This is a genomic window from Kribbella sp. NPDC055071 (genome assembly GCF_053608045.1).
In genome coordinates, this window is the sequence record NZ_JBSGUS010000030.1 from 1 (window position 1) to 56,388 (window position 56,388).

The window sequence follows — 56,388 nt, forward strand, 5'->3', positions numbered from 1 at the left end:
TTATACCACACACAAAAACACCAAACTGCCCCCCACACCCCCCCCCCACCCCGCCGTTAAAAAACATGAGCCCCCGCGGGGGGCGGCCCGGGGGGGGGGGGGGCCCGCCCGGAGGTAGGGCTGGGTCAGCCGCCGTTGAGGGTGTCGTACTTGGGCGCCCAGCGGAAGTACTGCGGGTCGGAGAAGGTCATCGGAACCTTGCCGACCTTCTTGATGACCGTCTTCGTCCCGGCGGTGTGCCCGAGGGCGTACATGTAGCCGGTCTGGGTGTCGCGGTCGATGCCGAGCAGCAGCGTTCCGGATGGTCCACAGCTCGTCGCGATGAGCTGCTCGTACACCTGCCAGGTGGAGTCGCGCAGCGTGGTGGCGGTCGGTCCGACCTGGTACGTGCTGGGCCACTGAAGCGCGATCAGCTTGCCCGCCCGGGTGTTCGCGATGAACGTGTCGTTGGTGTACGTACGGCCGATCACTGCCACCGACTTCACCGTGGTGAGTCCGCCGACACCCGACGTCATGCGCCACCCGGTGCCATCGGCGATCCAGCGGAACGTGGTGCCGTCGGTGCGCTGGCCGTACAGCGTCGTACGGCTCGGCTTGCCTGCGTCGGAGGGCCGGTAGACCGACTGCTCCATCCACCGGAATTCGCCCCAACCGCCGCCGATGCGGCTGTTCCGGTGCGGGTACTGCGGGTTGATCCGGCCCTGCGCGTCCGCGATGTACGAGCTGGCGTACAAGGCGCCGCCGAGCACAGTGAGGCCGGTTCGGCCCTCGCCACCCACCGACGTCGAGGTGACGAAGGTGCTGGTGTGCTGGACTTGGCCGGCCGCGAACGCCCCGGGCGTGGTGCGTACGGCGCTGACAGTGATCGGTATGGATGCGGTGATAGTGCGGCTGGTGTGTGCGCCGGTGGAGGTCACCGAGCCCAGCCGAAGCGAACAGGTTGCGGCCGTGGCAGCCGACGTGGTGGCCAGCGCGGGTGCGCCTGCCCCCAGGCCGAGCGTCAGTGCGAGTACCCCGGCCGAAGCCAGAGTTGTGGTCTTACGAAGCATCTGGATCGTCCTCCCCTCAGCCGAAGGCCCTGTGACCCTCGACACAGGGATTTGACGACGATGACGGTGAAAAAGTTGGTGGGTCAGGAGCCCTTGGGGTCTTGGTTCAGGCGGCGTTGGAGTTCGTAGAGGCCGGCGAGAGTGGTCGCGGAGAGACCGGTCTTTCCCGAGGTGGCGATGATCATCTTGAGGGTGTCGGCGACCTCGAAGCTCGAGTCGAACGTCCGCAGCAGCGCCTCCTGCACGCCGTACGCGCGGACCTCCTCGGCCAACTTCCGATAGTTGGCCTCGGCCACGTCGCGCTCCGTCACACTGCTCTTCCAGATCTTGACGACCAGCTCGTACTCGGACGGCGAAACACCCGGTCGGGGCATGCCGGTCGCCTTGTCCCAGACCGTGTCCAGCCTCTGTACGGCCTTCTTGAGCTCGTCCTCGGCGATGTGCCAGAGGTCCAGCGTGTTGATGCGCAGTTGCCGTTTGGCGCCGTACACACTGCTGAAGATCTCTTCCGTGCTGTCGTAGTACGGATGGCCCGGGGTCATCGGACCCTCGGCCATGGCCGCCGCGACGGCGTCCGCCTCGATGCCGAGTTCCGCCCTGATCTGGGGCGGAAACTTGCCCCGGCCCAGCTCGAGCTGCGCCATCCGGAAGTAATCCTGGGCGTGCGCGGCCTCGTGATACATCAGCGAGACGACGCCCTCCATCGACTGGTCGGGTGCCATCAACTGGATGCCGATATGGACCTCCCAGGTCTTGGCATCGAACAGGCCGTCGGCGCCCGACTTGAACTTGAGCCCCTTCAACGGCGGCAGGCCGTCCCTCTTCAACCGGTCGTTGAAGAGGTCGAGCAGACGCTGCCGCTTCTGCGCGACCGTCAGACTGGTCCAGGTCAGCGAGAACTCCCGGCGGGCCGCGGCCACGGTCGCGTCGAGCGAGGCTTGACTGGCCAAGCCGGTCGGGTCGACGAGCGGTGTGCTGGAGACGGTGCCGTACCGACCTTCCGCGATCGCCGCGACCTTGTCGACTGCCTCCTGGGCGCGGTCCGCGTCCGCGCGGACCTTGACCGCCGCGGCGTGGGCGCGCGCCGACTCCTCGGGTGGCGCGGTCTTCGCCGCGACCTCGGCGTCGCTGGCCGCCTTGGCCGCCGCATCCGCGTCGGCCTTCACAGTCGGAAGCTCAGCGGCCGCTGCCGCCTTCGCTGCATCTTGAGCCGCATCTTGGGCGGCGTCCTTGACTGTTTGCTTGGCAATGAGGCGCTCGGCCGCAGCCGCCGCCTTCGCGGCCCGTTCGGTGGCGACCTGCTCGAACTGCATGATCCCGCGCAGAGCACTTCGTACGCCGGATCCCGCGGCGAGCACGTCGAGCAGCCCGAACACGGCGGTCTCGATGACGGCCGCCTCGGCCTGGTTGACCTGGCCGTCGGTGAGCAGCGCGGTCTCCTCGGACGTGGTCGCGCCGTACGCCGCCCGCATCACGTCCGCCTTGCCTTTGGCGAGCGCCAGATCGACCGCGGCCTTCCCGCCGAGGCCGAGGGCGATCGCCGTACCACCGGTGGCCAGGCCGGCGACGACGTACGCAGCGGCCTCGGCCGTGGCGATCCCGATCGACTTGGCCAACTCGGCCCACCAGACGCCGGGCCGGTGCTGTGCGGCGAGGTCGCCGGCGATGGCGGAGTAGAAGCCGGACGAATTCCAGTTCCGGTCCGGGGTGACGACCTGGGAGCCCGCGATCAGCTGCGCCTGGAGCGGTTCCAGGTCCGGGGCGAGCGTCCCAAGGAGCGGGCGGGTCTTGGCGATGTTCGCGAGCACGCCCTTGAGACCGTCGCCGGCGGTGCGCAGTGCGTCGGCGTCCGAGCCGGTCGACACCGTCTTCGCCGCGGCCGGATCCTCGGGATGGCCGGCCACCATCGGGAACAGCGCCGGGTTGGCCATCGTCCGGACCCGGATCAGCAGCGACATCCGGTCGTACTGCTTCTTCACCTCTGCCCAAGGACGCGTCCCGGCGTCGCCCGCGTCCGCGCCGGTCATCGGCGGCGCCGCCGGATCGAAGGTCACCTGGGCACCGCGGACCGGCATGTCCCCGTCGATCGACGTGGGAACCATCTCGTAGCCGACCGGAATCCGCCGCAGCGCCGCCAACGCTTCCTGATCCGCGGCCAGCTGCGTCGCGTTGTTGCGCAGATCCTGCCGTTCGCGGTCCTGCTCGGCGGTCGGCGGGCCGGTGGTCACGTCACCGTCCGGGCTGAGCCCGAGGTGTTCGAACTCGTGCCGGCAGAACTGCTCGTTCAGATCGAGGTATCGCCGCGCCAGGTCCTCGACGTCCTGATAGAACACGTGCCGTACGCCGCTCACGTTGCGACCCTGCCGCATTGCCCCGGGCGCGACCTGGAACGACGTCTGCCAGTCCCCCGGATGCCCTTCCGCGACCTCCCGCAGGCTCGCGCCGAACGAGTCCCACAGTGGCACCAGCATGAACCGTTCGAGCAGGCCGCCGTGGTCGTTCAACGCTCGGATCATCCGGAGCCGCTGCTCCTGATTTGCCGCCGCGATGGTCGCCTCGTCCAGCTGGTTGATAAGGGCTGTGTCGTCGGATTCCGCGATCTGCGCGGCTCGCTCCCGCGGTGTTCCGCGGACCTCGGTTCCAGGCGTGATTCCGGCGGGGTGTGCCGAGTAGCCGGAGCGTTCGATCGCGTCGTTCCCGGCCTTGGAACCGAGGTCCACTACCTGTCCGGGCACCCCGTAGTCGGATCCGGCGTCGCGGATCGCGGCAGGCTTGCCGGTCCGTGGTTCCCGCTCTGCCGCGTCGACGTCCCGATCCGCCATGATTCGAGGCTATTGAACCGGTGACGGTATCCTTGGCCCTTCAGGTCCATTCATTGGCTCGACCAATCTGCCCGAAGGGTTATTAGTTGCCGTCGGCATCAACTGCTCAGCCGTACGGCGATGCAGGGCCGGGACCGGTTTCACCTGGTTCGCGCTCGGCGACCGTGGGTAAAGGATGACGGTGCTCGTAGCGAAGCGGTACAGATTGGGTTCCTCACTCGGCCGGGGCGGCATGGGTGAGGTCTTTCGGGCGACGGACGAACAGCTTGGGCGCGAGGTCGCGGTCAAGCTGCTGTTGACGTCGGACAACGACGCGCGGGCGGCAGAGCGCTTTCATCGGGAGGCGCGGGCGGCCGCGCGGCTGAACGATCCGCACGTGGTAGCCGTGTACGACTTCGGCAACCACGAGGAGAGTTTCTTCCTCGTGATGGAGCTCGTCGAGGGCGGCTCGGTCGCCGCCGAGCTCGCCGAGAACGGGCCGCTGCCGAAGGATCGCGCGATCGATCTCGTCGAGCAGAGCGCCGCCGGTCTGGCCGCCGCGCACCGCGAGGACGTCGTTCACCGCGACGTGAAGCCGAGCAACCTCCTGATCACGGAGAACGGGACCGTCAAGGTCGCCGACTTCGGGATCGCTCACCTTCCCGGCGACGGGGCGTCCACGCTCACGGCGACCGGCCAGATCATCGGCAGTGCGCACTACCTCTCGCCGGAGCGCGCCCGGGGTGGAGCGGCCGGGAAGGCCGACGATGTCTACGCGCTGGGGTGTGTGCTGTACCAGTTGGTCACCGGCGAGCCGCCGTTCACGGGTGAGCATCCCGCCGCGATCTTGTATCAGCACGTCGACACCACCCCGACGCGTCCGAGCCTGACCAACCCCGAGCTGGGTGGGCCGTTCGAGCAGGTCCTGCTGCAGATGCTCGCGAAGGATCCCGCCGATCGTCCGACCGCGGACGAGATCGCCAACGGCGCGCTGCGTACCCAGCAGTTCACCGGACCCACGGTGCCCGCGATCATTGCGCCCGCCATCGGTGATTCCTCCGGCGGACCGACCGCTCCGATTCCCGTGCGGAAGGCGCCGGATCAGGCGCAGACTCAGCGCCTCCTGATCGGCGCGATCGTCCTGCTGGTCGTGGTCGGCGCGGTCATGGCCGGCGTCCTGCTGAACGCGAACCGGTCGAAGTCCCCGACGAATGACGTCGGCCCCCAGCCGGGGGTGACTACCAGCCCGACGACGAATCCGTCCGGCTCGATCCCGACGACGCAGCCGACCCAGCCTGCGCAGAGTCAGTCGGCCCCCACCACCCCGACCACGACCCCGAGCGCCACCCGGCCGACAACCACACCCAGCACGACGCCGACCACCACCCCGACCACAACCAAGCCCTCCACCACGCCAACTCCAACCCCGACCCCGAGGCCCACTCCCACGCCCACCCCGACCCCCACGCCCACCCCCACAGCCTCAACCACCCCGCCGCCCAACACCCCAACCCCCACCGCTTCGATCACCCCGTAGCCTCAGCGGCACCAGCGACCTACTCGCATTCTGCAGACGGCCAGCTTGCCGGTGGTCTGAACCCCGGAGCGCCGGCGCCGTTGGCTAGGCCGGTTTCACCGTGCGGGTGACGACCCAGCGATGGGGTGAGATCGGCCGGGTGCGCGTGAAGCCGTGACTTTCGAAGGCCGCCATCGGGCCGGTGTGCAGGAACGATCCCGACAGCTTGCGATCGTCGGTCTCCTCGGGATACCCCTCGACCACGCCTCCGCCGCTGCGGGCGATCTGGTCGAGTGCCCCACCCAGTGCTGCGTTCGCGACGCCGCGGCCGCGCAGGCCTTTGCCGGTGAAGAAGCAGGTGATCCGCCAATCCGGCAAGGACTCGAGGCCCTTGTCGTACAGGCGTTTGCTCTTGATCTCCGGCAACTCCGCAGGCGAACCGAACTGACACCAGCCCAAGCATGCGTCACCGTCGAACACCAGCGCGGCGTGCGTCCGCCCGTCCCGAACCCGCTCTTCCTTCTCGGCCCGGTTCTCGGCCGGTGTCCGGCCTTTCAGCTTGATATGGAAGCCCACGCACCAGCAGCCACCCCACACCCCGTTGTTCGCCTCGACCAGCTCGGCGAACGCCGGCCAGGTCTCCGAAACCAACGGCCGGACAACGAGAGTCTCAGCGCTCATGCTTCCTCCGCCCACAGTGGTCCACACCTGAATCTCACCGTAAACGAAGCCCCCGACAGTCTTCGCTACGGCAACGCCGGGACCTTCTGACCTACACTCAGCGCCGCCTGGGTGAGGAGGGGGATGAGGGTTTCGTAGCTGATTGCCGCTCGGGCCAGGGCCGCGGCGGCCGCCGGGGCTGTCGCGGAGGCGGCCTCTGGGAGGAGAGCCGCGATGGCCGGGCCGAGCAGACCCAGCGCGACCATCGACTCGACACCCAGGCCGAGGTCCCCGCGGACATCGGCGCGGAGCCGCTCGGGGCTGTCGTTGTGCTCCAGTTTGCCGGCAACGCGATAGACGATCGCTCCTGGCCAGGGGCAGCACCAGATGAGGCGGCCGCCGTCGGGCCACGGCGCCACGCCCTCTGCGCCAGGATTCGCCGCCACTCCTGCCCGGAACATGCCGAAGCCGGGGATGTCGATGCTCGCCAGCAGTTCGAGATACCCGTTCATCTCGGGTACGGCTTTGTCGGCGGACTCCATCGACTTGATCTCGTAGACCTGCAGCTTGCCGATGTCGAGGATGTCCGGCCGCATCTTGAGGTCCGCGATGATCTTCTGTGGCAGCCGCTTGTACAGCTTGTCGAGCTTGCCCGCGCCGATGTCCATCACCTCGGCGGCGTACTGGACGATCTTGATGATCGTCGGGTCCGCGAGTGTCGGCATGTTCATGCTCGCGTAGAGGCCGCCGATGATCGTGTGTGCAAGCTTGCCCTCGGCAAGCATCTTGGGTTCGGTGAGCACCGCCGCCACCCCGGCCGACATGGCGGCGCCGAGGATCTTGATGGCGTCCTCCACCCCGGCGCCCTTGTCCGCGGCCGGCTTCACACTCTGCACGCCGGGCAGCCCGATCCCGCCGAGTACGACCGAGGCGGCCGTGGCAGCGGGCACACCCTGTGCCTGCATCGTCGCGGCGACCCGGATCGCGTCGGTTCCCGGCGCGGCCGACACGACCGGCGCCTGCACGCGGACGATCGCGTCGATCAGCCGCTGCCGGCTCACGCCGGAGAGCGCGGTGAGGACCGAGTTGTAGAGCTCCCAGACCTGCTCCGGTCGCAACGCGCCTACTCGTTCGTCGATGCCGGGCGCGTTGAATCCGTTCAGGTGGACCGCCGCTTCGTCCCAATCGTCACCCGCCTTCGCCCGTTCGTAGGCGCCGTCGAGCAGGGCGGCCCGGACCCGGTGGTTCCACGGCTCGACCGCGGTGAGCAGCGAACGCTGCCGGTCCGGTGCCATCGCCTTCACCCGACCCGAGATGTCGGCGTCGCTGAACCCGTTCAGAACCCGCGTCGCCTCGGCCCACTGGGGCGGGCTCGCACCCACGGCCTTCTCGAGTTCGGCATCCAGTTCGATGGCGGACCTGGCCTGAGCGGCGCCGCTGACCGCCTGGTTGCCGGCCTGCGCCTGCAAGTCGAGCAGCGGGTGATCGGTGCCGCCGTCGGCGTCGGCGCGCGGACCCGTCGGAGTACGCCGGACCTGCTCGCGTGGCTCGGTCTCCTTCGACGGGTCCATAAGCCCAAGATCGAACGTCGACGCAGCCGGCGACAGGGCGCCGAGCGCGCTCCCGCGGGCAGCCTTCCGGCCCGATCGGGCAGTGGCTGCCCTGGGTCGGAAGGCCCCGACAGTTCCGCTACGAGGCGTTCTGGGCGAAGAGAGCTGTTACCTCCGCCGCCGAGAGCGCGCGGTCGAAGACGCGGACGCCGTCGACGCTGCCGTTGAGGAAGTCGACCGGTCCACCGCCGAAGCGGCCCCGGCCGACCGTCAGCGGACCCGTCGCCTTGTCACCGAACCCCAGCACCGACGTCGATCCAGCCTTCTGCCCGTCCACATAGATGGTCAGCGTCGAGGCAGTGATGTCCCGTACGCCGACCAGGTGGTACCAACGTCCCGGCTGTACGACGACGTCCTTGGCGACCGCGCGCGTCCCCAGAGCCGCAAACGCAAGACGCTGGTCGGCAGCAGACCATTGCAGGAAGAAGGTGCTGTTCTGCGCGCCGTCCTCGCCGACGACAGTCTGGAAGCCGCCGCCCACCTGGTTGAACCGAACCCAGGCCGAGACGCTGTAGTTGTTGTTCGCATCCGTCGTCAGCACCGGACCGGTCGTGGCCGCAGAGCCGTTGCCGCCGAACTGGACCGCGCCACCGGTCAGGCCACTGGTCCACTGGGCTCCGCCGGTCAAGGTCAGCGGATCCGTCCCGACCGAGTCCGCGGCCGACGTACCGGTGCCTTCGTCGAAGGCCCACGCGTGCACGCCCGTCAGACCGGGCGTTCCCGCCGGAGGGGTCGGCGGCGCCTTCGTGGCGGCGGCGATCACCTCCTGATTGACCGTCCGCACTCGCTGTTCGTCCACCTTCAGGTAGGCGCGGTCGTACGTGAGCAGGCCCGGCTGTTCTCCCTCGATGTCAGTGATCTCTGTATAGACCGACCCCGAGAGTCCGTACGGCGCGCCTTGATCGCGAAGGACTGCGGTATTGGCGACGTACGCATCGGTCAGCGCGGCGTTGCTGGTCACGGAGTTCGGCAGGTCCGTGGGCGCGCCCGGCCACAAATGGCCCGCGACCGAGTAGTTGTAGCCGCCGTGCTCGCCGTCCATCGATGCCCGTTGAGCATCGGGCGCAGGCAGGGCCGGACCCGGATAGACGTGCCAATCGATCACGTCCCCACCGCCCGGATCACCTGGTGTGTAACAGCAATTGGTCCCACTTCGCTCATCCATCAACCGGGTCGGGTCCTGGGTCTTCAGCTGCGTGCCGACGTCGGCCGCGGCCTGCACCGACCACTGCCCCCAACCCTCGTTGAACGGGATCCAGCCGATGATCGAGGTGACGTTGCGGAGCTGATCGACCATCCTGCCCGCCTCGGCACGGAAGTTCGCCTTCTCGCCGGCGGTCAGGCTGCCACTGCTCTCCGGCGTCATCGCCGGAATGTCCTGCCAGACCATCAGACCGAGCTTGTCCGCCCAGTAGTACCAGCGGGCTGGCTCGATCTTGATGTGCTTACGAATGGTGTTGAAGCCGAGGTCCTTCGTCTTCTGCAGATCGAACTCGAGCGCCTCGTCCGTCGGCGCCGTGTAGATGCCGTCGGGCCAGAATCCCTGGTCGAGGGTGCCGAGCAGGAACGTCGGCTTGTGGTTGAGCGTCACCCGCTGCTTGCCGTTGACGTTCTCGACCGCGACCTCGCGCAGGCCGGCGTAACTCTCCACCACATCGGACTTCACCCGCGCCTTGAACGTGTACAAATGCGGATCGTCCGGAGTCCACAGGTGGGGCTTGGGGACGACGATCCGCAGCGGGCCGGTGGCCGAGCCATTGCCGGAGGCAACCTTCTTCGCACCGTCGAAGACGTCGACCGAAAGCCTCGCGCCGGTGACATCGCCGTTGTACGTCGCAGTGACCGTAAACGAACCGGTGTCGACATCCGGCGTTGCGGTGAAGCCGGCGATGCTCGTGGACTGCACGGGCTCCAGCCAGACGGTCTGCCAGATGCCGGACGATGCCGTGAACCACACCCCGCCGAGCGGGCCGGGATCGAGTCGCTGCTTGCCAACCGGGATATGCGCACTGTCTACGGGGGAGTGCACCGCCACGATGATCTCCTGCGGTCCGCTCGCCGTCAGGGCGCTGGTGATGTCCGCGCTGAAGGCGTCGTACCCGCCGAGGTGCCGGGCGACTTGCTGACCGTTGACGTAGACGGTGGCGTCGTAGGTGACCGCGCCGAAGTTCAACCGGACATGCTGGTTGTTCTTGGTGTACGCCGTCGGTACGACGACCGTCCGCCGGTACAGCATGTAGTCGTAGTGCTTCTGTACGCCGGAGAGCACGGACTCGATCGGATACGGCACCAGCACCTTCCCACTCAGGCTCTGTCCGAAGGTGATGGGGGAGAAGCCGTCCCACGAGGAGAATTGCCAGAGCCCGTTGAGGTTCGTCCAGGTGGGCGCCGCGGCCGTCGGCCGCGCCAACTGGGGTCTCGGGTAGTCGGGCAGTGCGTTGGTCGGGGAAACCTGGGCGGTCCACGGGGTCGGTAGTGGCGGTGTGGCGCCACTCCACGTGGTCACACCGGCGGCGCCTCCTGGCTGCACGGTCATGCTGGTCAGAGCAATCGCTGCGACGAGGGCGGACGCCACTTTCAGCAGCCGCGATCTCTTGATCGTCATGTCTTTCGCCTCCCTTGGTGAATCGTCGATCCCCGCACGATGAGCTCCGGGGTGAAGGTGATCTGGCGCTGTGGCCGGGACGGGTCGTCGGCGGTCTCGAAGAGCAGGCGGGCCGCGGACTCGCCGATGTCGTGGGCGGGCTGGCGCACCGTGGTCAGGGGGACGACGGCGAGCTGGGCCTCGCCGATGTCGTCGTACCCGACCACCGCGATGTCGCCGGGGACGCTCCAGCCGTCCCGGATGAGCTTGTTGACGATCGCGATCGCGATCATGTCGTTGCCGCAGAGCACCGCGGTCGGGCGCGGTCGCATCGCCGTGATCAGGTCGGCCAGCTCACTTCGCTCGCGCACGGTACGGCCCGCCGCGTCGGCGCGCTGGAGCAGGCTGGGATCCAGACCAGCCGCCTCGATCGCGAGAAGTGCGCCTTCGTATCGTGCCTTCAGCACGAGGTCGCCGCCCGGACCGCCGGCGAAGAGGACGTGCCGGTGTCCCAGATCGAGCAGGTGCTTCATCGCCAGGAACCCGCCGTCGTGCTGATTGACGATGACGGCCGACGAGGTCAGCGCCATCCCTTCGTGACCCAGAACGACGACCGGAGTCCCTACCGACCGGAGGTCCCCGAGGTCCGGCGGCTCCGCGGTTGCCGAGGCGATGATGAGGCCACCGGCCCGCATCTCAGCCAGGTTGCGGACATAGACGCCCTGCCGAACCGGATCGCCGGCGGTGTCGCAGTACACCAGGACGAAACCTCGGCTGCGGGCCACGTCCTCGACACCGCGGGCAATCTCAGTGAAATAAGGGTTTGCGGCATCGGGGACCAAGAGCCCGAGGGTGTGCGTGCGATTGCCACGCAACGTCCGGACGGCCCGATTGGGGACGAACCGCGTCTCCTCGATCGCGCGGTCGATCCGCGCTCGCGTCTCGGCCGCGACCGTCTTGGTGCCGTTGATGTAGTTCGACACCGTCCCGATCGACACCCCGGCCAGGGCGGCGACGTCCTTGATGGTGACACTCTTCGCCACTTGGCTCCCCTTATTCGGACCGGCCGAACACGTCGCGGATCATCTCGAGAAATCCGTGGCCGTGGTGCGTATCGGGCAGCAGTACCGACCCTTCCGTCCACTCGTTCCACGCGTTGATCGTAATGATCGGATGCGGCTGGCCGTGCCGCTCGAGGAACGACCGGGCCAGCAGCAGCCCGTCCTTGAAGTCCGCCGGTGCGGGGTCGAAGGTGGTGGTCCAGGGGTAGTAGCCGCGCGCGAATTCGCGACTCTGATCGGTCCGCGGGGATGCGTCCCACCCGACCGTCACATTCGGATAGAACGGTACGTCGAGGGTGGCGGCGTACCGCTCGTACTCGGCGAACGCGGACGCGGACAGTGGTTCGATCTCGGACCGCGGGAAGTCGAATCCGCCCAGATCGGCGTGGTGCACCCAGATGTACGACGTCGCCGACAAGAAGCCGAGCTTGCTGACCAACTGGGTGGGATCGTCGAGCGTGATGGAAGCGGGGAGTACGCCGACTCCCCAGATCACCGCGTCCAGATGAAGACCCGCGAATCCCGCCGCCCTGGTCTGCTCGTCGAACCACTGCAGCGCGTCGGCCGTCGCCTCGACACTGCCGAGGCCGCGGATGAGATTGCCGAGCTCGTAGATCGAGAACCAGGGCCGGCCGTCCACGGTGAGATAGTTCGGCCGGGAGAAATAGGCATCGATGACATGCGTCGCCATTTCCTCGAAAGCAGGCCGACCGATCGCGCCGTTCTTGAGCAGTTCGGGGGAATTGTCGGCCGGGTTGTCGTGCGGAAAGATGTCGACGAGTTGGTGGTTCGCCCACATCAAGGCGAATTCGACGTCATCGCGATTCGGCGCGGCCAGCAGACCGTCGTCGAGTGCACCCTGCAGATAAGGTCCGTCGTCGTACCAGTAGTAGTCGATCAGGAAGCCGTCGACGCCGTACTGCTTGGCCAAACCGATCTGAGCTGCCGCGCTCGCTGCGGTGGCCTCGTCGAACGTCCCGCCGAGTGGGACCCGCGGCTGCCGATGCCCGGCAAAGCGTGGCTTCGCCGCCTCGAGCAGTCTCCACTCGTCCCAGTCGTGGCCGAACCACTGCGCGTTCCGCGGATCCCGATGCCAATCGGGAAAGTAGTACGCCAGTATCTTCGGTCGATCCATCGATGCGGGCTCCTTGATCATTTGACCGCGCCGGCGGAGATGCCGGTACGGAAGGTCTTCTGCAGCACGATGAAGACCACGACGACGGGCAGCGAAATCAGGATGTTCGCGGCGAAGATCTTCGGGGTGTCGACGAGTCGCTCGCTCTGGAAGTACGTCGGGACCTGGGTCAGCAGCTGCAGGTCGGTCGACTGGATGAACAGCAGCGGCAGCAGGTACTCGTTCCAGGCGGCCAGGAACGTGAAGATCGCGACGACCGACAGGATCGGCCGGCAGACCGGGACGAGGATCTGCCAGAAGAACTGCCACGAGTTCGCCCCGTCCAGGCGGCCGGCTTCGTACAGCTCGGCCGGCAGCCCGCGAATGTAGTTGGTACTGACGAGCACGCCGAACGGGATCGAGATCACCGTCAGCGGGACGATCACCGACCAGTACGTGTCGAGCAGTCCGATCGCCTGGATCACGTAGTACAGCGGGACGACCAGCGAGATCGCGGGCAGCGCGAGCCCGGTCAGGATGACGACCGCGCCGATCCCCGACCCGCGTGGCCGCAGCACGGCGAAGCAGTACGACGCGCTGAGTCCGAGGTACATCACGAGCACCACGGTCGTGACCGCGACGATCAGGCTGTTCGCGAAGAACCGGGGGAACGGCGTCGACGACAGCACCAGCCCGTAGTTGCTGAGTCCTTCACCGCCGAGCGATTCCGTCACGATCAGCACCAGCGGAACGACGAGCACCACCAGCGCGATCAGGACCAGGATCTGGCTGAAGATCCGGCCCGGCAGGCGTTGGAACTGGAACATCGCTACCTGCTTTCGCTGGTCGAGAGGCGGACCTGCAGGATCGAGAAGACCAGCGCGAGGAGGACGAGCACGATCGACAGGGCCGCGCCGTACCCGGCGTGGAACTGCGCGATCACCTGCCGGTAGATGTAGCCGGTCAGCACCTGCGTGGTCGTGCCCGGCCCGCCGCCGGTGGTGAGGAAGACGAGGTCGAACATCTTGAGCGCGCTGATGAAGCCGAGCACGATCAGCACGATGTGTGAACCTCTGAGCATCGGCGCCACCACCGTCCGGATCAGCTGCCAGCTGCTCGCGCCGTCGATGCGGGCCGCCTCGAAGAGCCCGCGATCGATCTGGCCGATGGCCGCGTCGTAGATGAGGAAGCTGTAGCCCGTGTACTGCCAGACGTTGATCAGGATGATCGCGCCGAACGCCGTCTTCGGATCGGCCAGCCAGGCCTGGTCGAAGCCGCTGAAGCCGAGCCCTTGGAGCAACTGGCTGAAACCGCCGTCCGGCGTGAGCAGGATGCGGAACGACGTTGCGACGACGGCCGGCGCCAGTACGACGGGCACGAAGACGAGCGTCCGGAGCAGTCCCCGCAGTACCACTCTGGTGCGGACGAGAACGGCCAGCCCGAGGCCGAGTACGAGCTGGATCGCCACGGTGGCGACTGCGAAGACGAGGGTATTGCGCAGCGACTGCCAGAAGATCGGGTCCTGGAAGAGCTTCGAGTAGTTCGCACCGCCGATGAAGTCGGTCGGCGTCCCCACGCCGGACCAGTCGAAGAGCGAGTAGAACGCGTTGGCCACGATGCCCGCGTGAATGACTCCGACGACGAGGATGAGCGCCGGCAGCGCCCACAGGTAGTCCGACAGCGCGGGACGCCCCTTGGCCGACGACTCCGCCGGTGGCGCCGAAACCACGACCTCCTGCTGCACCTGGGTAGCCATGACCTATCGGGTGACCGATTGCGACGCGGACTGGACCTTCTTGAGGGCGTCCTCCGGTGACGACGTACCCGCGGCCACCGCGGAGAGCGCGTCGCCGAGAGCCGTCGACAGATCGCTGTACGGGATCTGACGTGCACCGATCAGGCTGGTCAGTGCTTGCTGCTGGCCTTCGATGTCTGCCACCTGGCTGGGGTTGATCACATCCGTGGTCGCGACCTTCACCGAGGTGATCGCTGGGATGTTGCCACCGGCCGCCTGGATCTTCTGGCCGTCACCGGCGGTCAGAAACTCCAGAAACTTGAACGCCGCGTCCTGCTGGGACGACTTCGCCGACACCGCGAACCCGTTGTCCGGTCCGCCGAACAGCTTCGTCGGCGTGCCGCCGGCGATCGGCGCAGGGAACGGCGCCGACAGGAACAGCCCGTCGATCTTCCTCGTCACGGTCTTCTGCGCGTCGACCTGACCGGTCTTGGTCATGGTCGCCGGCGTGTTCCAGGTGCCGAGGGCAATGAACGCCGCTTTGTCTTCCAGGAAGGTGGTTTGGGCATCGGGGTACTCGGTGGCCGCGGTCGCGCCGGCCGGGATGATGCCGCTGGTGAACAGCTCCGACCAGGCCTTCATCGCCTGCACGAACTCAGGATCTGTCCACGACGCCTTCCCGCCGATGGCGTCGTACACCTTGCCGGGGGCGATGCTGTTGATCAGCGAGAGGTACACATCGAGGTTGACCCATGCGTCCTTGGCGCCGTGGGCGAGACACTTGACGTTGTGGGCCTTCAGCGTTGCGCAGGCCTGCTTCCACTGATCGAAGTCGGTCGGCACACTGACGCCATACTGGTCGAGCAGCTTCTTGTTGTAGTAGATGAGCCCGGCTGCCGACATGTACGCCGGGAGCGCGACCTGCTTCTTGTCGACCTGCAGCTGGCTGAGCCCCTCGGGGTTGAACTTGCCGGCCCAGTCCTGGCCCAGGTCCTTCGCCACACGGTCCTCGACCGGGACAGCCAGCGGACCGAAGTTCGTGGTCAGGTCGCCGGGCTGGACCTGGAACACGTCCGGGCCCTTACCGGACGAGAGGCCAGGCCTGAGCGCGGTGACGTAGTCGTTGTACGCGTACTGCTTGTACGTCACCTTGATCGACGGATTCGCCGCCTCGAAGTCCTTGATCGCCTGCGGGCTGTTGAAAGCGTTCCAGCCCCACCAGGTGAGCGTCACCGGCCCACTCGCGGACGACTCCGTCCCGGACGAGCACCCGGCGAGAGCGATCGCCGCGGCCACGGCGAGAATCCCGGCGCCCCACCTTCCTCTGCCAGCCATCAGCCAACTCCTCACGCCCAAAAGTGAAATGTTTCAACGAGTCGTGATCGTAAGCCTGAGTCGAAACCGTGTCCATACCTCAAGGGCGAGCAATAGATTGGTGAATCATTTCACTAGCCGGGGCGAGCCGACAGCGTGAGCGGGAGCTAGGCGGCGCCGGCGTCGGTGTCGGTCGGCGCAGCAGGCGGGGGTTCGAAGGTGACCTTGATGCGCTCGCCGGGTTTGTGGCGCTGGGCCTTGGCGTACATCGTGTACGCGCGCCGGTCGGCGTCGGTGAGCTCGGCAGCGTCGGTGAAGACGGCGCGCAGTGAGCGCGGGTAGAGCCGGTGTGCTGCCACCGCGTTGACTTCGGCGCCGAAGATCGCGATCACCGAGGCGGCGTAGATGAGGCCGATCAGGCCGAGGGTGAAGGCGAAGACGCTGTTGAGCTCGCTCGCACGGGCGAGGACGTGGTTCACGTAGATGCCGCCGAGGCGTTCGAGCAGATGCCAGCCGATCGCGGTGAAGAGGGCGCCCGGGACGATCTTGCGCAGTGGCGGGCGCGGCGAGGTGCCAGGTCGTAGGCAGATCGTCAGCAGCGCGGTGAGGATGACGATCGAGCCGAGGGAGACGAACCAGCCCATCCCGGTTGCCACGTCGCCGGGGAGCTTGGCCTGACTGCCCGCGAGAACGGTCAGGCTCGCGAAGCTGATCACCGTCAGGCCCGCCAGCGACAGCAGCGCACCGGACCGCAGTCGGCCTCGAAACGGATCCGGTCGCTCGTTGCGAGGGACCCCCCAGATCACGTGGATCGCGTTCTGCAGTGCCTGGCCGAGTCCGAGCACGCCGTACACCGCGGTGATCGAGCCGACGATGATGGCCGGCGTACTGCCCTGGAGACCCTGTGGAGTCGCGAGCTGGGTGCCGACGATCGGGAACTCCCGCAACGCCGACTCCAGAACCTCCTGCTCGAGCTGGGGATTGCCCTGCAACAGCGAGCCGAGGACGGACGACGTGATCAGCAGCATCGGGAAGATCGCCACGAAGGCGTAGTACGTGACGATGACGGCCAGATAGCTGCCCTGGTCATCGAAGAACTTGAGCACCACGCCGACTGGAAGCCCGACCGCCCGACGCCGCCGCTGCACCCGATCCAGCCACCTACCCAAGCTACGCACGACCCAACGGTAGAGGTACGGTGCTGACTCGGGTCGTCGGGTGATGTGGAGTCGGCGTGGCTGGAGATATCCGTCTGATCGTTCAGGGCGACGACTTCGGGATGTGCCATGCGGTGAACGTCGGGACGCTGCAGGCGTTCACCGACGGGATCCTGACGCAGGCCTCCACGATGGCGGCATGCCCGTGGTTCACCGAGGCGGCGGCGTTGGCGCGGGCGTCCGGGATTCCGCTCGGCGTGCATCAGACCCTGACCTGCGAGTGGGACTTCCTACGCTGGCGGCCGTTGACCGACGGGCCGTCGCTGGTGGGTGACGACGGTACGTTCCGGCGGACGGTCGCCGAGGCACAGGCGTCGATCACGCGGGAGGACGCCATACGCGAGCTGTCCGCTCAGGTCGCGAAGTTCGCCGCCGAGGGACTCGAGATCGATTACCTCGATGTCCACATGGGCGAGTCGGCGCCGGATGCGTACGACGAGATCGCGACCGCGGCCGGCAAGCCGTACATCTACGGGCCGTCGGAGTCGCGGCGTTTCGCCTCGATCGAAACCCTCAGCGACCGCGACGCCGCCGAGAAGAAGCCCTGGGTGCTGGACCATATCGCCGCGATGACCCCCGGCGTGCACCTGCTGGTCACCCACTGCGCGGCCGCCCACCCCGAGCTTGCGGCGATGACTTCCCCCGGCACCGACACCTACCGCTGGGGTGAGGAATACCGCCTCTCCGACCAGGAAATCGTCACCGACCCCGAGATCCGCCAGGCCATCGAAGCCCGAGGCATCGACCTGGTCACCGTCCGCACCGCCTTCAACTGACAAAACTGTTCCCGCCGAGAGTGATCCGCGCGGGGTCCGAGGCGCGACAGTGGTGTCGTGCAAGCGATGACCGACTCCGAACTCCTGGCCTTGGTGGCCGAGGGGGAGGAGCCTGCGCTCCGGGAGCTCGTTGAGCGGCACACCGCGTGGCTGCTGCTGCGGCTGCGTCGCCGTACGTCGGACGAGGATCTTGCCCGGGAAGCGCTGCACGACACGTTCGTAGCGGTGTGGAAGAACCCGAAGGCGTTTCGTGGCGAAGGCGACGTCGGTGCGTGGTTGTGGGGGATCGCGATCCGGCAGCTCATCAGTAGGTTGCGCAAGCGCGCGCTGCCGACGCCGGTCACGGCGCAGGTGATCTCCGCGCTGTCCCCGGCCGTCCGCTCGGCCGAGGACGAGCTGCTCGTCGCGGTCGAGCACGGCTCGGTCGGCGCGGCACTGCGTGGACTTTCACCCGAACTGCGTCAGGTGCTGCAGGTGACGGTGGTGGACGGCCTGTCCACTCGGGAAGCGGCTCAGTTGTTGGGGATTCCGCACGGGACGGTCAAGAGCAGGCTGCGGACCGCGAAGACCAGGTTGCGTGAGCAACTACTGGCGGTGGAGGCATGGTGACGAACACTCAGGAGTGGCATGTGGCGCCCGAGCTGTGGGAGGGGTACGCCGCCGGCGCACTGGATCCGGCCGCCGAGCTGTCCGTCGAGACCCACGTGATGAGCTGTTCGCAATGCCGCGCGATGGCAGGCTCGTATGTCGTTCCGGACATCCAGGAGACTGTCTGGCGGTCGGTCCAGCAATCGGTCAGCGCGCCGAAGGTGGCGTTCCCGCTGCGGTGGCTGCGAAGGCTCGGAGTTCCTGACCACGAGCTCGTGGTCCTCGGTGCTGCAGATGCGGTGATGCTGCCGTGGATCACCGCAGTCGGTGCTGCACTCGCCTGTGCGATCGTCAGTGGGCTGTCCGGTCTTCGGTACGAGATGGCGTTCCTGGTCCTTGCACCTCTGGTCCCGGTGTTGTCGGTGGTCGCGGCGTTCGATGCCACCAAGTCGCTGCGTGAGGTCAGCGCGCCTACGCCGTACTCGAAGCTGCGGCTTGCGCTCTTGCGGACGAGTTTCGCGTTGGCGTTCGCCGTACCGGTGACCATGGCGATCGGCTTGCTCATACCGAACCTGCAGTCGCTGGCCTTTGCCTGGCTGCTGCCCGGTCTCGGGCTGACGGCCTCAGCACTGGTCCTGCTGACGTGGTTGCGGCCGTGGATCGTCGGCGGAGTCGTGTCGGCGCTGTGGGGGAGTGCCGCCGCTGCGGCGAGTGGGTTCGATCGGACGGACCTGATCACCGGCATTGGTTCCCAACTCGGTTTCGTGCTGGCCGCACTTGCCCTCGGTCTGATCTTCACAGTTCGAACGACGAGCTGGCGACTCTTAGGTGGTGACAGCTGATGGCGACAGCGGTGCTGGAAGGCGTGTCGAAGAAGTACGGCCGGATCACGGCCCTTCAGCCGACGACCGTGTCACTCGAGCCGGGTGTCGTCGGCCTGCTCGGGCCCAACGGCGCGGGCAAGACCACAATGCTGCGGCTGCTCGCGACCGCGCTCCCGCCGACCTCGGGGCGGATCGTCGTCGCCGGGCAGGACGTCACCCGGTCGCACACCGAGCGAACCGAGGCGCGGCGGCGGGTCGGATACCTCCCGCAGGAGGTGATCTTCCCGCGCGGGATGACGGCTCTCGGTTTCCTGGACTACATCGCGGTGCTGAAGGAGTGGAAGGAGACGGCGGCGCGGCGGGCCGAGACTCGCCGCGTGCTCGAGCTCGTGCAGCTCGGTGACCGTGGCAGCGTGAAGGTCGCGAAGCTCTCAGGTGGCCAGCGTCGCCGGCTCGCGATCGCGCAGGCCTTGATCGGTACGCCGGAGTTGCTCGTGCTCGATGAACCCACCACCGGCCTCGATCCCGAACAGCGTGCGTCGTTGCGCGGCGTCCTGTCCGGACTGGCCGGGACCGTACTCATCTCGACCCATCAGACCGACGACATCTCGGCGTTGTGCGACCGGGTGCTGGTCATCGACGGCGGCGCGATCCGCTTCGACGGCACTGTGCCCCAACTGCTTGCCACGGCCGCCGGCCGTGTGCAGATCGGGCCGACCGGCAACGCCGGCGCGGTCCAGACGTGGAAAACCGGAACCGGGCTGGTCCGGTCCGTCGGGGGACAGCCCGCCCCCGACTCCGCAGGCGTCGACCCATCGGTGGAAGACGCCTACCTGCTGCTCCGTGCGGAGCGGCGTACTTCAGAAGGAGTCATCAGCCCATGAGTTCCTACGTTGTCGGTGGATCAACGCTCGGCGTACTCACCCGGCAGGAGATCACCAACTACAGCAGGCACAAACTGTTCTGGCTCGGCGCAATCGTCACTATCGCGTTCTCGGTAGGCCTTGTCATCCATCCCGGAGCGGAGTCGTCCAGCCTCTACGCGATCGTGCCCGCGGCCGCACTCGGTCTGTTCGGACTGGTCACGATGTTCGGTCTGACCCGGCGCTCGGACCGTGCTGCCGAGGCGGCCGGTGCGGTTGTCGTCCCCGAGCGGACTCGAACCCTGGCCCTCGCAGGTGCGGTGGTGGTCCCGTTCGCCCTGGCGCTCGTCGCGTACGTCGTTGCCGTCGGCGTCTATCTCGCGAGTCCGCCGGACGCGTCGACCGTCCCCGACGGCGCGAGTACGGCGTACGTCGCCGCACAGATGTTCGGAGACGGTGTGATGGCAGCGGTCGGCGGTCCACTGCTCGGTCTGCTGTTGGCGCGCTACCTACCCAGGCGAGGTGTCGCGGTCGTGTCAGTGGTCGTGCTGGTCCTCGCGACGATTCTCTTGCAGGGCAATTTCAAGGGTGGTCAGCCGTACCGGGTGTTCTGGATCTGGACGTATTTCGTCGGTCCGGCCGGCTGGACTCCGGCCCCGGATGGGCACAGCCACTGGGTCACCGCGCCCGGTAACCCCTACATCTGGGTGCTCTACCTGATCGTCGTGTGTGCGCTCGGGGTGGTGGCAGCGGTTCGTCACGACCCGGACTCCGATCGCACGCAGTTGAACAGGATCGCGATCGGCCTGGTCGCTGTCGCCCTGGTCCTCGGAGTTCTCGCGATGACCGTTGGCTTCACCGACACCCTGTACAACCCGATCCCGCTGCCGGACTAGACGATGATGCGCTACGCCGTCCGCGCGGTCCCTTGGCTGCGGATCGCGCTGGCGGCCGGGCTGGTCGTCGTACTGATGGAGCTCGTGCGTTGGGATCCCTGGGTGTTGTGGCCATTGCAAGGGACGGCGGTCGGTCTGCTCGCCGGTGCATCCGCGTGGTGTTTCGACGAGCAGGCAGCCGCTGTTGTCGATGTCTCGCCGCGCGGACTCGGCTGGCGGACGATCGCCCGTTCTCCTGCGGTCGCTGTCCTCGCGGGGATCTGGGTCGCGGTGGTGGTCCACTCGCGGGGTGCACTGTTCGGACACTCAGGCGTCGTACTGATTCAGGGGTTGGTCGCGATGCTGCTCGGCGCCGGCTGGGCGGTGTGGCGCCGGTCCGGAGGCGATTCGATGCCCGGGATGGCCTGTGCGACTCTCGCCGTACCGCTTGCGTCCGCGTGGGCGCTGGCGCGTCCGCTGGAGCGCCACCTACCGGTCTTCCCGTACGCGACCGGCGGAGTGTACGGCGATTGGTCCGGAAGCCTCATCTTGTGGGCCTGCGTCGGAGCTGCCGCGTTGAGCCTGCTCACTGCGGCACTCGCCGACGTCCGGTGGAGGTTTCCGGCCTGACTTGAATCGGCAAGTGAATGCTACCGTGGGGGAATGGCTGGTCGGTCGAGGAAGCGCCCGACCGACACCGCAGAGGTGTCGGTCCAGTGGTTGAGCGACGACGAGCTGGCGGCCTGGCTGTCGATCGTTCGGCTGATGACGTGGTTGCCGTGGTCGATCGACCAGCAGTTGCAGCGCGATGCGGGGCTCGCGATGGTCGAGTACCAGGTGCTGGCGATGTTGTCGCAGGGTCCGCAGCGGACGTTGCGGATGAGCACTCTCGCTGAGGTGACCAACGCGTCGTTGTCCCGGCTGTCCCATCTCGTGAAGCGGTTGGAGGCTCGCGACCTGGTCCGGCGCGAGCCGGATCCGAATGACGGTCGGTTCACCAACGCGACCCTGACCGATGCGGGGTTCGAGCTGCTGGAGTCAGCGGCTCCGCAGCACGTCGCGCACGTGCGGTCCCTCGTCGTCGACGTGCTGTCCGCCGAGCAGCTGCGCCGGATGGGGCGCGATGCGGACCGCATCACGGCCCGCATCGACACCTCCAGTCAGCTGCGGTAGGAGCCCTGCCGGAACTCTTCGACCAGCCCCGGGTGGGTCGGCGCCCAGCCCAGTTCGGTGCGGGCCCGGTCGGTCGCCGTCGCCTGGTCGAGGAGCAGAACCTCGGCGAAGTAGTCGCCGAGCCGCTGCCGTGCCTCGTCGTCCGACCCCGGGACAGCGCCGGCGGCGCCGGCCGCGACCGCTGCCGCCTCGGTCAGCTCGGCCACCGTCGAGTCGACGCCGTTACCGACGACGTAGTAGCCGCGGGCCGAGTCGTTCTCGAGCACGCGGCGGAAGAACTCGGCCAGGTCGGCCACGTGAACCGTCGGCCAGTGCTGCTGGCCGCTCCCGAGGATGATGAGGCGTCCGGCGTCGTCCCGGGGTGAGCCGACCAGGACACCCGGGACGCCGCCGCCGGCATCGCCGTACGCGACGCCCGCAACGATGACGACACCGCGGAGGTCGTCGCGGTCGACGACGCGCCGGTTGACCGCTTCGCGCCACGCCACCAGCGCCGGCGAGTTCTGCGGCGACTCCTCGGTGATCGACAAATTGGTCCCGTAGACCCAGATGCCGCTGATGTCGACGAAGGGCTTGCCGGTACCGCCATACGCCTTGAGCGCCGCGTCGACGACCGCGGAGTTCAGGTCGGCGCTCGTGGCGTCGCCCGGGCTGGCGGTGTTGACGGCACCGTCGGCACCGGCGAACGCCTCCGCCACCGCCGGCTGATCGTAGAGATCGACGACCACGGCATCGGCGCCGCGCGCGGTCACGGCCACTGCCTGCTCGTCGGTGCGGACCAGCGCGGTCACTTGATGACCATGCTCGATCAGGTCGCCCAGCACGTGCGAGCCGACGTATCCCGTGCCGCCAGTCAAAGCCACTCTCATGGCCAGTCACCTTCTATGTGGTTGGTTTGACTTGATGATTCAAGTTACCACGCCGAGTTGATCTGTCAACCCGCTGCCGTCCTTGCGGGGGGTCTGTGGTGTCGCGGTTGTGGGCTGCGTGATCGTGGCGACTGGGGAAAGAACGCGGCGGTCTCGGAGCCGCTGGCCAGAGTGGTCGCGCGTTGGGGGTGATCACGAGGCGGAATGTGGTTGGGCCTGACAGGGTGTGGTCGCGCGCCGGGGGCGTGTTTGTCGACGACGGTGGACCTGGTCAGGGTTGTCGGGCCGATTGTCGGCCGGTTGCCGGGCACGGGGGAGCGGGGTGAGCTGAGCTGATTTCATGGGTTGGCCCATGAAATCGGGGGATGCGGACCCTGGATATGGGTGTGCAACCCCTGATATCAGTGGCAGACCCACGAATTTGAGTGGGCTACCCAGGAAATCGGGCCGGCGGTGCGGGGGCGGGGTGGCCGGGGTCGGGTGGGTTGGTGGGGATGGGTGTGGGCTGGTGGGGATGGGTTGTTGAGTCGTGGCGATTGGTTCGTACTGGGATATTCGAGTCGTGGATTATGTCGCGAACATTGGGCGTGTCGTCGGCCACGATCCACGACTCGATGAACCAGATCAGGTGAACCAGATCAGGTGAACCAGATCAGGTGAACCAGATCAGGTGAACCAGATCAGGTGAACCAGATCAGGTCCAGGCTCCAGGCGCCGTACTGGGGGTAGCAGTACCAGGTGCTGGCGTGCTGCTGGCGGGCTTGGGACGAACCGATGTCGTTGCAGATGGATTCGGTCGGGATGCCAGTAGCGATCCGCTGGGAGATTTGGCTGGCGTGGGCCGGGGCCGCCGCCAGGCCGATGATGCTGACGCCGATGGCGGCGGTGGCGCCGAGACGTGTTGCGGTCCGGAGCGGGGACTTCGGAAAGCTGCTCATCGCTGACTCCTTGCTGGGGATGGATGCGCGATCGTCGCACCCACAGCAACCCCGAACAATCGATGAAACCACCGTCGAATTACCGGGTCTGCCAGTGGTCCAACTCGGTGAGGATGGTGGCTAGTTCGGGGCGTACGGCGGCGGCGATCTCCGCTGGGGTTTGGCCTTCGTGGGTGCGGCGGCCGGTCTCGTCGATCAGGATGCGGAAGACGCCGGCGAGAGCTATGCCCTGGATCCGGGCGATCTCCGGCGGGACGTCGGTGGTGTCGCTGATGACCGCGGCCACTGCGACGGCCTGCCGGTCGATCATCTCCAGGACCAGCCGGTTGACCGCGGGGCTGATCGCCGCGAGATAGCCGAGGTTGCCGCGGGCCGTCTCGGCCGGCCGGCCGTCGATGTCCGCGACCGTCGCCAGGACGAACTCACGGATGGCGGCCGCCGGGGTGGTCCCTTCCGGGCGGTTGCGGATCAGCTCGCCCAGTTGGTCCTGGATCTGCTGCTCGCGGTCGATGACGAGGTCTTCCTTGGTCGGGAAGTAGTTGTAGAGCGTCTGCTCGGCCACCTCCGCCGCGCGCGCGACCTCGCTGACCGTCACCTGCTCGTAGCCCCGCTCGGCGAACAGCCGCGCCGCGGTCTCGGCGATCAGCCGACGGGTGCGTGCCTTCTTGACCTCGCGAAGTCCGGGTTCAGCCATGCCAGAAGGCTAGCAGGCTCCAAACTTAGAGCGGACCCTAAAAATGTGGTACGGTCGATCCGACATCGACCCGAAAGGAGCGCCATGAGTGCTCACCCCCTCCCCGAGACGACCGCGATCCGGTCCCCTCGATCTCTCCGGGACGCCTGGATCGCCCTCGCCGGCCTCTCCGCCGTCTTCCTGTTCGAAATGCTCGACAACTCGATCCTGAACGTCGCACTTCCCACGATCGGCCGCGAGTTGCACGCCTCGACCACTGCGCTGCAGTGGGTCACCGGCGCGTACGCGGTCGTGTTCGGCGGCTTGATGCTGCTGTTCGGCGCGATCGCCGACCGGTTCGGCCGGCGCCGGATCATGATCATCGGCCTTGTCCTGCTCGGCATCGCCAGCCTCGCGACCGCATTCGTCACGACCGCGACGCAACTGATCCTCGTTCGCGCCCTGATGGGAGTCGCCGCCGCGATGACGACCCCCGGCTCGATGGCCCTGGCCTTCCGGCTCTTCACGGACGACAAGCTCCGCGTCCGTGCGCTGACCCTCATCTCGACCGTCGGCATGGTCGGCCTCGCGATCGGCCCGACGGCCGGCGGCCTCGTGCTCGCGGTCGCTCCCTGGCAGGTCCTGCTGCTCGTCAACGTGCCGATCGCGGTCCTCGCCTTGATCGGCGTCCGCGGTGGCATCGCCGCTGACGACGCGGCCGAGCTCCACCGCGATCCGGTGGACGTCCCCGGTGCGATCCTCGGTACGGCGACGATCGTGCTGGCCCTCGTCGTACCGACCCTGTTCGTGAACGAGGGCCTGCGCTCGTGGTCGCCGTGGGCTGCCACCGCCGCGACCATCGTGGCTGCGGTCCTCTTCGTCGTGCGCGAGCGTACGACGCAGTTCCCGCTGCTCGATCTGAAGCTCGTCGCTCGCCCGCTGGTCTCGAGCGGTCTGGCCTACAAGGCCGCGGCCGGACTCGCGACCACCGGTCTCGGCTACCTGGTCACACTGCAGCTGCAGCTCGACTGGGGTTGGACGCCGGCGCTCGCTGCCCTCGGCATGCTGCCGCAGGTGATCGTCCTGCTTGCGGGCAGTGCGTTCGTCGATCCGTTCGTCCAGCGCGTTGGTTTCGGCCGCGCCGCCTGGATCAGCTCGGCCTCTGTCGTCGCTGGACTCGCCGTCTACGCCGTGCTCGGCAGCTTCAGCTACGTGTTCATCGCGATCTCACTCGCGCTCGTAGCCGCCGGTCTGCGCGTCATCGGTGTCGTCGCCGCGATGAACGTTCTGCGCGGCCTGCCGGAGGACCGGACCACCATCGGAGTTGCGCTGGTCGACACCACCACCGAGGTCACATCCGGAGCCGGCATCGCCATGACCGGCACCATCATCGCGGTGCTGTTCTCCGGCAGCATCGCCACCTCGCACTGGACCACGCACCAGACGGCGCAGTTCCATGAAGCCGTCACCATCGCCGGCTCCACCCTGACCGTCATCGCCGCAGCGCTCGTCGGCTGGGCGATCTTCCGTGCCCGCGGCGCTGCCAAGGTCGAGTCCGACCAGCCGATCGCCGTTTCCAGCTAGTGAGCGCGGCGGGCGTAGTCGATGGCGGCCGGGGTTGGGATCCGCGCAAGTGTCCCGTCGGGGCGTTCCTCCAACCGCAGCAGACCCATCCGGCGGAGGAACGCCGTCTTACCCGCCGCCGGATCGCCAAGAGGTGGTGCGAAGGCGATGTCGGTCGAGGTGGTCGCGACCGCGAACTCCTCGACGTTCGCGCCGCCCGCGGCCCACGACCAGTCGACGAAGTCGAACATCGGCCACCAGGTGTACCCCCGGAGATCGAGGCCGTCGGCAACTAATCGGCGTACGGCGTCGACCGAGGACTGCAGCCACTCGGTCCGCACGGCATCCGCGCCCTCGATGCTCGTCTCTGTCAGCAGTAAAGGGCGTTCGTAGCGCTCGGCGAATCCCTTCAGCGCTCGGCCCAAGCCCGCAGCCCCGCCGTTGTAGGCGACCTGCACGATCTCGCCGTCGAGCTGGTGCAGTCGACGCGGCGTCAGATCCGGGTAGTAGTTCACCCCGATCACATCCGGAATGGCAGGGTTGCTCAGCAACCACTCGAGCTGGCTCAGCTGAGCCCCGTGGCGCAACAACCAGCTCCACATCGGATGGGTGTAGTCGACGCGTCCGAGCAGCAGATCCGTCGGCAGCCAGCCGATATGCCGGAGCAGTGTGGCGTGATCGGTCAACTCTGGGTCGTCCGTGGAGATATCGGTAGCCGCCTCCACATGCACAATCTGAGCCGACGATTGAGCCGACCTGATCGCGGCCGTGGCCCGAGCCATCCCCACCACAGCCGGTACGACGACCGCCGTCCAGCCCTCCCACCCCGTCAGAGCCGGCGGCCAGACACCGCGCAGTCCGCAGAACGATGCCGTGGTGACCGGCTCGTTCAACGGCGTGAAGTGCGTGATCCGACCGGCATACCGTGTCGCCAAGGCGCCGGCGAACTCCTCGATCGCGTCGGGATACCGCGGATCCGCGAACGACTTCGTCAACCACGGGGGAGTGCCGTAGTGGACGAGATCGGCCACCAGTTCGAGTCCGAGCTCCTCTGCGTAGTCGACGACTTTGTCCAGCGCGGACCAGTCGAAGCGGCCCGGCGCGACATGGACGACCGGCCAACTGACGCCGTACCGCAAAGCGCGGGCGCCGAGCTCGGCCGCGGTCCGGAGGTCTTCCTGCCAGGACTGGCTGTGCCCGGTGAGCTCGTGCTCGTCCAGCGGTGACACCCCTTCGGTCACGGGGTAGACGCAGGTGTCCTCGATGCCGAGCATCCACACGAACGCGTCAGGGCCGAACAGCGGAGCGGTCATTTGAGTCCTGTCGTCGCGACGCTCTGCACGAAGTAGCGCTGAGCGAGGAAGAAGGCCGCGGCCAGTGGCAGCAGCGAGATCGTCGCCCCGGCCAGCAGTACGGCGTGATCGGTTACATGTTGTCCGCCGAACAGAGTCAGTCCGGCAGGAAGCGTTCGCATCTCGGTCGAGCTGGACACCACGAGCGGCCAGAGCAGGTCGTTCCAGAGGTTCATGAAGTGCAGTACGGCGAGAGTCGCCAGCGCGGGTTTGGCCAGCGGCAGGATGATCCGCCAGTAGATCCGGAAGTGCCCGGCGCCGTCGATCCGGGCGGCCTCGTCGAGCTCACGGGGGATCGAGACGAAGAACTGCCGCAGCATGAAGATGCCGAACGCGCTCGTCGCCCGCGGGACGATCAGGCCTTGGTAGGTGTTCAGCCAGCCGAAGTGGAACAGCTCGACGAAGACCGGGATCAGCGTGACCTGGAACGGGATCATCAAGGTCGCGATGACCAGCCAGAAGCACAGCGTGGACCCGCGGAAGTCGATCCGGGCCAGCGCGTACGCGCAGAGTGAATCGAAGAGCAGACAGAGGATCGTCGTACCGCCGGCGAAGATGACGCTGTTCAGGAGCAGCCGAAGGAACGGAAGGTCGTCCCAGATCGCGGTGTAGCCGTGCAGCGTCCACTGCGTCGGGAACAGGCTTGCCGGCGATCCGAACAGGTCGGCCTCGCTCCGGAACGAGCCGGACACCATCCAGATGAACGGCACCACGGCCAGTACGACGCCGACGGCCAGGACTGCCCATTTGAACCAGGCTCTAGTCGACATCGCGGTACCTGAAGAGTCGGAGCTGCAGAGCGGACAATGCGATGATCAGCAGGAACAGCACCCACGCGATCGCCGACGCGTAGCCGATCCGGAAGTTCTCGAAGCCCTCGCGGAACAGCATCGTCACCAGTGTGTCGGTGGCGAAGAGCGGTCCGCCGTTCGTCATCACGTAAACGAGATCGAAGACCTGCAAGGAGTTCACGGTCAGGATCATCGTTGCGAAGAGCAACGTCGGCCGGATGCTCGGTAGCGTCACGTGGCGGGTCAGTTGGCGACCCTCGGCGCCGTCGATCCGCGCTGCCTCGTACAGGTGCGGCGGGACGCCTTTCAGCCCGGCCAGCAGGATGATCATCGTGAAGCCGAGGTTCTTCCACACGCTGACCGCGATCACCGCCGGCAAGGCGAGCGACGTGCTCTGCAGCCAGCCGACCGGATGACCGCCGAGAGCGCTGATGATACCGCCGACCAGGCCGATGCTCGGATCGAGCAGGAAGCGCCAGACCAGTCCGATCGTCGCCAGCGCCACGATGGTCGGGAAGAAGAAGATCGAGCGAACGACCCGGTTGAGCCAGGTGTCGCGCAGCAGAGCGGCGGCGGCGAAATAGCCCAGGATCAGCTGGGCCGCGACGCTGACCAGGGCGAAGATCACCGTCACCCGCAGCGCGTTCCAGAATCGTTCGTCACCGAGCAGTTCGGCATAGTTGCCGAGCCCTACCCATTTCTGCGTCGGCGCGCCGATGCTCCAGTCGTGCAGGCTGTACCAGAACGAGCGAACGATCGGGTACACGATGAAGACGAGCAGGATCGTCAGGCTGGGCGCCATGAAGAGCCAGGCCGGCTGCCACCGGATCCTGCGGCTGCGGGGTGTCGTCGCGCCGGTGTCGATCACCACCGGCGCGACCTGGTCGGTCAGGGTCATCGCTGGCAACCGGTGATCTTGTCGATCGCGTCGGAGGCCTTCGAGACTGCCTTGTCCACGTCCTCGCCGCGAGTGATCTCACCGATCAACGGCACGTACGCCTCGCTGTCCACCTGAGTCGCATCGGTCACGCCGGGCAGGTACAGGCGCGCCGACGGCAGGCCCGCGGCGAAGGTCGCCACGATCTTGTTCGCCTTCAGCTCGGCGTCACCGCCCAGATCGGTGCGGACCGGCGGGAATCCACTGGCGAGCGCGAACTGCTTCTGCGCGGTCTTGCCGATCCACCACGACAAGAACTCCTGCGCCTCCTTCGGATGCTTGGTCTTGGCGCTGGCCGACAGCGGTGCGGTCGACGCCAAGGTGACCGGACCGTTGACGCCCACCGGGACCGGCGCGATGCCGACATCGATGCCTGCCTTGGTGTAACCGGACGCGGCCCATGGCCCGTTCAGTTGCATGGCGGCCTTGCCGGAGCTGAACAGGCTGTCGGACTCAGCACCAGTGAGTCCGAGCGGCGCCGCGCCGTCCTTGACCAGCTTCGACCAGTCGCCGAGGCTCTTCTTGTTCGCGTCCGTGTCGAGAACCGAGCATCCCTTGTCGTCCACGATGTCCGCGCCGTCCAGCCACTGCAGGATCGGCCACATCTGGATGGTCTCGTGATCGGCCAGGGACAGCCCGAAGACACCGTTGCCTTTGAGCTTCGCGGTATCGGCCTTGAACTCCGCGACGGTCGTCGGCGGCTGTTTGATCCCGGCCGCCGCGAACAGCTTCTTGTTGTAGTACAGCTGCACGGTGGCGATGTTGGCCGGTACGGCGTACAGCTTGCCGTCGGCCTTGAACGCGTCGACAGCGGCCGGCGCGACCCCGCTGGTGTCGATGTCCAGGGGCAGCAGCGAGCGCGACGCCTCGTACTTCGACAAGACGTTCGGATCGAAGTTCGGCGTGGCCAGGTCGGGTCCCTGACCGGTCGCCCAGGACGACGGCAACTTCTGCGCGATGGTGTCCCAGGGCTGCACCTCCATCGTCACCTTGAGGTTCTCGTGCGTGGCGTTGAAGGTCTTCACCAGACCCTCGTACGCCGTCCTGTCACCGCCGGTGAACCCGGTCCACAGGGTCAGCGTGACCGGACCGCCGGCGCTGCTCTCGGAGTCGTTGCCGCAGGCACTCAGGCTCAGCGTGGCGGCCAGGGCGGTGATTGCCGCAGGCACCATCAGTTTCAGCTTCACAGGGGTACTCCTTTCTACTGCACAGGGGAATCGCTGCATCCGCAGGACTGCCGCAGGACCAGCTCGACCGGCAGGACGGAATGGGTGTCGCCGACGGTCTTTCCGGCGATGAGGTCGAAGAGTTTCTCGGTCGCCAGCCGGGCCATCTGCTCGGCCGGCACCCGGACGGTGCTGATCGACGGTGTGGTGACCCGGCTCAGGCCGAAGTCGTCGTACCCGATCAGAGAAATGCCTTCGGGTACGACGTTCGCCGGGAGACTTCTCAGTACGCCGAAGGCCATCTCGTCGTTGGCGGCCACGATCCCGTCGGTCGTCGGCTCGATCGCACCGACCGCGGCCGCGCCGGAGGCCTCGCTGAAGTCGCCCTCGATCACGTGGGGGACCAGGCCGTGCGCCGTACAGGCCGCGACGAATCCGTCGCGGCGATCGACGGCGGCCTGATGATCGAGAGGACCACTCAGATGGACGATGGACCGGCGCCCGTGCACGGTGATGAGGTGTTCGGTTGCGTCGTACTCGGCGGTCTTGTCGTCGACGCCGATGCTGATGGCGTCGGGTAGGTAGGGGAATCGGCCGAGGAGGACAACGGGTAGGCCGCTGTCCACCAGGCGGCGGATGTTCTGGTCGGTGATCGGTGCGCTGGTCACGATCGCGCCGTCCGCCGAGCCAGACCTGGTCACCCGTTCGTAGGCGACCCGGCCATGGGTTGTGTCGGAGTTGGTGGAGACGACCAGTTGGGCGTCGTGGTGGTTCGCGACATCGGTGACACCGGTGAGGACGTGCATGAAATAGGCGTGACCGAAGACGTGCTGGCTGGTGTTCGGGACGATCAGGGCAACCGCGTCGGCCCGCCGCGCCCGCAGCGCACGGCCGGCCGAGTTGGGGACATACCCGAGCTCGGCCGCGATCTCGCGGACCCGGATCTTGGTCTCGGCACCGATCCGCGGATGATCCTGCAGAGCCATCGACACCGCCGTGACGGAAACCCCGGCCCGCTCAGCGACAACCCGAAGCGTCACCGCCCCCGCCCGTCGAGCCATCCGAAACCCCTTTGCTGTAACGATTAAGCACAACACCGGAGTGATAACCCTCAGATCTGCTTAATCGATATAGCAGAACCTAGAACCGGATCCCCACCCTGTCAACACTGCTCCGCACCGACCGCCCATCGCCGCCTCCGGCCGGTGCGCGGACTGTCGATCGGCCGCCCGGGCTGCGCGTCGACCGACGACCACCTGTGGCTTTACTGGGCGTTCTTGGCTGCGGCGATGACTGTGGTCAGGCGGGTGTGGAGGTCCATCAGGTCGTCGATGTCGATGCCTAGGCGTTCGACGATGGCCGGGGGGACCTTGAGGGCTTCCTTGCGGAGGGCTCGGCCCTTGTCGGTGAGGGCGACGGCGAGGGAGCGCTCATCGGTGGCGGAGCGGTCTCGGCGGAGGAGGCCGGCGGCTTCGAGTCGCTTGAGCAGCGGGGAGAGGGTGGCCGGCTCGAGTTGGAGCATCCCAGACAGGTCCTTGACCGAGACAGGCTCGAACTCCCACAGCGCGAGCATCACCAGGTACTGCGGGTGGGTCAGCCCCATCGGCTCGAGCAGCGGCCGGTACAGCGAGATGACGGTCCGCGAAGCGACCGCCAACGCGAAGCAGACCTGTTGCTCGAGCGCCAGCGGGTTGGCGGCCGGCGTGATCTTCGTCCCTGTCATGTGCTGAGCGTACCAACTATGTGTAGACTAATCATTAGTACACTAAGTAAAGCTCGGGTGGAAGGAAATCACCGTGGAAGGAACCATGACCCAGTCTCCGCGGCGGCGAATCGTCCGTCGTCGTACGCCGCGCCCGATGAACATCGAGACTGTCCAGCGCTGGGTCGTCTCGGTCATCCTCTTCCACGTCGGCAGCGTCCCCGCGATCACCCTCGCCGTCTACAGCATCGGCGTCTCCCGCACCGACTTCGGCAAGGGTGTAGGCCTCTGGTTCATGTCCGGCGTCATCGGTCTGCTGACCGTCGTCGGGATCCGGGCGATCTTCCAACGCAGCCCGCTGTCCCTCTGGCTCGTCCTAGGCATCCTCCCGACCGCGGTCACCGCCTTCTACATCTTCTGACTCCTCCGCGCCGGGTGAGACCGCGGGCTGAGAGGGTGGGCCAGTGATCCTTGCCTTGGTGGGTGCGTTTGCGGCGGCTGTGTTGTACGGCGTGGCCACTGTGCTGCAGGCGGTCGGGTTGCGCCGGTTGGCTGCGGCTAAGACTGTTACCTGGACCGGCAGGATTTCGGCGGGCTGGCTGTACGGCGTGGGCCTGGCGCTGGATGGTGCTGGATTCCTCGCGTCGGTGGCGGCGCTGCGATCGCTGCCGTTGTTCGTGGTGGAGTCCGCGGTTGCTTCCAGCGTCGCGGTGACGGCGATCCTCAGCGGGATCTTCCTGGGTGGTCGTCTGGATTGCGCGAGTGTGCTGGCGTTGGTTGTCGTAGGCATCGGATTGGTTGCCCTCGCCGTGTGCGCGGAGGAAGGTCCGGCCAAGACGCTGTCCACATCCACGGGTTTGCTGATCCTCTGTCTGACGGTGCCGGTCGCGCTCCTCGGGGCAATCGCCTTCAGGTTGTCGCCGGAGCACGGCGTACCGGTGCTGGCTGTGGTTGCGGGCCTCGGATTCGGTGGCGCGGGTGTTGCCGCGCGGACGCTAACGCTGGAGTCTCCCTGGTGGAAGCTCCTGGGCGAGCCGCTCGCGTGGGCGCTCATCGTGTACGGCGCGATCGCGCTGGCCGCCTTCGGAGTCGCCCTGCAGCGCGGCTCGGTGACCTTGGTAGCGGCAGTCACCTTCGGCATCGAGACCGTCGTACCCGCCGCCGTCGGACTCCTCTGGCTGGGAGACCGCGTACGCCCCGGCTTCGCCTGGGTAACCGCCCTGGGTTTCGTACTCACCCTAGCCGGCTCAGTCCGCCTAGCCAGATTCGCCGCCGCCGAATCCCTCACCAAGCGTTAAGGAAGAACAGAAGGGGGTTATTCATAACCCCAGGTAAGAAGAGCAAGGGAAAGAAAAGCAGGGACAGAAAGATAAAGTGGCTGGGTGCCTGGATGGCTGGATGCCTGGCAGGCCCGGTGCGTGGGTGCGGCTAGCCGGTGGCCGGCGGGTGAGGAGTGCAGCGACTCACCGCATGCGAGGGACCGGGCCTGCTGAGGACCAGCCACTGACGCCCAGAAACCCGCCACCCGGACACACCGTCCACCTGCTGATGTGTCGGCCCGGAACAGTCAGGTTCGGGGAGGATCTCTTCCCTGATCGGGCGCGATATCCTCCCAACCTCCTTCCTGCCAAGGCGAATCCCGCCACCTGGACAGATCCAGTCACATCCCGAGACCAGCGCCTGCGGGAGGACTCAACTACCTCCGAACCGGCCTAACACGAGGGGATCCTCTGCCGTGATCACTCCCACCCGACACGGACCCGGTCGTCAGCCTCACCACGGTCTACTCCTGTGATCACACCCGACGTGCGACGCACCTACCCACGGAGCCCGCCAGGCACCCAGCCACACTATCTTTCCGTCCCTGTTCTTCTTTCTTTTGCGGGTTCGGTTAGTCGATAACTGCTGGGGGTTGGCCTTCTTCGACCAGGCGGGAGGTTTCGCGTTTGCGGGGGAGTAGGAGGGCCGGGATCAGGGTGATGACGACCAGTACCCAGGCGACCCAGTAGGTGTGGGCGAATGCTGAGGCCGCCTCGTTCAGGCCGCGGGTGATGATCGAGGGGTCGATGTGTAGCTGCGTCAGGCTCTCCGGGCGGGTGTTGGACAGGATGGCGGCCTGCGTCTCGCGGAGTCCTGCGCCCAGCCCGGGAACCTGGTCCGTGCCGGGAATGATCGGCGAGTTGTTGAGCTGGTTGGTGAGGACCACCGACATGGTCGCGACGCCACACGACGAGGCGATCTGCTGGGTGATGTTGAGCAGGGTGGATCCGCGTGCGACCTGTGCACCCGAGAGGGTCCGCAGCGCCGAGGTGAACAGCGGCATCATCGTGCCGCCCATCCCGAGGCCCATCACGACCAGCATTGCGATCAGGACGCCGTACGGCGTGGTCGCGGTGATCTGGGTGAGGCCGAACATGCCGATCACGATCAGCGCGAGCCCGAACGGCACGATCCGGCCGATCGGGACCTTGTCCACCAGCCGCCCGGCGATCGGCATCGTCAGCATGGCGCCGAGGCCCTGCGGCGCGACCAGCAGACCCGCATGCAGCGTGGACTCACCGCGGAGCTGCTGGAAGTACGTCGGCACCAGCAGCAACCCACCGAAGAACGCCGCGGCGAACAGGAACATCGTGATGAGCGAAACGGTGAGGTTGCGGTCGCGGAACAGCCGGAGGTCGAGCAGCGGGTGCTCCGGCCGGAACGAATGCCAGACGAACGCGAGCATCAGCAACACGCCGGCCAGGACCGAGACCCAGACCCGAGGCGCGCCGAAGTCGCCGTTCTCGGCGGGCAACGAGGAGATGCCGAAGAGGAACAGCGCGAGCCCGGGTGACATCAGCACGACGCCGAGGATGTCGAGCGATTCCGACGGCTCCGAGGTGTCCTTGGCCAGGGCGCGCCAGGCGTAGACCAGCGCGATCGCGCCGAGCGGAACGTTGATCAGGAAGATCCAGTGCCAGCTCGCGACCTGGATCAGCCAGCCGCCCAGGATCGGTCCCAGGATCGGGCCGAGCAGCATCGGTACGCCGAGGATCGCCATCAGGCGGCCCATCCGGCGCGGACCGGCGGCCTGCGTCATGATCGTCATGCCGAGCGGCATCAGCATGCCGCCACCCAGGCCTTGCAGGACCCGGAAGCCGATCAGCATGTCGATGCTCGTCGCGGTCGCGCACAGCGCGGACCCAGCGGTGAAGAGGAAGATCGCGGTCATGTAGAGCCGCTTGGTGCCGAACCGGTTGGCCGCCCACCCGGTCAGCGGGATGACGGTCGCGAGCGCCAGCGTGTACGCCGTGACCGTCCAGGCGACCGTGGAGTAGGCGACCGGGTGGTCGGGCGTGCCGAACTCGTCCTGAAAGGTGGGCAGGGCAACGTTGACCACCGTGATGTCGAGGATCGACATGATGGCGCCCAGGACGACGACGCCGGCGATCTTCAGGACGGCGGCATCGATCTGATCGGGATACTCGGACTGCGTCGCTGGTTGGCTCACTCTGGTCCCCCTGAGCGCAAATCACCACATCGGACGTCGACGAGCCTACGCGCGAAACCACGCGGGATACGAGCACATTCTGCCGGAATGTGGATAACTACGGCTGCGACCTTGCCTCGTAGTGACGGCGCGCTTTCATCCGGTTGCCGCACGTCTGCATCGGAGGCGACCCGGCCTCGACTGCAGGACGTCGTTCCAGGCGAGCACCGCTCGGTGCCCGCGACCAGGGGTGGGCTGTTCTGCAGGTGACGCATTGGGGATCGATTGATGTTGCGACGTTCCGGCTGGACGTGGACGGCGCCGCGGGGACGGTTGCTCGTGGCAACTAGTGCAGGCAAGGTGTCGCTGTTCAGCCTGGGGCCCGGGTCGCGGTCCGGCGCTGACGGGCGGCCGGGAGCCGGATCTGGCCAGCATGACGCTCGGCGGCGGGTGAGTTACCAGGTGCCGCGGTGGTCGGGGACGAGGAAGGTGATCGGGATCATCAACAGGAGCAAGGCGGCGAAGGCGACGAAACTGTAGGCCTGAGACACGCCGCTGTTGGCCGAGTGGCTCAGGATCGTCGTGGTGATCGAGACCGCGACGATCCCGCCGGACTGGCGGAACATCCCACGCAGGCCGGCGATCGCGGAGATCTGCTCCGGAGCGAGTTGCAGGCTGGCGTTGTTCGACGCGGGGATCGACAGACCCATCCCGATGCCGGTGATCCCGGCGGCCATCGCCAGCCAGGCGTACGGCGTGAGCCCGTGCGGAGCCAGCGACATCACGGTCATCCCGCCCGCGACGAGCACGAAGCCACCGATCATCGGAGCCCGATAACCGGTACGACGAAGCGCGAACACGGCCAGGCCCGCGACGCAGATCATCCCGACCGCGCGGGCGGTGAGCAGCGTGCCGGCTTGGAGTGGCTGGATGCCGTAGCGGGATTCGGCGTACAGGGGAACGAGCGCGCCGAAGCCGAGCATGGCCGCGCCGAAGAGGAAGTTGATCGTGTTCATCGCGCCGAAGCCGCGGCCGCGGAGCAGGCTGAGCGGGATGAACGGCGCCGCATGCCGATTCGCGTGCCGGACGAACACGACGCCGAGCCCGACGGCGATCACCATCGGCACGATGAACAGGACATCGGTCGGCTCCGCGCCGCTCCCGCCGAGCGAACTGATGCCGAACATGCCGAACAGCAAGGTCAACGCCAGCAACCCGGCGCCGGTCGTATCGACTCGGGCGGCGGCCTTCGGCGCGCTGGTCGGGATGAAGCGCAGGCCGAGGACGATCAGGAGGGCGCCGATCGGAATGTTCACCACGAAGATCTCGCGCCAGGACCAGTAGGTGACGATGACGCCACCGATGATCGGGCCGACGATGCCGCCGATCGGGAAGATCGAGGTGAACATGCCGATCGCCCGGTCCCGGTCGCGGCCGAACTGCTCGGCGACGATGCCGGTGGCGGTCGGCATGAACGCGCCGCCGCCGATCGCCTGCAGCGCGCGGAACACGACCAGCAGGTAGATGTTGTCGGCCATGCTGCAGGCCAGCGAGGCGACCGTGAACAGGGCCGCGGCACCGAGGAAGACCTTCTTGCGGCCGAACTGGTCGCCGAGCCGGCCGGCCAGCGGCATCACGATGATCTGGCCGAGCGCGTAGACCGTGATCGTCCAGCCGCTCCAGGTCAGCTCGGCGTGCAGGTCGCCGCGGATGGCGTTGAGGGCGGTCGCCACTATGGTCTGATCGATCGAGGCCATCAGCAGGGCGATCGCGACGATGCCGAAGACGAGCCGCCGGTGCGCCAGTGGTTCGTCGGCGACGGCCGGTTCGGCGATCACTGGGGGTGAACTCGACGGTTCCATCAATGGATACAATACATTGCTTGCTGGCAGGCAATAAAGGGGTGACATGACCGACACCGAGACGCTGAGCAAGCTCCGTGGAGTGATCTCCAAGCTCGCGCGGGAGCTCAACGCCACGGCGACCGACGAGGGCCTGACGCCGACCCAGGCGTCCGTGCTCGGGCTGATCGCGTTCCGCGGTCCGCTCGGCCTGACCGAGCTGGCCCAGCTCGAGGGGCTCAACCCGACCATGTTGTCGCGCGTGGTCGGCCGGCTGACCGAGCTCGGCCTGATCCAGCGCGACCCGAACCCGCAGGATCTCCGCGCGGTTCGGGTCGAGGCGACCGAGGCCGGCCGCCAGTTGCACGAGCGGGTGAAGCTGCTCCGGGTCGAGGCGCTGGGTTCGTGTCTGGACCAGATGCCGGCGAGGTCCGCGCAGACGATCATCGACGCCCTGCCCGCGCTGGACGCGCTGGCCCAAACCCTCCGCGCCAGCCGCTGACCAGCCCGACCGGCAGTAGCTGATCAGCCGACCGGCAGGGGCTGAGCGTCGTACGACGTTGTCCTGGCGAGGCGCTGGGAGCGGACGGCCAGGATGATCATGACTGCGGGGATGAGTACGTCGTAGATCAGGATGCCGCCGGTGTTGCCCGGCTGGTGGTCGCCCTTCGCGAAGAACTGGTAGAGGTGGCCGAGCGTCGCGCCCCACAGGAACATGCCGGCGCCGAGGCCGATCGTGACGCGCTCGCGAGCCGACGCTGAGGCCGACGCGGCGCGGAATCCCATCACCGCCAGCCCGAGGTTGGCGCAGGCGATCTCGAAGGCGAACGGCGAGTCCGTGAACCCGATCTCGGTCGCCATCGTCTGCGGAACGACGAAGAACGAGAGCGACATGGCCAGGCTCCCGGCGCCGAGGGTGGCGATCGCCCACCCGCGCTGCCAGGTCTCGAGCGCTGCCTGCGGGGAGCTGCTGTGCCTGGTGCGGATCCGCGCGCCGATGACGGCGACCAGGATCGGGACGACGGGGAAGACGGTGGTGACGACGTATGCGGTGGTGTCCATGGCTTGAGTCTTGCATGGTTAATATTAACTAGTCAAGATTTACGCTATGCTCCTGCTCATGGACGATGGGTTGGCCGATTTGCTGCATCGCGTAGTGCAGTTGCTGGGGGAGGCCGCGCGGCGGCGTGGCGATGATCTCGGCGGGTTGAGTTACAGCCAGCTGCGGTTGCTGGGGACGCTGGAGGAGATCCAGCCCGCGACGCAGCATCAGCTCGCGCAGGCGCTGGCGATCTCCGATCCCGCGATCAGCCGGGCGCTGCGGCCGCTGGAGACAGCGGGGTTCGTGCAGGTGCGCACGGATCCAGAGCATGGGCGGCGACGGCTCGTCACCCTCACCTCGGTCGGCAGCAAAGCCTTCCACGACAGCGGGAAGCCCCTGGAGGAGGAGCTGCGCACTGCGCTGGTGGCGGCCGGTTTTCCGTACGACGAGTACCTGCGCGACACCGTCGTACTCGCGAAACTCCTCGAGTCGTCCTGATCAGTCCATGACCTCGGCGATCACATACGTTGGGGCGGAACTGACCCTGCGTTGATTGGACAGCATGACTCAAGCCGTAGATGGTGCGCCGACCGAGGAGGACGGGATCGTTCCCGCCGGCGCGACGGTGTTCGACGACCAGTACCCGGCCGTTGCCAACCTCGACCCGGAGCTGCTCAAGGCCCTGCGCGCGGCCGCGACCGACGCGGCTGCCGAGGGTATCGAGTTCGGTGTGAACAGTGGCTGGCGGACCCAGGCGTACCAGCGGGTGCTGCTGCGGGATGCGGTCGAGAAGTACGGCTCGGAGGAGGAGGCGGCCCGCTGGGTGGCGACTCCGTTCAACTCGCCGCATGTGGCCGGGCAGGCGGTTGATCTCGGCCGCCCCGCACGGCCGTGGCTGGCCGAGCACGGCGCCAAGTACGGGCTGTGCCAGATCTTTGCGAACGAACCGTGGCACTACGAGCTGCGCCCCGAAGCGATCGAGCAAGGGCCCCCGCCGATGTACCCGGATCCGTCGCACGATCCGCGGATGAAGAAATGAGTGTGACCGTCAGGCCGGTGCAGCCATCCGACGCCGTGGCGGTCAACGAACTGCTGAGCCAGCTCGGTTATCCGCAGGACGATGCCTCCGCGACAGCGGACCGGCTGAAGGTCTTTGCCGAGGATCCGTCCAGTGCCGCGTACGCCGCTGAGTCGACCGAGGGGTCCACCGGCGGGCTGCTTGGTGTCATCGCCGTTCACGTCGCGCCGTTCTTCGAACGCGAGGGCTCGCAGGGACGGATCGTTGCGCTCGTGGTCTCCGATCGGGCCCGTCGCCTCGGTGTCGGCTCTCGGCTGGTCGCGGCCGCGGAGTCCTTCGCCGCGGAGCGCGGGTCCGTCCGGATGGAGGTCACCAGCGCCGACCGCCGCGACGATGCCCACGCGTTCTACCTGGGGTGCGGATACATCAACCAGGCCGGGACATCGTCGCGATTCCTGCGGGATCTGCCGACCAGTTAGTCGAGGGCGGCGGCAACCTCGTCGAGGTGGATGCCGCGGGAGGCCTTGAGGAGTACGACGTCGCCCGCGGCGAGCTCGCGCCGCAGCCAGTCGACCGCGGCATCGTTGTCAGGCAGCACTACGCCACGCTCACCGGCGCCGTCGGCGATCGGCCGGGCGCCCGCACCGACCGCGACCACCACGTCGGCCCGGGTAGCGGCGTACTCGCCGACACCGTGGTGCTCGGTCGCCCCGGTCTCGCCCAGCTCGAGCATCTCGCCGAGGACGGCGATCCGGCGTCCGCCCTCGACAGCGGCCAGCGCGTCCAGCGATGAACGGGCCGAGTCGGGGGTGGCGTTGAAGGTGTCGTTGAGCAGCGTCGCCCCACTGGCGAGGTCGCGCAGCTCCAGCCGCCAGTGCGACAGCGTGGCACCGGCCAGCGCCTTCGCGGTCACGTCGAGGGGCACCCCGGCTGCCAGTGCCGCCGCGGCGGCCGCTGACGCGTTGAGGGCCTGGTGGGCGCCTACGAGCGGCAGCGTGAGCTGAGCCGAGGCGTCCGCGGTCTTGAGCGTGAACGACGCTCGGCCGAGCCGGTCCAGCGTCACGTCGAGGACTCGTACGTCGGCCTCCTCGGACTGGCCGAAGGTCAGCACTGGGCCGTCGGTGAGCTTGCGCATCGCGATCACGCGCGGGTCGTCGGCGTTCAGGATCGCGGTGCCGCCCGGCACCAGCCCTTGCACGAGCTCACCCTTGGCGGTGGCGATGGCCTCGCGAGATCCCATCTTGCCGAGGTGGGCCACGCCGACGTTCAGTACGACAGCGATGTCAGGCGGGGCCAGCGACGAGAGGTGGGTGATGTCGCCGATGTGGCGGGCGCCCAGCTCCAGGACGAGGAATCGGGTCGACGCGTCGGCGCGCAGGATGGTGAGCGGTACGCCGAGCTCGTTGTTGAGCGAACCGAACGTAGCGACCGTTGACCCCGCCTCGGCGAGAGCCGCGGACACGAGGTCCTTGGTACCGGTCTTGCCCTGCGAACCGGTCAGCCCGACAACGGTCAGTCCGTCCCGCAGCTTGGCGACGCTGTTGGCGGCAAGCGCTTGGAGTGCGGCCTCGGTGTCTTCGACAACGACGGTTGGCAGCGTCGTGGGCCGGGAGCCGAGCACGGCGACCGCTCCGGCCTTGCCGGCCTGGTCGGCGAAATCATGGCCGTCGACGTTCTTGCCCGCGATGGCGACGAAGAGGCCGCCAGGCTCGACCGTGCGGCCGTCGAGCACGGCCGGTGCGGTCACCCTGACGGTGCCGTCACCCGCGACCGTGCCGCCGACGACAGCGGCGATCTCGTCGACAGTGAGAGCGGCCCGTGCGCCCTGAGTTACATCTCCTGGTGAAGGAAACTCTGTGGTGCCGGGGGGAATGAGATTCTCCATAAGGGGACGATAGGGTACCAGCGGAGAGTCAATTCCCCCGGAGCGCCCTTGTCCTTCTACACTACGCCCGTGCAGGCAACAGGGATGACCATCTATGGGTGCGAACCGGACGAGGCGATTGTCTTCCGGGAGCTGGCGCCTCGCCTCGGCGTGGACACCACGATTACCGCCGCCCATCTGACCGAGGACAACATCGAGCTGGCAGCCGGGAATCGCTGCGTGAGTGTGGGTCACAAGGCTCGTATCTCCAACGAGACCATCCTGGCGCTGGAGCGAGTGGGGGTCAGATACATCTCCACCCGCAGCATCGGCTTCAACCACCTCGACGTGGAGTACGCCGAGAGCATCGGTGTGACGGTCGGTAATGTCGAGTATTCGCCCGACAGCGTGGCCGATTACACGCTGATGCTGATGCTGATGGCCCTGCGTAACGCGAAGTCCATCGTGCACCGGGCCCAGATTCACGACTACCGGCTGAACGACGTCCGCGGCAAGGAACTGCGCGACCTCACCGTCGGCGTGGTCGGGACCGGCCGTATCGGTGCCGCGGTGATGGACCGGCTGCGCGGTTTCGGGTGTGGGGTGCTCGCCTACGACACGCGTCCGCTGACCGATGCCAAGTACGTCCCGCTGGACGACCTGCTGCGCGAGAGTGACATCGTCACCCTGCACACACCGCTGACTCCGGAGACTCACCACCTGCTGAATCGGCAGCGCATCTTCGAGTTGAAGCACGGCGCGTTCGTGATCAATACTGGGCGCGGTCCGCTGCTCGACACCGCGGCCCTGGTCTCGGCGCTGGAGAGTGGGCGCCTGGGTGGTGCGGCGCTGGACGTCGTCGAAGGAGAGCAAGGAATCTTCTACGCCGACTGCAGCGACAGGCCCATCGACAACGCTGCCCTGATGCGTCTGCAGGAGCTGCCGAACGTCATCGTCAGCCCGCATACCGCGTATTACACGGATCACGCCCTGAGCGATACCGTGGAAAACTCCATCGTCAATTGCCTGAAGTTCGAGGACAGAAAGCGGGAATGGATATGAAGATGAAGATCGGAATTCTTTTCGGGGGCGTGACCGAAGAACACCCTGTCTCCATCAAGTCCGCGCAAGAGGTGGCCAGGAACCTCGACCTCGACAAGTTCGAGCCGTACTGGGTCGGCATCAGCAAGACCGGTGCCTGGAAGCTGTGCGACGGTCCGTCGGAGGACTGGGAGGCCGGCACCACCCATCCGGTCGTGCTCTCGCCGGACCGCGACGTCCACGGTCTGCTCGTGCTGGAGGAGGGCAAGTACACGACGATCCGCCTCGATGTCGTGCTGCCCGTGCTGCACGGCAAGCTGAGCGAGGACGGCGCGATCCAGGGTCTGCTCGAGCTCGCCGGCATTCCGTACGTCGGCTGCGACATCCCCAGCTCCGCGATGAGCATGGACAAGGCGCTGACCTACACCGTCGTGAAGGCCGCCGGCATCCCCACGCCGAACTTCTGGATCGTGCCGGCCGACGAGAAGGTCGACCCGGACCAGTTCACCTACCCGATCTTCGTGAAGCCGGCCCGTTCGGGGTCGTCGTTCGGTGTCAACAAGGTCTCCAACAAGGAAGAGCTTGCAGGCGCGATGGAAGAGGCCCGCGAGTTCGACTCGAAGGTGCTGATCGAGGAGGCCATCGTCGGCACCGAGATCGGCAGCGCGGTGATGGGCAACGAGGAGTTGTTCGTCGCCGAGCTCGACCAGATCAACCTGACCTCCGGCTTCTTCCGGCCGCACCAGGAAGACAACCCCGAAGAGGGTTTCGTGGCCTCGACGATCACGGTCCCCGCCGACCTGGACGACGCCACCGCCACGAAGGTCAAGGAGACCGCGAAGGCCATCTACCGCGCGCTGGGCTGCCGCGGGCTGGCGCGCGTCGACATGTTCCTGCTCGAGGACGGAACTGTCATGCTGAACGAGGTCAACACGTTCCCGGGTCTGACCAGCTACAGCCGCTACCCGCGGATGATGCAGGCGGCCGGGGTGACGTTCACCGAGATGATCGACCGGTGGGTCTCGCTGGCAGTGACAGGAAAGGCTGATGGAGTCTGATTTCGTCTTTGTCGACGAGTTCGTGCCCGGGATTCGCTGGGATGTGAAATACGCGAGCAGGGACAACTTCACCGGCGCTCCGGTGGACGGGTACCTGTCCCGGCGGGTCATGGGCACGCGGGCTTTGTGTGAGGCGCTGGAAAAGGCGCAGGAGAAGGCCGAATCCCTCGGGTTCGGCCTTCTGTTGTGGGACGCCTACCGCCCACAACGCGCAGTCGATTGCTTCCTGCGCTGGTCGGTGCAGCCGGAGGACGGCCGCACCAAGGCACGGCACTATCCGAACATCGACCGCGGCGACATGGTCGCCAAGGGCTACGTGTCCCCGAAGTCCGGGCACAGCCGGGGGAGCACCGTCGATCTCACGCTCTGTCGCCTGAGTACCGGCGAACCCCTGGCCATGGGCGGGGACCACGATCTGATGGACCCGATCTCACATCACGGGGCGCCCGGCGTCACACCGGCCGAGGCGAGCAATCGTGAGCGCCTTCGCTCGATCATGGAGTCCTGCGGCTTCAGCGCGTACGAGTACGAGTGGTGGCACTACAGCTTGAAGGACGAGCCGTACCCGGACACGTACTTCGATTTCCCTTCGGTGTGACGGCTTTCAGAGTCTGAGTTCGACCCGAGTCCCTGCGGGGTTGCCGGGATGGCGAAGCCACAGGACGCCGACGGTGGCGTCGTACTCGAGGTCGACGGCTGTGACTGCTGTGGGTTTGGTCGGGACGCGGAGGGCCGTGACGACATCCACTCCGCGCGGTGCCTCGCAGCGGAAGCGGATGGTGGTGTCGTCGCGTTGCCAGTCGACGATCCGGCCGGCGGAGGCGAGGACCGGTTCCTCGTCGTAGGTGAGGTTGCGGAGCCAGGTGAGTTGGCCCGGGCTCAGCTCACGCTGCTTGACGATTCCCAGGTGTGGGTCGAGCAGGTCGACGTACGTGCCTTCGATGAGGTGTGAGCCGCCGGTTTCCTCGAGTACGGCGCCGATGAGGTAGGGGCCTCGCTGCACCGAGAGCCAGTTGGTGGACTCCCAGGTGTGGCCGGCTGCCGCGGCCAGTTCGCGGATCGCGGCGACCAGCTCGGCTGAGCGCTCTGGGGATTCGGTGAAGTCGGCTGGTCGGGATGGCAGGAAGCGTGCAAAGCCCTGACCGATCGGCTGGATGCCTTCGCCGTGCAGGCCGAGCAGGCCGAGCAGGCCGAGCGCTTCGGCCAAGTGGTCGGCGCAGGTGTCGTACCGTCCGGTCCACCAGGAGCGGATGGCGTGATACGGGTCGGCGCCGTTGCCGACGTACAGGAGACTGCCGCCGCGACTGACCCACCCGGCGAGTGCGTAGTGGATGGTCGGTGTCAGTGGCTTCTGGAACTCGTAGCTAAGGACCAGCACGTCGACGTCGTCCAGTGCATCGGGAGTGTCGATCACGTTCTCAAGCTGGACCGGACTGACCTTCTGGCCATCGAAGAGTGGTGGCAGGGCCAGACCGTAGAAGTCGGAGAAGTGGAGCTGCTCGCGGCCTTCCAGTGCCAGGGCGTCTTGCAGGCCGTCGTAATGACCACTCGCTCCGCCCGGAGACCAGCGCTGGAACATCGCGGTGTCCGAGAGCGCGATCCCGATCCGCGGCCCCTGGTTCGCCCAGCGCACGTCAGGCTGGTCGAGGTCGCGGAGGCTGTTCATCGCGATCAGGTAGCTGGTGGCGGTCTCCGGCGGGATGAGTTGTCGTTCGGTCGATCCGTCCCGCAGGTACGGGCGGTTGAAGATCCGGTTGGGCCACGGCGCGACCTCGTACCGCGAGACGCCCGGGTGCAGCAGCGAGGCCACCAGAGTGCGTTGGTAGTTGGCCAGGTAGTCCTCCCAGGTCCGATCCGGGTGGTCCTCGATCGGGTCGTGCAGGAACCACATCCGTCGATCGGTGCCACGCGTGAGGTCCTGGGCGATCCCGTATTCCAGGTAGGCCGTCTCAAAGGTGCGCTCGGCAACCTTTCCGGCGTACACGTTGGGTGTACGGGAGGTGCCGGTCCAGACCTGCGCGATCGCGCCGTCGACCGAGGGCAGCGTCCGCAGGCGTGATTCGGGGCTGATGATCTGCCACTGCGTGTAGTTCAGCAGGCTGTGCGTCGGGACGTAGAAGCGCACCTCGCGACCTTGCTGCAGGGCCTCGTCGCGGAGCACCGAGGTGACTCGGTCGAGGCTGCGGGAGAGCAGGTGTTGCTTGAGTTGCCCGGCGCGGAAATGCGCTTCGGGAGTGCTGTGCGGAGCCTGCCACGGCTCCCGGAAGAAGGCCTGCCATTCCCGCTTGAACGACGCGGAGTACCCCGCGCGCGACCAGAACTCCGGCTCCTCGAGGTGGATGCCTTCGACGCCGAGCTCGATGATCGGCCGGAGCTTCTCGATCAGGTATTCGGTGAACCCGAACGTCGGAACCATGTACGGGATGTCGGTGCTTTCACCGTGCAGGATCGGCGATCCGTCGCCCGCGGTCTGTGCGTCGGCCCAATGGTCGGAGCCGTCCCACCGACCATCCAGATAATCCTGATAGTTGCCCCACGAGATACCGGTCATCAGGTGAATGCGATAGCCCGCCTCACGCCACCGGGCGATCCGCTGCGAAGTGGTGTCATCGAGTCCGTAGACCATCACGAAATCGGTCCGCAGGTCGATCGATTCGTCGTACGGCGAGTGCTCCTGGAAGCCGGTCGCTTCACGGCGCTTGTCCGTCATTCGTCAACCCTGTCCGGTCCGGCACGTCGGGCGCCAGGGGTGCGTCAGGAACTGGACACCCTGTGAGAACTTTCTGGCGAGGTGTCGGATCCGGAGTGCGGAGTTCGTTGCAGGGGTGAAGAGCGGCCGGCGAGTGGCCGCGGGACAAGGAGTGCTCAGATGACGCTGTACCTGATCTCGTTCGAAAACGGCACGATGGATGTTGCCGAGGAGGAGATGCGCAAGGTCGCCGACGAGGCGCACGCCGTGGTGCAGGAGGCGAAGGACGCCGGTGTGCTCGTCTTCACCGGCGGGATCGACTACCGCCAGCCGCACGTCGTGATGGGCCGGGACGGCCTCGTCACCGACGGACCGTACCCGGAGAGCAAGGAGCTGATCGGCGGGGTCTTCGTCGTCGACGTACCGACCCTCGAGGACGCCTTGCCGTGGGCCGCGAAGGTTGCGGTCGCCTGCCGGTGCGCGCAGGACGTCCGCGAGTTCTTCCCGTTCCGGCGTACGGACCTCTAGCCGAGCAGGTCCGCGTCCTGCAGCTGGGACCAGATCTCGGCCTGGTCGACGACGGTGACGCCGAACTTCTCGGCCTTGGTGAGTTTGGCGGCACCGACGTCGGCGCCGGTGATGAGGAAGTCCGTACTCGCCGACACCGATGAGGCAATGGTCGCGCCGGCCTTCTCGCAGAGGCGCTGGAACGCCGGTCGCGCGACCTTCTCACCGGAGCGTGGGTCGCTGATCGAGCCGGTGACGACGACGGTCTTGCCGGCCAGCGGCGCTCCGGCCGCGACGACCGGTGGGAGATCTTCGTCGCGGACGTCGAGCGAGACACCGGCCGCGCGGAGCCGCTCGAGCTCGGGCCGGAGTCTGGTGAGGTGCTCGATCAGCGAGGCGGCGACCTTCGGGCCGATGTCCTCGACCGCGACGAGTCCGTCGACACCCGCATCGACGACGTCTTCGAGGGATCCGAAGCCCGCTCGGCACAGTCTGGCCGCGGTGCCTTCGGAGGCCATCGGGATCGCGAGGCCGATCAGCGCCCGGCGGAGCCCGACCTGACGGCTGGCGTCGATCGAGTCGATCATCCGGGCGGCGGAGATGTCGCCGATCCGGTCGAACTCCAGCAGCCGTTCGGCGGTCAGGCGGTAGAAGTCCGACGGATGCTCGAGGATGCCGGCTTCGGCCAGGCGCTCGATCCAGACTCCGCCGATGGCGTCGATGTCCGCGGCCGCCCGGGAGGCCCAGTGGATCAGCCGCCGTACGGTCTGGGCGGGGCAGGCGACGTTCGTGCAGAACAGCTCGCGGCTGTTGCCTTGCTCGATCAGATCCTGCGCGCAGGACGGACACACGGTCGGTGGGACGATGTCGCGCTCCGCGCCCGTGCGCTTGGACGCGTCGAGCACACCGGCGACGAACGGGATCACATCGCCGGCTCGCCGGACCAGGACCGTGTCACCGATCTTGATGCCGCGGGCGCGGATCACTTCCTGGTTGGCGAGTGTCGCGCGGGTGACCGTCGTACCGCCGACGAAGACGGGCTCGAGCCAGGCGACGGGCGCGATCTTGCCGGTTTTGCCGACGTCCCAGACCACGTCGGCCAGCACGGTGGTCTTCTCCTCGGCGGCGAACTTGTAGGCCAGGGCGCCGCGCGGTGAGCTCGACCGGGTGCCGGCGGCGGCGAAGGCGTCGCGATCGGCCAGCCGCAGCACGGCACCGTCGAGGTCGTAGTCCAGGTCGTTGCGCTGAGCCTCGATCGTGGTGATCACCGCCTGCGCCGCGGCGGCGTCGTCGCAATGCCGCATGTCGGCGACGGTGAAGCCCATCGTCCGCAGGGCGCGCTCGAGGTCGGAATCGGTGTTGTCGCGGTCGGCGAGCAGGTCGAAGGCGAGGAACTGCAGGCGCCGCTCGGCGACCGTGGCCGGGTCCTTGGCGCGCAGCGTGCCGGCGGCAGCGTTCCTCGGGTTGATCAGCGGCTTGTCCGGGTGTGTGGCGTTGTACGCGGCGAAGGTCGAACGCAGCATGACGGCCTCGCCGCGGACCTCGATGCGGTCGGTCACATCGAGCCGGTCCGGCACGCCGTCGGTCAGCGCGCGCACGAGCGGGGTCACGTCGTCGCCAGTCGTCCCGTCGCCGCGGGTGATCGCGCGCGCCAGTCGGCCGTCCTCGTAGACGAGCGCCAGCGAGAGGCCGTCGAGCTTCGGCATCACGACCACCGACTGGCCGGGGAAGCGGCCGAAGAAGGCCTCGACCTGCTCGGGGCGGGTCGACTTCTCCAGCGACAGCATCGGCCGCGAGTGCCGGACGGGCGCGTGCAGGATCGTGGGCGCGCCGACTTGCTCCAGCGGATTCGGATCCGGCGCGAGCTCGGGGTTGGCGCCGATCAGTGTCCGCAGCTCGTCCTCGATCGCGTCGTACTCCGCGTCGGCGACTGTCGGTGAGCCTCGGTAGTAGGCGTCCCGCAGTACGACGATCTGATCGGCCAGTTCCTGAATGCGCTCCCCAACGTCCACGCCGAGGACCCTACCGGCGGTCTCCGACAACCTCCGCGCCTGACACGGTGATGATCGTCCGGCCCGGTGCGGTGAACGCGGCAGGGGCGTCGGCGAGGTCGCGGACGGCGGTGACAAGCGGCTTGAGGCGGCCGTCACGGACTCGGGTCACCAGTTCGGTGAGCTGGTCGGGTTTGGCCTCGACGACGAAGAAGATGGCCCGGCCGTCCTCGGGGTGGACGGTCGGCGGCTCGTTCACGGTGACGAGCGTGCCGCCGGGACGCACCAGCGCGGCTGAGCGGGCCAGGATGTCGCCGCCGAGTACGTCGAACACGACGTCGACGGCGCCCACATCCTCGAGACGGTCGTTCTCCAGGTCGACGAAGGTCTGGACGCCCAGCTCGGTCGCCGCGTCGCGGCTACCGGCCCGGCCGGTCCCGATGATGTGGGCTCCGACCTCGCGGGCCAGTTGCGCGGCGACGGAGCCGACCGCACCGGCGACGCCGTGAATGAGGACAGTCTGGCCGGACGTCAGGTGAGCGTGATCGAAGAGCGCCTGCCACGCGGTCAAGCCGGAGATCGGTAGCGCGGCTGCGGTGACGTGGTCGACGTCGGCGGGGAGCGGTGCCAAGTTGCGAGCCTCGATCGCGATGTACTCCGCCAGCGAACCGTCGCGCGCCCAGTCGGCCAGTCCGAAGACATGCTGTCCGACGCTGAGACCGGTGGTGCCATACCCCAGCTCGACGACGACACCGGACAACTCGTGGCCAGGAACCGACGGCGTGCGATCGCGACCGGCTCGATCAATCCACGAGTGCGGCCACTCCAGCTCGCCCTTGGTAAACCCGGCCGCGTGCACCCGTACGACGACGTCGTTCTCGGCGGTATGGGGATAGGGCAACTCAGTCAGAGCCAACCCGTCGACGCCGGCCGCGCCGTCCTTGGCTGCGATCGCACGCATGAAAGATCCTGTGGTCATGCCTCGACCGTACGTCCCGGTGGCCCACCGCAGCTGGTCCAATCGTCAGCGTTGTTGATGGGCCGCTTCGGAGTTAGCGGAGGGGATGGAAGGCTGCGCGGAGTTCGTTGGTGAAGAGGGTTGGCTCTTCCCAGGCGGCGAAGTGGCCGCCGCGGGGTGGTCTGTTGTAGTAGACGAGGGTTGGGTAGGCCTTCTCGACTCAGCTGCGTGGCGCCTGGAAGATCTCGCCGGGGAACGCGCTGAACCCGACCGGCAGCGTCATCGGCGGCGGGACCGGAGCGCCGATGCGCGCCTGGGCGCTCTCCCAGTACTCGCGGGCGGACGAGACGCCGGTGCCGGTCAGCCAGTACATGGTGATGTTGTCGAGGATGTGGTCCCGCGTCAGGTTGCCCGCGACCGGGCCGCCGAGGAACGCGCGGGAGATCTTGTAGTAGCTGTCGGTGTCGTGGTCGAGCATCCAGGCGGCCAGGGCGACCGGTGAGTCCTGCAACGCGTACCCGATCGTCTGCGGGCGCGTGCTCTGCTCGGTCAGATAGCCGCTGCCGGTGGTCCTGAACTCGGCGACCGCGGCCGTCGCGGCGCGCTCCTCGGCGGTCGTGTTCGGCTGCGCAGCCCCGCCGAGCGCCGAGGCCAGCAGGTTGAGGTGGATGCCTTGCAGCCCGGGCGGCGCGAGGCGGCCGACGGCGTCGGTGATCGCGGAGCCGACGTCGCCTCCCTGCGCGACGTACCGGGTGTAGCCGAGGCGCGTCATGAGTTCGACCCAGGCCGTCGCGGCGTGACCCGCGCTCCAGCCGAGTTCGGTCGGCTGGCTGGAGAACCCAAACCCTGGAATCGACGGCAGGACGAGGTGGAACGCGTCGGCGGCGGTGCCGCCGTGCGCGGTGGGGTTCGTCAGCGGGTCGATGGTCTCGAGCAGCTCGATGATCGAGCCGGGCCAACCGTGCGTCATGATCAGCGGTAACGCGTCCTTGTGCGGCGAGCGCACGTGGATGAAGTGGACGTCGACACCGTCGATCTCCGTTTTGTACTGCGGCAGCTTGTTGAGCTTCGCCTCGAAGCTGTGCCAGTTGTACTTGCTCAGCCAGTACTTCGCGAGCGCCCGCGTGGTGCGCAGTTGCACACCTTGCGAGCGGTCCGTGACCAGCTCGGCGGAAGGCCAGCGCACGGCGGCGATCCGGCGGCGCAGGTCGATCAGCTGCTGCTGGGGGAAGGCGACCCGAAACGGACGGATCGCGGTTGATCCGCGCAGCTGCGCCGGCGGTTGGATGACGGCGCCGGCGGTTGTCTCGCCGAGCGCGGCCAGGCCGACGCCGGCGACGCCCGCCGCGAGCCCGCCTTGCAGCACCCTCCGCCGCGATGGTCCGTTGCTCTCACTGGGATTGGCCGACGATGCGCGCACGCGATCTTCCTCTCACGGTCCGAACCTGATCTGGTGGTTCCCAGCCTGCTCGGATCGTGTGGCCGTCGCGCCCGTGGAACTCCCTGGTTCCAGCCGGGCGTTGTGCAGGATTTGCGTCATTGCGTCGAACTATTGCATCGGCAAACGCTCTCTCCTACTGTGTGCGGACTGCCTCCGGCCGGCATGACCGGTCCGCCCCCCGAGGAAGGCGTTTCCTTATGCACGCACGCCCACAGTGGGCCGCTCTCGCGATCCCTGTACTCACCGCCCTTGCTGCCGGGGCACTCCCGGCGACTCCGGCTCACGCTGTACCGGCCCGCGCTGTACCGGCTCTCGCTGTACCGGCTGCGATCCAAGCGGCCGGCGCGACCCTGCCGTTCACGATCCTGGAAGCCGAGAACGCCGCCACCAACGGCAGCAAGATCGGCCCGAGCTACACGCAAGGCGCCCTGGCCGCCGAGGCCTCCAACCGGCAGGCCGTCACGCTGAACGGCGGCCAGTACGTCGAGTTCACCGCACCCGGTACGACGAACGCCATCAACGTCGCGTACTCCGTTCCGGACGGCCGCACCGGCACTCTCGCGGTGTACGTGAACGGCCAGAAGCTGTCGCAGTCCCTCGCCGTGACCGCGAAGTACAGCTACGTCGACACCGGCTGGATCGCCGGGTCGCGGACCCACAAGTTGTACGACCACGCCCGGCTGCTGCTCGGCCAGACAGTGAACGCAGGCGCGAAGATCAAGCTGCAGGTCGACGGCGAGAACACCGCGGGCCCGTACACGATCGACGATGCCGAGTTCGAGAACGTCGCCGGTGCGGCCGGCCAGCCTGGTGGCTCGATCTCGATCACCGATCGCGGCGCCGACCCGAACGGCAACAACGACTCGACCGGCGCGATCCAGAGCGCGATCGACAGTGCCCGCGGCTCCGGTGGAACCGTGTGGATCCCGGCCGGCCGGTTCAAGGTCGGTGGCACGATCAACCCCGACGGCGTCACGATCCGCGGTGCCGGGCGCTGGTACTCGACGTTGCTCAGCAGCCACCTGATCGACCGCCCGAACGGCGGCGGTAACGTCAAGCTGTACGACTTCGCGGTCATCGGCGAGGTCACCGAGCGCAACGACCAGTCGCCGGACAACTTCGTCAACGGCAGCCTCGGCCCGAACTCGATCGTCTCCGGACTCTGGTTGCAGCACCTCAAGGTCGGGATGTGGCTGACCGGCAACAACGACAACCTCGTCGTCGAGAACAATCGCTTCTACGACATGACCGCGGACGGCCTGAACCTGAACGGCAACGCGTACAACGTGCAGGTGCGGAACAACTTCCTCCGCAACCAGGGCGACGACGCGCTCGCGATGTGGTCGCTGAACGGCGCTGACCGCAACAGCACCTTCGCCAACAACACGATCGTCCAGCCGACCCTGGCCAACGGCATCGCGATCTACGGCGGCACCGACCTGACCGTGCGCGACAACCTGATCTCCGACACGAACGCGCTCGGTGGTGGCATCGCGATCTCCAACCAGTCGTTCGGCTCGCCGTTCTACCCGTTGGCCGGCACCATCACCGTCTCCGGCAACACGTTGATCCGGACCGGCGCGATGAACCCGAACTGGGGTCAGAACCATCCGCACGGCGCGATCCGCGTGGATGCGTACGACACCCAGATCAACGCCCAGGTTCGGTTGCTGAACAACCGCCTGGTGGCGAGCCCGTGGTCGGCGTACCAGTTCGTCGACGGTGGTGGCGCGGGGCGTGCGGTTCAGAACGTCAGTGTCGACGGCGGCTCGATCGAGGGCGCCGGTACGTTCGCCTTCCAGGCCGAGACGACCGGCTCGGCCTCGGTCAGCAATGTAGTTGCCAGCGGCATCGGCCGCGCCGGCGTCTACAACTGCGCCTACCCGAGCGGCTCCTTCGCCCTCAACCGCGGCTCGGGCAACAGCGGCTGGGACTCGACCTGGAGCGGCTGCACCTGGGTCGAACCGGGCACCGGCAGCACTACTCCGCCCACTGGCAACCTCGCGGCCGGCCGGCCGGTCACCGCGACCAGTACGACGCAGAACTACGTCGCCGGCAACACCGTCGACAGCAACGCCGCCACCTATTGGGAGAGCGCCAACAACGCCTGGCCGCAGTCGTTGACTGTCGATCTAGGCAGCAACCAGTCAGTGAAACGCCTGGTCCTCAAACTGCCGGCCAGTTGGGGTTCGCGCGCTCAGACGATAGAGGTGCTAGGCAGCACAACCAACACGTCCTACACCCAACTCTCCGCCCCCGCGTCCCGCACCTTCGACCCCACCTCAGGCAACGCCGTAACGATCACCCTCCCCACCGCCACCACCACCCGCTGGGTCCGCCTGACCATCACCACCAACACCGGTTGGCCCGCCGCCCAACTCTCCGAATACGAGCTCTACTCCAACTGAAACAGACACCGAGCCAGCAAAGTCTTCAGAACCCGCAAAGAAGAAGAGCGCGGGAAGGAGGTTGGGAGGATATCGCGCCTGATCAGGGAAGAGATCCTCCCCGAACCTGACTGTTCCGCGCCGACGGATCAGCAGGTGGACGGTGTGTCCGGGTGGCGCTTCTGGGCGTGGAACGGACGATCGCGGAGGGCTTGAACAGCCCGTGGCGGGTGTGCAGGGGTCGTTTCTTGTTCACACCGACTATAAGGAACAGATAAAGAAGAGACAGAGTGGCAGCACCTGCGCACCGAGCCCGCCAGGCACCCAGCCACTTTATCTTTTCTGTCCCTGCTTTTTTCTTTTCTTTGCTCTTCTTCTCTGGGTCCTGAATAACCCTCTGTGTTACGGGTTGGGTGTGAGGAGGGTGGTGGTCAGTTGGGCGATGTGCCATTCCTCGTTTGTGGGTACGACGAGAACCGCGACCGGGCTGTCGTCGGTGGAGATGAAGCCGCCGGTTGGGGGGACGGTGGTGTTGCGGGGGTCGTCGAGGTGGATGCCGAGGGGCGCCAGGTTCTCGAGGGCGGCGGCACGGACCTCCGCCGAGTGTTGTCCGACCCCCGCGGTGAAGACGATGGCGTCTACCGCGCCCAGTACGGCGTAGTAGGCGCCGATGTACTTCTTGACGCGGTGGCAGTAGATGTCGAACGCGAGTTGCGCCTGTTCGTCGCCGGCCGCGCGGCGAGTCAGCACCTCGCGGAAGTCGTTCTCGCCGGTCAGGCCCTTCAGGCCCGAATCGGAGTTCAGCGCGTGGTCGATCTCCTCGATCGACCACCCGGCTTCGCGCGCCAGATAGCCGTGGACGGCCGGGTCCAGGTCGCCGGACCGGGTGCCCATCACCAGCCCCTCCAGCGGAGTCAGACCCATGGACGTGTCGACCGACTCGCCACGTCGTACGGCGGTTGCCGAGCAGCCGTTGCCCAGATGCAGCACGATCAGGTTGACCTCGTTCGGCTCGCGACCGAGGAGCCGGGCGGCCTGACCGGAGACGAACGAGTGCGACGTACCGTGAAAGCCGTAGCGCCGGACGCCATGATCGGTCAGCCACTCGTTCGGGACCGCGTAGGTGTAGGCGTACGGCGGAAGCGTCTGGTGGAACGCGGTGTCGAAGACGGCGACGTGCGGCAGGTTCGGGAAGAGCCGCCGGGCGACCTCGATGCCTTCGAGGTTCGCGGGGTTGTGCAGCGGGGCCAGCGGGATCAGCTCGGTCACCGCGGCGATCAGCTCGTCGTCGATGAGCGTCGGCTCGGTGAACCGGGTGCCACCGTGGACGACACGGTGGCCGACGGCAACGATCCCGGCCTCGTCGAGCGCCGGACCGTGGGTCTCGAACGCGTCCATCGCGGCGCGCAGCGCATCCTCGTGGGTCGCGATCGGCTTGTCGCTGTCGACCTCGCCGCCCGGGCCACGATGCAGGTGGTGGCTCTCATGCTCACCGATCCGTTCGACCAGCCCGGTGGCAGCGGACACTCCCGTCACGGGGTCGACGAGGCTGTACTTGAGGGACGACGATCCGGCATTGATCACCAGGACGTGATCGGTCATCGGGGAGTCTCCAACCGCTGGGCCTGGATCGCGGTGATCGCGACCGTGTTGACGATGTCGCGGACGGTGGCTCCACGAGACAGGTCGTTGACCGGCTTGCGCAGCCCTTGCAGGACAGGGCCGACGGCGACCGCGCCGGCCGAGCGCTGCACGGCCTTGTAGGTGTTGTTGCCGGTATTGAGGTCGGGGAAGATGAACACGGTGGCGCGTCCGGCGACGGGGGAGTCCGGCAGTTTCGTCGTGGCCACGGCCGCGTCGATGGCGGCGTCGTACTGGATCGGCCCCTCGACGAGGAGGTTCGGTTCTCGTTCCCGGACGATGGTGGTTGCCTTGAACACCTTTTCGACATCGGTGCCGGTGCCCGAGGCGCCGGTTGAGTAGGACAGCATCGCGATCCGCGGTTCGATGCCGAAGGCAACTGCCGTGGCGGCCGACGAGATCGCGATGTCGGCGAGTTGCTCGGCAGTCGGGTCGGGGTTGACGGCGCAGTCGCCGTACACGAGGACCTGGTTGTCCAGACACATGAAGAAGACCGACGAGACGACGGAGACGCCCGGCACGGTCTTGACCACCTCGAGCGCCGGCCGAATCGTGTGTGCCGTGGTGTGCACCGAGCCCGACACCATTCCGTCGGCCAGCCCGAGCTGGACCATCATCGTGCCGAAGTACGACACGTCCCGGACGACCTCGCGGGCACGCTCGAGATCCACCCCGCGGTGCTGGCGCAGCCGGTGGTACTCGGCCGCGAACTGTTCGGCCAGGTCGCTGCTCTCCGGGTTGACGACGCGGGCCGCGGAGACGTCGACGCCGAGGGCCGCCGCCTTCGCGCTGATTGCGATCGGATCGCCGAGCAGGGTCAGCTCGGCGACGCCGCGACGCAGGAGTACGTCGGCCGACCGCAGGATCCGGTCCTCGTCGCCCTCCGGCAGAACGATGTGCTTGCGGTCGGCAACGGCTTGGTCGAGGAGTTGGTGCTCGAACATCAGCGGTGTCACCGCGCTGCTGCGGGCCACCGCGAGTTGGTCCAGGAGCGCCTGGCCGTCGACGTTCTGATCGAAGAGCGCCAGCGCGGTGTCGACCTTGCGCGGCGAGTCCTTCGTCAGCCGGCCCCGGACGGCTGTCAGCGCGGCTGAAGTGGCTTGGGTGTCCAAGCCGGTCTCGAGGATCGGCAAGGTGACGCCCAGTCCTTCGATCAGGCGTTGCACCTGCTCCGGCAGCGCGAAGCCGCCGTTGAGCACGATGGTCGAGATCTGCGGGAACGTCCTCGACGCGTGCGCCATCAGCACGCCGAGCACGACCTCCGGCCGATCGCCGGCGGTGACGACCGCGGCGCCCTCGAACAACCGGTCCAGCACGTTCGGCATGGTCATCCCGGCGATCATCAGCCCGCTGACCTCCCGGGCCAGCAGTTGCGGGTCGCCACTGAGCACGCGGCCCTCGACCGGCTTCAGCAGGTCGGCGACCGAGGGCTGGCCGAGCAGGGGTTCCTCCGGGATCGCGAACGCCGGCGCACCCAGGCCGTCCAAGGCAGCGACGAATGCGTCCGACTCACCCTTGCCGACGCGGTTGACGACCAGCGCGGACAGCGAGCCGTGGTTCGCGGCCAGCTCGGCCGTCGCCATGTCGGCGATCGCGCGCACGTCGTTCGGCGTTCGCTCGAACCCGTTCAGGACCAGCAGGACGGGTACGCCGAGATTCGCGGCGATCTTGGCGTTGTAGGAGAACTCGG

The 56,388-nt window shown here is 67.3% G+C and carries 50 protein-coding genes (1 of these 50 only partly in view); 20 read left to right on the forward strand and 30 right to left on the reverse strand.

Annotation, left to right across the window (positions count from 1 at the left end):
* Positions 1–125: 125 nt before the first annotated feature.
* Both ACWF4Z_RS33965 and ACWF4Z_RS33970 read right to left on the reverse strand, forming a co-directional pair.
* Positions 126–1,049, reverse strand: coding sequence for a hypothetical protein (locus ACWF4Z_RS33965; RefSeq protein WP_452247299.1), 924 nt, complete (start codon positions 1,047–1,049; stop codon positions 126–128).
* 83 nt (positions 1,050–1,132) lie between these two features.
* A complete protein-coding gene (locus ACWF4Z_RS33970) occupies positions 1,133–3,871 on the reverse strand; it encodes a hypothetical protein (protein WP_452247300.1) in 2,739 nt (912 codons plus the stop codon).
* A 175-nt stretch (positions 3,872–4,046) separates the two neighbouring features.
* Between ACWF4Z_RS33970 and ACWF4Z_RS33975 the strand changes: the two genes are divergently transcribed.
* Entirely contained in the window at positions 4,047–5,387 is a 1,341-nt protein-coding gene (locus ACWF4Z_RS33975) for a serine/threonine-protein kinase (protein WP_452247301.1), read from the forward strand.
* Positions 5,388–5,471: 84 nt separating this feature from the next.
* Here ACWF4Z_RS33975 and ACWF4Z_RS33980 read toward each other — a convergent pair whose 3' ends face one another.
* The 9 genes from ACWF4Z_RS33980 to ACWF4Z_RS34020 all read right to left on the reverse strand — a co-directional run bounded on the left by ACWF4Z_RS33980 (position 5,472) and on the right by ACWF4Z_RS34020 (position 16,622).
* A complete protein-coding gene (locus tag ACWF4Z_RS33980; protein WP_452247302.1) occupies positions 5,472–6,047 on the reverse strand; it encodes a GNAT family N-acetyltransferase in 576 nt (191 codons plus the stop codon).
* A gap of 65 nt (positions 6,048–6,112) precedes the next feature.
* Positions 6,113–7,597 carry a hypothetical protein gene (locus ACWF4Z_RS33985; RefSeq protein WP_452247303.1) on the reverse strand — a complete coding sequence of 495 codons (1,485 nt, stop codon included), beginning with the start codon at positions 7,595–7,597 and terminating at the stop codon, positions 6,113–6,115.
* Between the two features lie 118 nt (positions 7,598–7,715).
* Positions 7,716–10,241, reverse strand: a complete 2,526-nt coding sequence (locus ACWF4Z_RS33990; RefSeq protein WP_452247304.1) for a LamG-like jellyroll fold domain-containing protein — start codon at positions 10,239–10,241, stop codon at positions 7,716–7,718.
* Entirely contained in the window at positions 10,238–11,263 is a 1,026-nt protein-coding gene (locus ACWF4Z_RS33995) for a LacI family DNA-binding transcriptional regulator (RefSeq protein ID WP_452247305.1), read from the reverse strand. Before ACWF4Z_RS33995 ends, ACWF4Z_RS33990 begins: the two co-directional genes overlap by 4 nt.
* A gap of 10 nt (positions 11,264–11,273) precedes the next feature.
* Entirely contained in the window at positions 11,274–12,416 is a 1,143-nt protein-coding gene (locus ACWF4Z_RS34000; protein WP_452247306.1) for a glycoside hydrolase family 99-like domain-containing protein, read from the reverse strand.
* A gap of 17 nt (positions 12,417–12,433) precedes the next feature.
* Positions 12,434–13,222 carry a carbohydrate ABC transporter permease gene (locus ACWF4Z_RS34005; RefSeq protein ID WP_452247307.1) on the reverse strand — a complete coding sequence of 263 codons (789 nt, stop codon included), beginning with the start codon at positions 13,220–13,222 and terminating at the stop codon, positions 12,434–12,436.
* 2 nt (positions 13,223–13,224) lie between these two features.
* Entirely contained in the window at positions 13,225–14,151 is a 927-nt protein-coding gene (locus tag ACWF4Z_RS34010) for a carbohydrate ABC transporter permease (protein WP_452247308.1), read from the reverse strand.
* Positions 14,152–14,154: 3 nt separating this feature from the next.
* Positions 14,155–15,465: an ABC transporter substrate-binding protein gene (locus ACWF4Z_RS34015; RefSeq protein ID WP_452247309.1), complete on the reverse strand. Its 1,311-nt coding sequence runs from the start codon at positions 15,463–15,465 to the stop codon at positions 14,155–14,157.
* Between the two features lie 146 nt (positions 15,466–15,611).
* Positions 15,612–16,622: a YihY/virulence factor BrkB family protein gene (locus tag ACWF4Z_RS34020; RefSeq protein WP_452247310.1), complete on the reverse strand. Its 1,011-nt coding sequence runs from the start codon at positions 16,620–16,622 to the stop codon at positions 15,612–15,614.
* A gap of 56 nt (positions 16,623–16,678) precedes the next feature.
* Here ACWF4Z_RS34020 and ACWF4Z_RS34025 point away from each other — a divergent pair, with 56 nt between their 5' ends.
* The 7 genes from ACWF4Z_RS34025 (at position 16,679) to ACWF4Z_RS34055 (ending at position 21,760) form a co-directional block, all read left to right on the forward strand.
* On the forward strand, positions 16,679–17,437 hold the full coding sequence (locus ACWF4Z_RS34025; protein WP_452247311.1) for a carbohydrate deacetylase: 759 nt from the start codon (positions 16,679–16,681) through the stop codon (positions 17,435–17,437).
* Positions 17,438–17,503: 66 nt separating this feature from the next.
* Positions 17,504–18,046, forward strand: a complete 543-nt coding sequence (locus ACWF4Z_RS34030; RefSeq protein ID WP_452247360.1) for an RNA polymerase sigma factor — start codon at positions 17,504–17,506, stop codon at positions 18,044–18,046.
* The gene (locus tag ACWF4Z_RS34035) at positions 18,040–18,867 is read left to right on the forward strand and encodes a hypothetical protein (RefSeq protein WP_452247312.1); all 828 of its coding nucleotides are present in this window, start codon (positions 18,040–18,042) and stop codon (positions 18,865–18,867) included. Before ACWF4Z_RS34030 ends, ACWF4Z_RS34035 begins: the two co-directional genes overlap by 7 nt.
* Entirely contained in the window at positions 18,867–19,733 is an 867-nt protein-coding gene (locus ACWF4Z_RS34040) for an ABC transporter ATP-binding protein (RefSeq protein WP_452247313.1), read from the forward strand. The genes ACWF4Z_RS34035 and ACWF4Z_RS34040 overlap by 1 nt, the downstream gene beginning before the upstream one ends.
* Positions 19,730–20,608 (forward strand): hypothetical protein, encoded by an 879-nt coding sequence (locus ACWF4Z_RS34045; protein ID WP_452247314.1) that lies wholly within the window; start codon positions 19,730–19,732, stop codon positions 20,606–20,608. The genes ACWF4Z_RS34040 and ACWF4Z_RS34045 overlap by 4 nt, the downstream gene beginning before the upstream one ends.
* A 3-nt stretch (positions 20,609–20,611) precedes the next feature.
* A complete protein-coding gene (locus tag ACWF4Z_RS34050) occupies positions 20,612–21,217 on the forward strand; it encodes a hypothetical protein (protein WP_452247315.1) in 606 nt (201 codons plus the stop codon).
* 33 nt (positions 21,218–21,250) lie between these two features.
* On the forward strand, positions 21,251–21,760 hold the full coding sequence (locus tag ACWF4Z_RS34055) for a MarR family winged helix-turn-helix transcriptional regulator (protein ID WP_452247316.1): 510 nt from the start codon (positions 21,251–21,253) through the stop codon (positions 21,758–21,760).
* On the opposite strand, the gene ACWF4Z_RS34060 is transcribed toward ACWF4Z_RS34055, so the two are convergent.
* The 3 genes from ACWF4Z_RS34060 to ACWF4Z_RS34070 form a co-directional block, all read right to left on the reverse strand.
* Positions 21,748–22,629, reverse strand: coding sequence for an NAD(P)H-binding protein (locus tag ACWF4Z_RS34060; protein ID WP_452247317.1), 882 nt, complete (start codon positions 22,627–22,629; stop codon positions 21,748–21,750). The two genes, ACWF4Z_RS34055 and ACWF4Z_RS34060, sit on opposite strands and share 13 nt — an antisense overlap.
* 680 nt (positions 22,630–23,309) lie before the next feature.
* A complete protein-coding gene (locus ACWF4Z_RS34065; RefSeq protein WP_452247318.1) occupies positions 23,310–23,567 on the reverse strand; it encodes a hypothetical protein in 258 nt (85 codons plus the stop codon).
* Between the two features lie 79 nt (positions 23,568–23,646).
* Positions 23,647–24,261: a TetR/AcrR family transcriptional regulator gene (locus ACWF4Z_RS34070; RefSeq protein ID WP_452247319.1), complete on the reverse strand. Its 615-nt coding sequence runs from the start codon at positions 24,259–24,261 to the stop codon at positions 23,647–23,649.
* Positions 24,262–24,345: 84 nt separating this feature from the next.
* Here ACWF4Z_RS34070 and ACWF4Z_RS34075 point away from each other — a divergent pair, with 84 nt between their 5' ends.
* Positions 24,346–25,824 carry an MFS transporter gene (locus ACWF4Z_RS34075; protein WP_452247320.1) on the forward strand — a complete coding sequence of 493 codons (1,479 nt, stop codon included), beginning with the start codon at positions 24,346–24,348 and terminating at the stop codon, positions 25,822–25,824.
* Here the strand turns inward: ACWF4Z_RS34075 and ACWF4Z_RS34080 are convergent.
* The 6 genes from ACWF4Z_RS34080 to ACWF4Z_RS34105 form a co-directional block, all read right to left on the reverse strand.
* Positions 25,821–27,116, reverse strand: coding sequence for a family 1 glycosylhydrolase (locus ACWF4Z_RS34080; protein ID WP_452247321.1), 1,296 nt, complete (start codon positions 27,114–27,116; stop codon positions 25,821–25,823). The two genes, ACWF4Z_RS34075 and ACWF4Z_RS34080, sit on opposite strands and share 4 nt — an antisense overlap.
* Positions 27,113–27,925 (reverse strand): carbohydrate ABC transporter permease, encoded by an 813-nt coding sequence (locus tag ACWF4Z_RS34085; RefSeq protein WP_452247322.1) that lies wholly within the window; start codon positions 27,923–27,925, stop codon positions 27,113–27,115. The genes ACWF4Z_RS34080 and ACWF4Z_RS34085 overlap by 4 nt, the downstream gene beginning before the upstream one ends.
* Positions 27,915–28,844: a carbohydrate ABC transporter permease gene (locus ACWF4Z_RS34090; RefSeq protein ID WP_452247323.1), complete on the reverse strand. Its 930-nt coding sequence runs from the start codon at positions 28,842–28,844 to the stop codon at positions 27,915–27,917. Before ACWF4Z_RS34090 ends, ACWF4Z_RS34085 begins: the two co-directional genes overlap by 11 nt.
* The gene (locus tag ACWF4Z_RS34095) at positions 28,841–30,070 is read right to left on the reverse strand and encodes an ABC transporter substrate-binding protein (protein WP_452247324.1); all 1,230 of its coding nucleotides are present in this window, start codon (positions 30,068–30,070) and stop codon (positions 28,841–28,843) included. Before ACWF4Z_RS34095 ends, ACWF4Z_RS34090 begins: the two co-directional genes overlap by 4 nt.
* Positions 30,071–30,084: 14 nt before the next feature.
* Positions 30,085–31,110 carry a LacI family DNA-binding transcriptional regulator gene (locus ACWF4Z_RS34100; protein WP_452247325.1) on the reverse strand — a complete coding sequence of 342 codons (1,026 nt, stop codon included), beginning with the start codon at positions 31,108–31,110 and terminating at the stop codon, positions 30,085–30,087.
* 203 nt (positions 31,111–31,313) lie between these two features.
* Positions 31,314–31,772 carry a MarR family winged helix-turn-helix transcriptional regulator gene (locus tag ACWF4Z_RS34105; RefSeq protein ID WP_452247326.1) on the reverse strand — a complete coding sequence of 153 codons (459 nt, stop codon included), beginning with the start codon at positions 31,770–31,772 and terminating at the stop codon, positions 31,314–31,316.
* Positions 31,773–31,857: 85 nt separating this feature from the next.
* On the opposite strand from ACWF4Z_RS34105, the gene ACWF4Z_RS34110 reads away from it, so the two are divergent.
* On the forward strand, positions 31,858–32,172 hold the full coding sequence (locus ACWF4Z_RS34110) for a hypothetical protein (RefSeq protein ID WP_452247327.1): 315 nt from the start codon (positions 31,858–31,860) through the stop codon (positions 32,170–32,172).
* Positions 32,173–32,215: 43 nt separating this feature from the next.
* Positions 32,216–33,049, forward strand: coding sequence for a hypothetical protein (locus tag ACWF4Z_RS34115; RefSeq protein WP_452247328.1), 834 nt, complete (start codon positions 32,216–32,218; stop codon positions 33,047–33,049).
* Between the two features lie 593 nt (positions 33,050–33,642).
* On the opposite strand, the gene ACWF4Z_RS34120 is transcribed toward ACWF4Z_RS34115, so the two are convergent.
* Positions 33,643–35,241 (reverse strand): DHA2 family efflux MFS transporter permease subunit, encoded by a 1,599-nt coding sequence (locus tag ACWF4Z_RS34120; RefSeq protein WP_452247329.1) that lies wholly within the window; start codon positions 35,239–35,241, stop codon positions 33,643–33,645.
* Positions 35,242–35,675: 434 nt separating this feature from the next.
* Positions 35,676–37,082, reverse strand: coding sequence for an MFS transporter (locus ACWF4Z_RS34125; RefSeq protein ID WP_452247330.1), 1,407 nt, complete (start codon positions 37,080–37,082; stop codon positions 35,676–35,678).
* Between the two features lie 46 nt (positions 37,083–37,128).
* Between ACWF4Z_RS34125 and ACWF4Z_RS34130 the strand changes: the two genes are divergently transcribed.
* Entirely contained in the window at positions 37,129–37,563 is a 435-nt protein-coding gene (locus ACWF4Z_RS34130; protein WP_452247331.1) for a MarR family winged helix-turn-helix transcriptional regulator, read from the forward strand.
* Between the two features lie 23 nt (positions 37,564–37,586).
* Here ACWF4Z_RS34130 and ACWF4Z_RS34135 read toward each other — a convergent pair whose 3' ends face one another.
* Positions 37,587–38,123 carry a DUF6790 family protein gene (locus ACWF4Z_RS34135; RefSeq protein WP_452247332.1) on the reverse strand — a complete coding sequence of 179 codons (537 nt, stop codon included), beginning with the start codon at positions 38,121–38,123 and terminating at the stop codon, positions 37,587–37,589.
* 58 nt (positions 38,124–38,181) lie between these two features.
* Here ACWF4Z_RS34135 and ACWF4Z_RS34140 point away from each other — a divergent pair, with 58 nt between their 5' ends.
* The 3 genes from ACWF4Z_RS34140 to ACWF4Z_RS34150 all read left to right on the forward strand — a co-directional run bounded on the left by ACWF4Z_RS34140 (position 38,182) and on the right by ACWF4Z_RS34150 (position 39,600).
* Positions 38,182–38,601, forward strand: a complete 420-nt coding sequence (locus ACWF4Z_RS34140) for a MarR family winged helix-turn-helix transcriptional regulator (RefSeq protein WP_452247333.1) — start codon at positions 38,182–38,184, stop codon at positions 38,599–38,601.
* A gap of 64 nt (positions 38,602–38,665) precedes the next feature.
* Complete coding sequence (locus tag ACWF4Z_RS34145) at positions 38,666–39,142, forward strand: M15 family metallopeptidase (RefSeq protein ID WP_452247334.1); 477 nt, start codon at positions 38,666–38,668, stop codon at positions 39,140–39,142.
* Positions 39,139–39,600 carry a GNAT family N-acetyltransferase gene (locus ACWF4Z_RS34150; protein WP_452247335.1) on the forward strand — a complete coding sequence of 154 codons (462 nt, stop codon included), beginning with the start codon at positions 39,139–39,141 and terminating at the stop codon, positions 39,598–39,600. The genes ACWF4Z_RS34145 and ACWF4Z_RS34150 overlap by 4 nt, the downstream gene beginning before the upstream one ends.
* Here ACWF4Z_RS34150 and ACWF4Z_RS34155 read toward each other — a convergent pair.
* The gene (locus ACWF4Z_RS34155) at positions 39,597–41,006 is read right to left on the reverse strand and encodes a UDP-N-acetylmuramoyl-tripeptide--D-alanyl-D-alanine ligase (RefSeq protein ID WP_452247336.1); all 1,410 of its coding nucleotides are present in this window, start codon (positions 41,004–41,006) and stop codon (positions 39,597–39,599) included. The genes ACWF4Z_RS34150 and ACWF4Z_RS34155 overlap by 4 nt on opposite strands.
* 84 nt (positions 41,007–41,090) lie before the next feature.
* Between ACWF4Z_RS34155 and vanH the strand changes: the two genes are divergently transcribed.
* The 3 genes from vanH to vanX are packed head-to-tail and all read left to right on the forward strand — an operon-like array spanning position 41,091 to position 43,682.
* On the forward strand, positions 41,091–42,047 hold the full coding sequence (gene vanH / locus ACWF4Z_RS34160; RefSeq protein WP_452247361.1) for a D-lactate dehydrogenase VanH: 957 nt from the start codon (positions 41,091–41,093) through the stop codon (positions 42,045–42,047).
* A complete protein-coding gene (gene vanA / locus ACWF4Z_RS34165) occupies positions 42,044–43,084 on the forward strand; it encodes a D-alanine--(R)-lactate ligase (RefSeq protein ID WP_452247337.1) in 1,041 nt (346 codons plus the stop codon). The genes vanH and vanA overlap by 4 nt, the downstream gene beginning before the upstream one ends.
* Positions 43,074–43,682: a D-Ala-D-Ala dipeptidase VanX gene (gene vanX, locus ACWF4Z_RS34170; protein WP_452247338.1), complete on the forward strand. Its 609-nt coding sequence runs from the start codon at positions 43,074–43,076 to the stop codon at positions 43,680–43,682. Before vanA ends, vanX begins: the two co-directional genes overlap by 11 nt.
* Positions 43,683–43,688: 6 nt before the next feature.
* On the opposite strand, the gene ACWF4Z_RS34175 is transcribed toward vanX, so the two are convergent.
* Entirely contained in the window at positions 43,689–45,794 is a 2,106-nt protein-coding gene (locus ACWF4Z_RS34175; RefSeq protein ID WP_452247339.1) for a hypothetical protein, read from the reverse strand.
* Positions 45,795–45,953: 159 nt separating this feature from the next.
* Here ACWF4Z_RS34175 and ACWF4Z_RS34180 point away from each other — a divergent pair, with 159 nt between their 5' ends.
* Complete coding sequence (locus tag ACWF4Z_RS34180) at positions 45,954–46,301, forward strand: YciI family protein (RefSeq protein WP_452247340.1); 348 nt, start codon at positions 45,954–45,956, stop codon at positions 46,299–46,301.
* On the opposite strand, the gene ligA is transcribed toward ACWF4Z_RS34180, so the two are convergent.
* The 3 genes from ligA to ACWF4Z_RS34195 all read right to left on the reverse strand — a co-directional run bounded on the left by ligA (position 46,298) and on the right by ACWF4Z_RS34195 (position 50,649).
* Positions 46,298–48,292 carry an NAD-dependent DNA ligase LigA gene (gene ligA, locus ACWF4Z_RS34185; protein ID WP_452247341.1) on the reverse strand — a complete coding sequence of 665 codons (1,995 nt, stop codon included), beginning with the start codon at positions 48,290–48,292 and terminating at the stop codon, positions 46,298–46,300. The two genes, ACWF4Z_RS34180 and ligA, sit on opposite strands and share 4 nt — an antisense overlap.
* A 10-nt stretch (positions 48,293–48,302) precedes the next feature.
* A complete protein-coding gene (locus tag ACWF4Z_RS34190; RefSeq protein WP_452247342.1) occupies positions 48,303–49,250 on the reverse strand; it encodes an NADP-dependent oxidoreductase in 948 nt (315 codons plus the stop codon).
* Positions 49,251–49,449: 199 nt separating this feature from the next.
* Positions 49,450–50,649 (reverse strand): epoxide hydrolase family protein, encoded by a 1,200-nt coding sequence (locus ACWF4Z_RS34195; RefSeq protein WP_452247343.1) that lies wholly within the window; start codon positions 50,647–50,649, stop codon positions 49,450–49,452.
* 218 nt (positions 50,650–50,867) lie between these two features.
* Here ACWF4Z_RS34195 and ACWF4Z_RS34200 point away from each other — a divergent pair, with 218 nt between their 5' ends.
* A complete protein-coding gene (locus tag ACWF4Z_RS34200) occupies positions 50,868–53,078 on the forward strand; it encodes a discoidin domain-containing protein (RefSeq protein ID WP_452247344.1) in 2,211 nt (736 codons plus the stop codon).
* 381 nt (positions 53,079–53,459) lie between these two features.
* On the opposite strand, the gene ACWF4Z_RS34205 is transcribed toward ACWF4Z_RS34200, so the two are convergent.
* Both ACWF4Z_RS34205 and pta read right to left on the reverse strand, forming a co-directional pair.
* Positions 53,460–54,659 carry an acetate/propionate family kinase gene (locus ACWF4Z_RS34205; RefSeq protein WP_452247345.1) on the reverse strand — a complete coding sequence of 400 codons (1,200 nt, stop codon included), beginning with the start codon at positions 54,657–54,659 and terminating at the stop codon, positions 53,460–53,462.
* Positions 54,656–56,388, reverse strand: the 3' portion of a protein-coding gene (gene pta, locus ACWF4Z_RS34210) for a phosphate acetyltransferase (protein ID WP_452247346.1). The gene runs 352 nt beyond the window's last position; the window shows 1,733 of its 2,085 coding nt (coding positions 353–2,085); the start codon falls outside the window, past its right edge; its stop codon occupies positions 54,656–54,658. The genes ACWF4Z_RS34205 and pta overlap by 4 nt, the downstream gene beginning before the upstream one ends.

Bases quoted from the DNA above. Each gene is read 5' to 3' on its own strand.
- ACWF4Z_RS33965 (WP_452247299.1), bottom strand. From the start codon at position 1,049: ATGCTTCGTAAGACCACAACTCTGGCTTCGGCCGGGGTACTCGCACTG.
- ACWF4Z_RS33970 (WP_452247300.1), bottom strand. From the start codon at position 3,871: ATGGCGGATCGGGACGTCGACGCGGCAGAGCGGGAACCACGGACCGGC.
- ACWF4Z_RS33975 (WP_452247301.1), top strand. From the start codon at position 4,047: ATGACGGTGCTCGTAGCGAAGCGGTACAGATTGGGTTCCTCACTCGGC.
- ACWF4Z_RS33980 (WP_452247302.1), bottom strand. From the start codon at position 6,047: ATGAGCGCTGAGACTCTCGTTGTCCGGCCGTTGGTTTCGGAGACCTGG.
- ACWF4Z_RS33985 (WP_452247303.1), bottom strand. From the start codon at position 7,597: ATGGACCCGTCGAAGGAGACCGAGCCACGCGAGCAGGTCCGGCGTACT.
- ACWF4Z_RS33990 (WP_452247304.1), bottom strand. From the start codon at position 10,241: ATGACGATCAAGAGATCGCGGCTGCTGAAAGTGGCGTCCGCCCTCGTC.
- ACWF4Z_RS34000 (WP_452247306.1), bottom strand. From the start codon at position 12,416: ATGGATCGACCGAAGATACTGGCGTACTACTTTCCCGATTGGCATCGG.
- ACWF4Z_RS34005 (WP_452247307.1), bottom strand. From the start codon at position 13,222: ATGTTCCAGTTCCAACGCCTGCCGGGCCGGATCTTCAGCCAGATCCTG.
- ACWF4Z_RS34010 (WP_452247308.1), bottom strand. From the start codon at position 14,151: ATGGCTACCCAGGTGCAGCAGGAGGTCGTGGTTTCGGCGCCACCGGCG.
- ACWF4Z_RS34015 (WP_452247309.1), bottom strand. From the start codon at position 15,465: ATGGCTGGCAGAGGAAGGTGGGGCGCCGGGATTCTCGCCGTGGCCGCG.
- ACWF4Z_RS34030 (WP_452247360.1), top strand. From the start codon at position 17,504: ATGACCGACTCCGAACTCCTGGCCTTGGTGGCCGAGGGGGAGGAGCCT.
- ACWF4Z_RS34035 (WP_452247312.1), top strand. From the start codon at position 18,040: ATGGTGACGAACACTCAGGAGTGGCATGTGGCGCCCGAGCTGTGGGAG.
- ACWF4Z_RS34040 (WP_452247313.1), top strand. From the start codon at position 18,867: ATGGCGACAGCGGTGCTGGAAGGCGTGTCGAAGAAGTACGGCCGGATC.
- ACWF4Z_RS34045 (WP_452247314.1), top strand. From the start codon at position 19,730: ATGAGTTCCTACGTTGTCGGTGGATCAACGCTCGGCGTACTCACCCGG.
- ACWF4Z_RS34050 (WP_452247315.1), top strand. From the start codon at position 20,612: ATGATGCGCTACGCCGTCCGCGCGGTCCCTTGGCTGCGGATCGCGCTG.
- ACWF4Z_RS34055 (WP_452247316.1), top strand. From the start codon at position 21,251: ATGGCTGGTCGGTCGAGGAAGCGCCCGACCGACACCGCAGAGGTGTCG.
- ACWF4Z_RS34060 (WP_452247317.1), bottom strand. From the start codon at position 22,629: ATGAGAGTGGCTTTGACTGGCGGCACGGGATACGTCGGCTCGCACGTG.
- ACWF4Z_RS34065 (WP_452247318.1), bottom strand. From the start codon at position 23,567: ATGAGCAGCTTTCCGAAGTCCCCGCTCCGGACCGCAACACGTCTCGGC.
- ACWF4Z_RS34070 (WP_452247319.1), bottom strand. From the start codon at position 24,261: ATGGCTGAACCCGGACTTCGCGAGGTCAAGAAGGCACGCACCCGTCGG.
- ACWF4Z_RS34075 (WP_452247320.1), top strand. From the start codon at position 24,346: ATGAGTGCTCACCCCCTCCCCGAGACGACCGCGATCCGGTCCCCTCGA.
- ACWF4Z_RS34080 (WP_452247321.1), bottom strand. From the start codon at position 27,116: ATGACCGCTCCGCTGTTCGGCCCTGACGCGTTCGTGTGGATGCTCGGC.
- ACWF4Z_RS34085 (WP_452247322.1), bottom strand. From the start codon at position 27,925: ATGTCGACTAGAGCCTGGTTCAAATGGGCAGTCCTGGCCGTCGGCGTC.
- ACWF4Z_RS34090 (WP_452247323.1), bottom strand. From the start codon at position 28,844: ATGACCCTGACCGACCAGGTCGCGCCGGTGGTGATCGACACCGGCGCG.
- ACWF4Z_RS34100 (WP_452247325.1), bottom strand. From the start codon at position 31,110: ATGGCTCGACGGGCGGGGGCGGTGACGCTTCGGGTTGTCGCTGAGCGG.
- ACWF4Z_RS34105 (WP_452247326.1), bottom strand. From the start codon at position 31,772: ATGACAGGGACGAAGATCACGCCGGCCGCCAACCCGCTGGCGCTCGAG.
- ACWF4Z_RS34110 (WP_452247327.1), top strand. From the start codon at position 31,858: ATGACCCAGTCTCCGCGGCGGCGAATCGTCCGTCGTCGTACGCCGCGC.
- ACWF4Z_RS34125 (WP_452247330.1), bottom strand. From the start codon at position 37,082: ATGGAACCGTCGAGTTCACCCCCAGTGATCGCCGAACCGGCCGTCGCC.
- ACWF4Z_RS34130 (WP_452247331.1), top strand. From the start codon at position 37,129: ATGACCGACACCGAGACGCTGAGCAAGCTCCGTGGAGTGATCTCCAAG.
- ACWF4Z_RS34135 (WP_452247332.1), bottom strand. From the start codon at position 38,123: ATGGACACCACCGCATACGTCGTCACCACCGTCTTCCCCGTCGTCCCG.
- ACWF4Z_RS34140 (WP_452247333.1), top strand. From the start codon at position 38,182: ATGGACGATGGGTTGGCCGATTTGCTGCATCGCGTAGTGCAGTTGCTG.
- ACWF4Z_RS34145 (WP_452247334.1), top strand. From the start codon at position 38,666: ATGACTCAAGCCGTAGATGGTGCGCCGACCGAGGAGGACGGGATCGTT.
- ACWF4Z_RS34150 (WP_452247335.1), top strand. From the start codon at position 39,139: ATGAGTGTGACCGTCAGGCCGGTGCAGCCATCCGACGCCGTGGCGGTC.
- ACWF4Z_RS34155 (WP_452247336.1), bottom strand. From the start codon at position 41,006: ATGGAGAATCTCATTCCCCCCGGCACCACAGAGTTTCCTTCACCAGGA.
- vanH (WP_452247361.1), top strand. From the start codon at position 41,091: ATGACCATCTATGGGTGCGAACCGGACGAGGCGATTGTCTTCCGGGAG.
- vanA (WP_452247337.1), top strand. From the start codon at position 42,044: ATGAAGATGAAGATCGGAATTCTTTTCGGGGGCGTGACCGAAGAACAC.
- vanX (WP_452247338.1), top strand. From the start codon at position 43,074: ATGGAGTCTGATTTCGTCTTTGTCGACGAGTTCGTGCCCGGGATTCGC.
- ACWF4Z_RS34175 (WP_452247339.1), bottom strand. From the start codon at position 45,794: ATGACGGACAAGCGCCGTGAAGCGACCGGCTTCCAGGAGCACTCGCCG.
- ACWF4Z_RS34180 (WP_452247340.1), top strand. From the start codon at position 45,954: ATGACGCTGTACCTGATCTCGTTCGAAAACGGCACGATGGATGTTGCC.
- ACWF4Z_RS34190 (WP_452247342.1), bottom strand. From the start codon at position 49,250: ATGACCACAGGATCTTTCATGCGTGCGATCGCAGCCAAGGACGGCGCG.
- ACWF4Z_RS34200 (WP_452247344.1), top strand. From the start codon at position 50,868: ATGCACGCACGCCCACAGTGGGCCGCTCTCGCGATCCCTGTACTCACC.
- ACWF4Z_RS34205 (WP_452247345.1), bottom strand. From the start codon at position 54,659: ATGACCGATCACGTCCTGGTGATCAATGCCGGATCGTCGTCCCTCAAG.